The organism is Pedobacter sp. N23S346, assembly GCF_048515415.1.
Lineage (GTDB): Bacteria > Bacteroidota > Bacteroidia > Sphingobacteriales > Sphingobacteriaceae > Pedobacter.
Window position 1 is genome coordinate 57,050 of the sequence record NZ_JBLYEE010000010.1, and the last position, 57,671, is coordinate 114,720.

Sequence of the window (57,671 nt, forward strand, 5' to 3'; positions counted from 1 at the left end):
ATCCACTACAATTACACGAAATACTTTTGCAAGCTCGCTGGCGATAGGATGATAAGAATAAAAGGTTTGCGGCCAACCAGGTAAACAAATCAGCGTTTCGCCGCTGCCCCCATCTATGTAGTGCAAGCTTAGCCCGTTAACTTTTACATAATGATTGGTAAAGCCAGGAAATTTTTTAATTAATTCATGATCAGCATACTGATTTTGAGATAGTTCTGTATTATTATTCATTTGAGTTATGATGTTATTTTTAATAACCCAAAGTTACCAAGCTACTCAATAGGCAAAACTACCAAATGGTAGAAAATCAATTTACTTAATATTTTTCCTGATCCTACTTAATGCATTGGGTGTAATGCCAAGAACCGCAGCGAACTGCTTAATCGGAACTTTTTGCAAAAACTCAGGCGTATTCATAAATTCCAGGTATCGCTCTTCGGCAGTTAACGTTTGAAAATTTAAAATCTGATCGATCATTCTCACTGACACTGCTTCCCAAATTTTTCTGCCAAACTCTTCCCAACTTGCAATATGACCATATAAAAAGTCCATGTCTTTTTTATCAATCACAACCAGTTCTGTGTCCTCAATGGCTTCAATATTAAACCTGGTTGGTTTCTGTGGATTTAGACTGGAAATCTCAGTAAAAAACTCATTTTTAAATGTTACCCAGGTTGTATTTTCCTGATCATTAAGCTCATAAAAAAAGCGTACACCACCAGATACAATGAAAAAATATTGATTGACTATTTGCCCTTTCTTCAGAATTAGTTTTCCCTTAGGTACTTTCTTTGGCTTACATCTGGAAAGTACAAGCTTCAAATCATAATCATCTATTGATATGATTGATTTTATGAATGTTATAAATTGCTCCATTGTTTATTAAAAATCTTTTGCTTCATTATGGGTCAGTAACGATGAACAATTTCAACTATTTATAATCTAAATCTCCGGAATTAAACCTTAACAAATAGCCTACTTTCTGTACTGCTGATCTAAAGTCTGAAAGAGAGGCCAAGAAAATAACTCTTCATGGCATCGTGCTGGAGCCCATAGTTTAGTCCACCATCAAGCTTAACATCCTTTGCAAGTTCTACCTGTAAGGCGGCATTTAAAAAATTACCCCAATGGTGATGCGAGAGATCATATCTATAATAGGTCTCTGCAATTCCGGTAACGTGATCCATAAGGCTATGTCCGATGGTAAAAGACTGAAGGATTTCAGTATGCAATCCGGCACCTTCAGTATCCTGCAACCTGTCCACCTCCATCTGCATGCCCACATTCCATTCGCTGGGAAGTTTCAGAGACATGGGTATGATCAGCCCTCCTTCGTAGCGGTTCTCTTCTTCCACATGCGAGGTCGGAAATTTAATATAAGGTATTACTGCTATAGCAAAATTCCCCTTATCATTTCCTAAGAAATTCTGCTTAATGCGCAGGGTCAGGTCTCCAAACCCATGAGAACGTGCTATCGTTCCATCCTCTACTGACTTTTCCCTTTGGTATACGAAGCTTTGAACCACAAGCTGAACAGCTGTTGAACGGGTAAGCCCTAATTTCAGGTTAGCCTGATTAAAAAGAAAAGTATTGGTTTGGGCATTTTCTCCCGGCGCTCTTTCCAGCCTGAAAAGATCACTTTCATACTGAAAATGGCCGGCATCTAAGGTGATGGGAGATTCGGTAACATCAGGTCTTTCGGTTTCCATTTCCCTGAGTTCAGCTTTTGGAACCGGGCGAAATAGATTGTAGGAAATGCTTTTCTTTTCCTGAGCCCAGAGTTTTACAGTTAAAAAAAGCATTAAGCATGTTAGAAAGTATATTTTTTTCATTCGGTTATATCTAAGAAGCTGTTTAAAAATTATAATTTATCAACTTACGAAATTTCCAAAGCCTGTGCGCTGAAGAATTTCGTAAGTTTTGATGATAATACCATAAACTTTCGAAGTATCCCCCCCCAACAAAGGCCACCAAAACTTCGCAAGTTGATCTTCGTTTATGAAATTTAGACAGTTTCTAAGCCCTAGAACAAAAAAAAATGGTCAATGTTTCCAGGTATAGAAAAATATTGAGCAATAGTGAACATTAACCTCTAGCTGGTGTTATCAACAGCCAGATAACTCTATAAATAAAAAGGTTCAAATCTTTCGAAATGAAACTTAAAATTCGGTCGGTAAGCATAATTATTAGAATAAATTTATCGCTGATTGAAGCGAATCGCTGAATTAAACATCAAAATAACAAAACATAATGAGCTTAGAAGCTGTCTAAAAATTTATAATTTATCAACTTACGAAATTTCCAAAGCCTGTGCGCTGAAGAATTTCGTCAGTTTTGATGATAATACCACAAACTTTCGAAGTATTTCCCTCAACAAAGGATACCTAAACTTCGCAAGTTGATCTTTATTCATGAAATTTAACAGTTTCTTGGAGGTTGATCAAAATTAAGAAAGGACAGAGAAAAATTAATTCCAGAAGGCGAAGACAAAAAAGTTAGAGCCAAAAGAAAATCAATAAAAATGATACTCAAAAGTGAATGATTAATATTTCGGATGATTAAATTATCTAGTGAACAAACCAATTCCCCCCTTCCGCCAAAGCACTAACACATGACAAAGAAAAATTTACAGTAAATTTATTTCTAGTAAGATAGGTTAATCTATTCTGTTTTTTGCAGCAAGACAACTATTAGATAAAACACACATCATTTTGAGCCATAAAATATTATACAGGTAACGGAAAATCTACCTCTTCGCGGGGAATGAAAAATCCCTTTATACAGTTAAGATTGCGGACGCATACCTGAATATGGCTCTTTTTTTGAATGCCCGCGCCGGGAAAGGCAGGACCACCTTCCGAAAATGCACCTCTTACCGAATCGAACACCTTAGATGAACTGTGACCTTTAGCGTTTATGTCCCTAAAATAATTTTCGGTAACGACTTTATGCATATATTCTATTGTTGCACAATCCAATAACCTAATAAGTTTATCTTTGTGTACATCATCTCTCGCCTCCACGTTTTTTGGCAAGGGTTTATTGGCAGCGAGATATTCTGCCTCCATTGCCGGATAGTAAAGCTCAATGAGGCCGGTAAATTTTGAATCCAGAAAGTCGCAACAGTTCCCGAGCTGCAACACTGCCCCAACAACTGCGGGACTTCCAATTTCACCTTTAACGGCCTTATTCTCTGCCCATTGTTTTGCCCTTGTATAGTTATTTTCCCAAAAATAAAAACCATTACCCAACCAGTCATAAGGTTTGTTACTTACTTCAACAGTATTGGGATCTGTTATGAGTTTATTTCTTACACTAAGATCACAGCCATGAAAGCCGATAATGGTATTGGGGCGTACGTCGTACATCAGCAGGAATTATTTTGCAACGATCTCCTGTAGGGGTTGGTAATTTTTTTTGAATTCACCTTTTGTGGTAAGGATACCAGCGTCATTTAAAGAGCGAATGGCCTGAGTTTTGGTCATCCGCTTAGCCTCTTCCAGTCTCGCAATAGCAAGCTCTTTTAGATATTGTATGTCCTTTTCACTCATTGTATTATTATTTTAATCAAAAATACTCATTAGATTTTTATGGAGCAAATCATATGCCGGATTATTCTTAGCAAGCAGACTTAGTAAAAGAGAAACCATCATTAACAAACGTCTTTAAATTCGGTCAATAAGGGTGCGCAATTCGAACCATTTTGTGGGATGAATTGATTGAAATGGCGACTAACCTCTAGTTGGTGTTATCACCAGCTAGATAACTCTATAAATAAAAAAAGGTTCAAATCTTTCGAAATGAACCTTTAAATTCGGTCAATAAGGGTACATAATTCGAACCGTTTTATGGACGATTTGATTGAAAAGGCGGTTTCTCGAAAATTTCAAAGTCATGATCTATAACTATGTGAGAAGAATCCAGCAACGACAATTAGTTACCTAACAAGGCACAAATTTAATTTTACTGGCGAGTTATTAGAGAGAGTAGAAAGCTTCTACATAGTTTTGGAATGCAAAATTCTTCCTTTTTCCAAATAACTCCTCAAGGCAATCATCATAAAAGCCAGAACACCAAATACAAGGCCAATCCAGGGATTGTAAACGACCCCTTTAGATACAATCATCCACCCTCCAAGAGTTGTTCCTATGGTCACTCCAAAATTACCAAACGAAGTGGCCAAACTATTCGCAAATTCCAGCGAATTAGGGGCCGCGGAAATCATGTATGTAGATGCATTCAGAAAACTTGGAGAATACAGGAAGCCCCAGATTGCGACCACAATCAAAGTCGCAGTAGTATTTCCTCCAGAAAAATGCAATAATATAGGAACCAGTATAGTTCCTGAAAGAAAAAAGGCAGTAGTTCCGGTAATGTTTCTATTCAGCATTTTACCTGAAATCCAGGTGGACAAAACCCCCATAATTCCAAATATCAGCAGCATCAGGCTCACCCGCTTATCATCCATCCCCTTCGACTTGTTCAGGTATTCGGCAAAATAGCTGTACGTTGAAAACCACGCTATGATCATGAACAAATTCATTGCGATACTAACGATAAATGTCGGTTTACTAAGTATCCTCACCTGGCTACCAAAAGACTTCTTTTCTTTTACAGGCATGTCTGGCAGTATGAAATAAATTCCTGCAAAGGCGATAACACTTACCACAGTCTGTACAAAAAAAGAATATTCCCATGACCACAAGCTTGCCAGGTAGGTAGCAAAGGGAACCGTAGTAACCATCGCAATAGCAACACCACTAAAAACAATACTCATGAGGCCGTTTTCATTTTTTTTATCTGCGCCTGAAATGGCTACCGACAATGCCGTTGCGATATAAACAGGCTGGAGAAATGCAGGCAAGATTCTCACTAGCATCAATAGCCAAAAAGGTGGAGAAAATGAGGACACCAATCCAGTGAGTACAAAAATAGAAATAGCTGTCAGCATAATTTTTTTACGATCGAAACCAGATGCCAGTAAGGTCATAAAAGGTCCTGTCAAGGCAATAATTAATGCAAACGCACTTAAAAGATACCCAGCTATATCAATACTTATTTTGTAGTGATCAGCAATTTGTGGTAAAATACCAATCACACCGAATTCAGTGGTGATTACCCCAATAAAACCAAGACAACCGATGTAAGCATACTTTTTCATCTCTATGCGCTGTGTTGAGTGTAAAACCTAACCATATCATCCATTAAGGCAGCGCTCTGATCGATCACTCCACCCATTTGAAAAAACCCGTGTATCATGCCATCATAAGTTAATTCAGTAATACTTACACCATTTTGCTTTAGCTTCTCCCCGTACATAATACCTTCATCCCTTAGCGGATCATATTCGGCAGTAGCAATAAAAGTCGGAGGCAATCCGCAAAAACTAGTCTGCAACAAAGGGACGGCATCAGGATTGAAACAATCATCCGCTTTTGACAAATACCACCGCCATGCCTGAGCCCCGCTTTTTGCATCAAGCAGTGGTCCATCTTTGAACATTTCCCAGGAACCTGTTTCAAGTGAGCAGTCCGTTACCGGATAGATCAATAACTGGCAATTGATCTTTGTTGCAAATTTACCAGTCAATGTAGCAACCAAAGCCCCGCCTGCACTATCTCCGGCGAGTGAGACTTTGTTAGGGTTAACGTTGATCGCTGCCGCATTTTCAAACAACCACTCCAGGGCAATGATTCCATCGTTTAAACCAGCAGGAAAGGGATGCTCGGGAGCCAGCCTGTAATCAACAGCAATGACAACGGCCAAGGATAGATTTGACAGCCTGCGCAATGGGGTATCATGTGTCTCCAGATCTCCGGAATTAAACCACCCCCCATGAAAATAAACAATTACAGGTAGATTATCCCGCCCGGAAGGACGGTAAATCCTAAGCCTGATCTGGTCAGCTGCTCCCTGAATTCTGATATCCTCAACCTTAAAAACAGCTTCTTTTTCTCCTGCCAGGGGAATAAATTTTTCATAAAACGCTCTTCCTTTTTCCCAGGGATTTATGTTGTCGTTTACTTCTATTGAACCGATGTAGGTCAGTGCTTGCTGCACCTGCGATGATAACTGCATATATATGTATTTCGTAAAAATTTAAAATTGAAGTGCAAATGTATAGGCCACTTGTTACTTTTGCTCGCTACACAGTCAATTGTTCGGTGCTAACAAATTTGTAAGTAATGGGAAAAAGGAAAGAAAGTTCAACCAACATGGTCAATGAAAAATGCATTACCGAAGGCTGTGACCTCACTTATGCGGTTTGTAAAATGGGCGGCCGATGGAAACTGCTTATTCTATGTAAGCTTGAGCACGGCAAGCTAAGGTTTGGAGAAATCAAAAAAATGATCCCCAATATCAGTGAACGGATGCTGACCCTCCAACTTCGGGAACTTGAAAAAGATGGATTGGTGAAACGGACCGTTTATGCTGAAGTTCCTCCAAGAGTTGATTATGAGCTTAGTACCATATCTAAGGAGCTAATCCCTATCTGGTTACAATTAAGCAATTGGGGAGCTAAACATCGGCAAAACCAAGAATACCAGATTTCGGTCTGAACAGGTTCCTGAATGCTCCGGCGCAGCAATGCGCCAGTGGAGATAACCATTTCAGATTAGCCTCTGATTAGATAAAAAAAGGTTCAAATCTTTAGAAATGAACCTTTAAATTAGGATCGGTAACGGTGCGAAATTCGAACCATTTTATGGAAGAATTGATTGAAATAGGCAGTTTTTCGAGAATTTTGGATAAATAACAATACATTTATACTGTCCATATCTTTAATGAATAACATCAAATTGCACCTCTTTTCACCAGTCTTAAAAGTCCCTTCTCAACCAAGCTACAATGATTCATCTAACAATAAGAACTAAACTTGGATAATGAGCACTTATTATTGTGACTAAACCCGAAGTGAATACCAATGTTCACCTTCTTTGGTTTGTATGGATACTGATTTTTCTAAATCTGCTTTTTCAAGCCATACCTCAACTTGTGACAACGTCAGGCCAAATTGATTGCCAAGTGTATTTTTTGTAACGGGAGTGGATTTAAATAGCTGTTGCCATTGGGTTAGAAATAGTTTGTAGAATTTGCTTCCTCTCATCTCATTTTCTTTTGCATCATCATTTCTTGAACTATGGGAATCCACCTTGTTATTATCTACGAAACTCTCTTGTAGAGCCGGAAGAGATTCTGGCTCTTTTCCAAATAAAATCCCTTGATTATTATCCTTAATAGGATTTCTCAAAAATTCGACTGATAGATTGGAAAAATCAGTGATTAAACCTGCTCCAATCTTTACGATCTCGCGGTTTCCTTTTTCTGTATTTTCACAAACCCATAATGGTACCCAGCCATTTTTCAGGTTTTCTTTCGCCCCCTCCCAAGTTCCTCCTTTTATATCTGATTTGACGACTATGGAAAAATCCGACATTGTATAAATTAGCCTATTCCTTGACATTGCATTGCCAGCGTTAAATCCTGCTTCAGGATTATAAGGAGAGATTAGCACGAGCTGTCCGGAAATGATATGTTTACGGTATTGTGAGCTGGAAGATTTTTTAATTAGGGAATCTGCTAATATACCTACACTACTCCCGCCTGCTTCCAAAGCACCCAGCATTGCAGTCTCATCCACTCCTTTCGCTCCTCCCGATACGATGCCATATTCTTGCTGTACCATCTTTTTTCCGATGAAGGTAGAGCGCTCCAGGTCAAGTTCATCAGCCGCCCTTGAACCTACTATTCCGGCATAATGCTGCTGTAACAACTCCTTGTTTCCGACGCCAAAAAATATGCTGGGCGCTTGCCCCTTTAATATTTCTTTGATCTTGGAAGGATAGTCTTTTTCGCCTCTATTGATGATCCAGACACCCGCACGGCTCCATTTATCCAATGCAATTCCCAAGGCTGCTTTTCTTTCCAAAAGGCCCAATAATCTGTTTTTACTGATCCCCTGATCGTTCCAGTCTGCCAGAATGGTCTCCGCTTGGTTACTCAGGAATATTTCTGGGCTCAGATTTTTAGTCTGCTGCCATCTTACGAATTTATTCCATTCAGTCAACGAGAGTGGCTTGTGCAACTTGTCGGTGGATTTAGAAAAATAGGCGGTGAAGAGTAATGTTGCTTTGGTTCTCTCGGTCATGTTTAATCAATTAACGGCTGTTGAAGTGAGTGCAACCGCATGGACAGGGCCACTACCCTCTAGCCGCAATAAAGCCGCGATTATGGTAAAGGTCCATCCTGAATCGATTGCATCATCCAGCAAAAGCACAGGACCATCAGGGATTTCGCCTTCAATGGTAAATGCTCCGTCCAAATTTACGCATTGGAAATAACTATTTTGTTGTTCTTTCTGCGGATTTGTATCTTTTATTTTTTTCACACAGGGATAAAAAGGCAGTCGCAGGCTATCGGCAAGCCGCTGCGCAAAATCAGGCACGAGCTCAGGATGTCTTTTTGAGGGTACGCAAGTTACCCAGGCTGGGAAATCGCTTGGATCAATTTTATGGATGATCATATTCTCCATCGCCTTAACCAGTTCGTTCCTGAATACGCCATTATGCTTATCTTCGGCAACCAAGTGGCCCCAGCCCGCATCTCCCCATTTGGAAAGTACCCAGGTCCCTTCGGACTGCAGATTTGCTGGAATTTTAGATGGAATCGAATATTCTTTCAAAGCCCCTTTATTGATCTGCTTTCTAGGTTGTACGTAAAATTCCGAATACTTTAAAAAAGCCGATGCATTCAGAATGTTCCGATGATTTACCTCTACTGGAAAAATAGCTTCTCCGAGGCAGTTTGTACACTTTCCACAAGGTTCAATGATCTCATCGTTTAAAACTTCCTGCAAATAGTTCATCAGACAGCCACCGTACCAGATATAGTCTTTTACCTCTTTCCATTCTACTGTTTTCTGCTGCATTAGCCAGTTTATCTTTTCGGTATCCAACTGATAGTCCACCGCTGTGCGCAGGTATTTGGTACGCTCTTTATAGATTGGTGAAGGATCTTCGACACTTAGGTATTTCAGCACCTTCTCGATCTGCCCTTTCGAGAGATTAATATTTTCAACCAGGCTGGGAACTGAAAGCCCGTCGCTATTTTCCAATTCCCCAAGAATCAGTTCGACCTCATGTACACTGGGGAAAGCTGATTTCCTGAAGTAGTCGTGTATGTCTCCATCCTCTTTGCCGGAAAGCAATACGCAGTAGGCATCGTCAATATTACGTCCTGCCCTGCCCACCTGTTGGTAATAGGCTATAATGGAACCAGGTGCCTGATAGTGTATGACAAATCCCAGATCGGGTTTATCATAACCCATACCAAGTGCTGAGGTCGACACCAAGGCTTTGATCCCATTCCCAAGCAGCATTGATTCCAATTTTTCCCGATGTTCATCGCTGGTTGATTCATCATCCTCCGCACCAGCAAAATATGGTGCAACGTGTATCCCATTTTCATTTAGATACTTACTTACCAGTCTCGCATCACGTTTGGTTAAGGTATAAATAATGCCGCTTCCGGGAATATTAGGAATGTTTTCAACCAACCAAGCTAGACGCTGGGATTGATCCGACATTACAATATTCTGCAGTGAAATACTTTCTCTGGTCAATGGGCCACGTATGACCTCAACCTCCCCTAACTGACCGACTATATCATCCACAACCCGGTCGTTCGCCGTGGCAGTGGTTCCCAGTATTGGCATCCCGTTTGGCATCATTTTCAGGATATTGATTATCCTACGATAATCCGTACGGAAATCATGTCCCCAATCAGAAATACAGTGCGCTTCATCTACCACAAACAAACCTATGCGGTCGGCAATCTGCTCAAGGAAGGTTGAGACAAATTTCTCGTTCGCCAAACGTTCGGGTGAGATCAGCAGGGCATCCACTTGATCATCGATTACCGCCTGCTTGATCTGGTCCCAGTCATCCATATTGCTCGTGTTTATTGTCTCCGCCCGTACGCCCAACCGCTCAGCCGATTCAATTTGATTTCGCATCAGTGCCAATAATGGCGATATAATAACGGTTGGACCGCTTCCCTGGCTTCGCAATATCTTCGTGCTGATAAAATAGACTGAACTTTTTCCCCAGCCTGTCCGCTCGACAACCAGTAATTTCTTTTTTTTATTCACTATCAGATCAATGGCTTCCCATTGATTTTCCCTAAAATCTGCAGATTCGTTTTGGAGTGAACTGCGCAATAACTTCAGTGCGGATGTTCTAGTTGCCATTAGTTTGAGTTAATATATTACTTTTTTAATTAATCGTCATTACAATAATTCTGAGAAAAATAAGGAAAAGAACAAAACACAAATTACGGTTTTCCGGAAATTGAAAATAAACATTTATCTCTCGTCAAATAAACCAAAACTTGTTCTCTGATCGCAATACCTAAAACTAAGTATTTCAATATAATTTCCTAATGAACCAATTCTAAGTCGCACTAAAATTTATTCTTCAATTATTATTATAAATACGCTGTATTCTCAACAATCTGGGTCACTTGAAGATATTTTTATCTTAATTAAGATAAAATCAAACTAACTTGAAATAAAAAAAAGAAATGTAACCATTAAAAAAGCAAAGAATACTAAGAAGCACAAAGAGAACCCTTAGCCTAAACAGCGAAAATCATCTGCAAAATCTTAACTGTCTGACAAAAGAAAGAAGATTCAGATATTGCTAAAAGCATCAATCAACTGCTTAGGGGAAAATATAATGAAAGAAGGTGCGCGTCTATGCTTTTGAAAAAAGCACGGTTCGCAAGTTTCAAACAATTAATCTCAATTTAATAGAAGTAACCGATCCAGTTGGCTAGCAGTTCCACCTTTGTAAAACATCAGGTAGCGCCTTCCACATTAAGAATTGCTAATAATCAATGTATTCACGCCAACCTGCTTAAGCTCCCTGCACAGATCAAAGATTGCTTGTGCCTTTCCTAATGCATTGCCTTTCATAATGGATTTAAACTTTGTTTCAGTATCTTATAGTCCGTGCCATGCTTTTTCCTTCACCAAAAAAACTATACTTTTCAGTTGTCTTTTTATAGGTTATAAACCATACTCAATATTTTTAAAGCTGCTGCAATTAACACATCCCCTATCCAACCCATTTCCCAACTGATTCCACCCACCTTTTCAACTACTTCTATTTTTTCCTCCACTAACGTTATAAACTTAACCTCCACCCCATCCTGCAAATGCCAGGCATGAGAAATCTGGCAGCCATAATAGCGTTTGTCGCCATTTGGTATTCCCTCGCTCAGGTAAGAAATACCCAAAGCAATGATCAGAGCCCTGGCACCAGTTTACCGGAAAAACTGATCATTCCATTTAATGTTGCCATAATAATTAAGTATATTAGCGTAATCAAGGGAATGATTAATTAAAGCGTCTAGCTAGGAAATTAATTCTGAAAAAATGGATTATTGAAACAGTCGATTCTTGAGAAATGTCTTGGGTTAATATTGGATAAAATTGTCCAGCTGTTAAGGAAACATAAAGCAAAATAATACCAAATCCTGCAAGTCTTAAAACAATAGAACAGAAACGTTAAGTTTAAGAGCTTTATAATATGCCATATAGTACTCCTTCTGAACAAGATGAAGGGGTACTATATGGCTTAATTAATCTGTCTACTACAAGTCATCCAGAAATATATTGTATTTAGTGAGAAGCTCTACAAACTTTTTCTCTCCTGAGTATTTAAGATAAATATCTTTCGCTGTAGCGATTGCAGAAGCAGTCAGACCTTTCGATAACGCGATAGAAAAGTTTAAATAAAATTCATCATGCTTACCTTGCGCAGCATATATTTCCGCCAAAGTAGCAAAGAAAATAGCCTGCTTCGGGTCGGCCTCAATCGCTTTTGATATATCAACAAATGCTTGCTGGTAATTACCGAGAACCCTTAAAGCGTGCGCTCTACGATTTAGTGCAACTGCATTCAGAGGATTGATTTCCAGAACGATATTCAATGACTCTATTGATTCCTCTAACCTACCTAATCTACTCATGATTCGACTTTTCGCTAGAAAAGACTTTTCGCCAAAATCATAGGACTGATCCAAGTATGCAAGGGAAGTCTCAAGCTCCCCTATTGACTCATAAAAATGTGCAAGGTTGAATTTTAGTACTGGATCCTTCGCATTTAGCTTTATTGCCCGCTGATAATCGGCAATTGCCTTTTGTACATCCCTATTTTGATAGTGCAGTATACCTCTATGAGAATAGAAGATGTAATTACTAGGATTTAGTGTAATCGCACGGTCAATATGCTTAAACTGCAGATCTCTATTGTCAGCTGCCATATATTTTGCAAATTCATTTTCTGCTTCCCGAATCCTAATACTAGTATCGGTCATACTAAGGCTATTTTCAGTAATCAAATCAAAAAGCTTGAAATAGTCCTTTGAAGAAGCATTCTGGGTGACAATGGCAAGTTTATGCGGAACATAACTATCATTCATCTTAAGCTCTAGATCGGAATGAATGACAGAAATCTGGAAGTCCTCAACGCCAAGCTCACGTTCAAAATCCTCTTTGAGGATTTCTATTGCCCTGTTCTCCAATTCAATTTCGGTGCTGCTAAAAGGTACTCTGGTTAATACAAAGTTTATCTTCAAGGGTTCGCCTGGATAACCATCGGAAAGCAGATTACGAATAATCTTCTTCGAGCCAAAAATATTCTCTTGATTATTTACTGCCAATACCACTACCTGATCGGCCAATAGACGCAAGGTTATACCTGATATATCGGTAATTCCGGTACGCGAATCAATAAGAAAATAATCTGGTTGCAATTCCCTTTCTATCTTTGCCTTAAGATCCAAGAAGAAGGATACTCCCCTTGGATGGTCTCCATAAAACATATCCGCCCATCGAATCATGGACAGCTTTTTCCAGTAGTCGCTACCATCTATATCCCCCGCAGATATAAAATCAATTTCTGAGAATGACTCATTTATCGGAACGAGCTTTACCGCATATTCACTGATGGGATGATCGTGCCTACCCGTGTCGGAAAATTCGTAAATGTAGTCTACAATCCCTTTTTCAACTTCAGAAGATAGGTTATAGTCCCTGAATTTGAAACGAAGTCCCGGCGCATCAAGGTCAAAATCAAGGACGCATACTTTTTTGTTCATCTCAGAGAGACGCATTGCGATCTTACTTAATGCAAGCGACCGACCAACCCCGCCTTTGTAGGAATAAAATGTTACTGTCTTCATTATTGTATGAAAATTGAACCGTTTTGCTTAACCTTTTCTGTCAAATCTGCTGCATCTTTTTGACTGATACCACCAGGAAGATCAAAGCTTAACGAAATAGATTCGTTCATCAACCATGTCTCCTGAAAAGAACAATTTATACCAAGAGCAATGGCTATTTCAACCATTCGGTTGTGAGATGCCCCTTCATAATCCGTGGATTCATAACGCTGGATCTGTTGTTCCTTCATGCCTGTCATCTCTGCAAGTTGCTTATGAGAGATATTTTGGGCAATTCTTGCTGCTATGAGCGTCTCGTGGAAACAATGCAGTTGTGGCTGAATCTTATTGAACTGCCCCTTGGTTAGCTGGCCATACTGAGATAACTGCGCCTGAAGATCTCCTATTAATCCCTCAAAACCATTGAGCCCAAGAAGATATCTCGCATCTTTCTCTTTGGTACCATTTGCACTCAAATAGGCGTTTCTTTCCTCAATAAGTGCTAATAATTTGTTTTGGGTTGATTTGGCTTGTTTTTGATTCTTAATCATTTATATTGATTTTTATGATTCCCTTTTGTTTGTGTTCCTCCCCCTTTATCTGCTGAAAAAAGTCGAGGAACATTTTTTTGCTTCCATTCTCTGTTACAAATGCCGGAAACACGTCGGCACGATACTGGCGTTGTTGACGATCGCGTGGGTGTTGAAGATCCCATAAAATAGGAAGTGCTGCAATCACCAAATTAAGGTCAAGACCCCGATCATCCCAACACACATCAATATCTTTAGGATATTCTTTTCTGGTCACATAGCTACCATCCACGAAAACCGTACCGCACCCAACCTTTTTGAGGTCTGCAATCAAGCGTAAAAACCCTTGAAAAATGTTTTTTCTGACCAAATTGGTCGAAAAATGAGCTTCGAACTTTGTCAAGCTAGCCTCATAAATTCCAGAAGGCAAATATCCTTCTTCATCAAATAATGGGATCAAAATGTATCATGTTTTTACAAATATACAAAAACACAACAAATTCGTTGGGTTTTTGTTTAAATTTGTTTTGATTCAAATAACGCAACAAAGAATGAAAATACAGTTCCTTTCAGATCTACACATGGAATGCTATGCCAATAAAAAAATGCTCAAGGCTAGCCCAATTGTGCCTAAAGCAGAAATACTCCTGATGGCAGGCGACATTATGCCCTTAAAAGATATTAATCGACATCTCGATCTTTTCAGTTTTCTTTCTGATAACTACAAACAAGTCTACTGGGTTCCTGGAAATCATGAGTTTTATGGTACTGACCTGTCGGAATATCAGCAAGGGATAAATATTAATATAAAAGAAAATATAAATCTCTTAAAAGAAACCAAAATTATCATAGAAAGGTGTGAAATCATTTTCACCACACTATGGTCTAGAATTTCAAATCAAAATTCAAGTTACGTAGCCGGCCGGATGCCCGATTTCAGTTATATCAATTTCAACGGAAAACCTTTAACTGTCGGAGATTATAACTTACAGCACACGAGATCAGTAGCGTATCTGGATGCAATTTTATCCACCAGCCCGGGAATGTCAAGAATTGTAGTCAGCCACCATGCCCCTACTTTTGTAAATTACCCTGATTGCTACAAAGAGAGCAAATTAAATGAGGCTTTTGCTACAGAGTTATTATTGAGTGAAAAGAAATGGAAAACAGATTATTGGATCTTTGGCCATCACCATCAGAATGTTGATCCTTTTAATGTAAAAGAAATCAAAATGCGCTGTAATCAAATGGGTTATGTACATCTGAATGAAGAAATAAAGTTTATGTCTAAGCTAGCGGAATTAGATGACTGGGATATCATTGAAATTTAAGAAATGAAATTGAACCATTTCACTTATTACTTGTGAGCGTGTACTAAACTAAAAATAAATTCCATATTACTAAAGATGATCCTAACCAATTGCTTAACCGAAAAAAATGCCAATATTTGGGATTTCATCAATCTCCAGATAAATTCTGGCTTCGAGTAGTTTTACAGAAACAGCAGCCATTAGTATCTTGAAAACTGCTTGATGTGATATCTTTGAGCGACCATCGCACACACTTTATTACTGATACGTTCTTTTGTAACTTTAAGCTCTTCAACAATTTCAGCACGATCGTACAAGCGCTCTAAACGACTGATATCTTCTGGAAAAGTACTTTCTGTAGTTGCATAAAGCGCCCTTGGGATAATTAAATCCTTATCTTCCTGTCTATCTAACTTAGAAGGATTAACATCCCAGAAAAGATCTCTTGGAAAAATGTTTGCTATGTTATCTACCGATTTCATTTGTACAAATATATGCATTAATTCAATAAACCTTTGGAATTTAAATTTAAAAACCAAAGCTATACTAATGATTATCAAGCAATTTACATGCCGACTATTATGAAAACAACTTCAATAGCATACCAAAAAGACAAAACGCTTTCTTAGAGCTGTTCATAAAGACATTTTGGCAACTTCGAATCAAAGGTAGCTTGCGCCCTCCCCATGCATTGCCCGTCATCATGGATTTGAATTTTGTTTCGGTGTTTATTATAGCTTTTTACATTCTGAAAATAGCCGGTAACTGCATTATAAGCACCTACAAACTACCCTTAGTAGTTTCCATCTGTTGAGTTGGACTTGTTGCGGTATAATCAAAATGGTCAGAAATAAGAACCACTCAATTAAATTGTCGCTGCTAGCCTTAATATAATCGGAAAGTTATGCTGTTATAATTTAGGTTATAGACCATAGTCTATATTTTCAGAACCGCTAAAATTAACGCACCCTGTTCAACCCATCTCCCAACTGATTCCACCCACCTTTTCAACTACTTCTATTTTTTCCTCCACTAACGTTATAAACTTAACCTCCACCCCATCCTGCAAATGCCAGGCATGAGAAATCTGGCAGCCATAATAGCGTTTGTCTTCATTTAGTATTCCCTTGCTCAGGTAAGAAATACCCAAAGCAATGATCAGAGCCCTAGCACCTTTTTGCGTTGTTTTCAGCGTTAATTTTGCACCGGGAAAATCTGTAAGATTTAGCGGAATTTCCATATCATTAACTTTGATCAATTCACAATGTTCTCCATCCAGTTCGAAATTAAAAACCATCACCTGTAATACCGCACAACTGGCCTTAGGTATAACCCGGACAAACTGTTCAAGCTTAGTTTTAGAAAATTCCAGTTCGAGTATCCCATGCGACTGAATCTTAACGCCCAGTGGTTGGAACAATAGCTTACTTAAAGGCGTAGCAATATTAAACTCAAAGCCCCGAAGCTGGCCAAGGTTCCCATCAATGAGCTTTTTATTTCCAGCATGTTCTTTGGGGATACTTTTAAAAATCTCCATCACCCTTTTATTGAGGCGATTGACCAGATCCCCATCGGCATATCGTTTAACGAGGGATGAAAAGGCCGCTCTGATATAAGCTGCCGTGCGACTGGCCGCTCCAAAATCTCGACCGCTTTTCTTGCTGTTCTCAGAAAGCTGATAAGACTTCACTTGCTGTCGTACAGCTTTTGTTTTTCCCCGATTGTAAAAAACAAGGTCGCCCAGTTTACCGGAAAAACTGATCATTCCATTTAATGTTGCCATAATAATTAAGTATATTAGCGTAATCAAGGGAATGATCAATTAAATATAGCATTTTTCTGCTTATTCTTAAATAATTGATTTCTTTACCCGCCTCCAGCCCACGTTATATCCGCCTCCAGTCCGCCTTTAATCTACCTATACTTAGCCTTTGCTTCGTGTATGAGAGCATGTTGTTTGATGTGCTACTCTATATTTGGCAACAAATGAAGATGCTGTTGGGATCCTGTGCGATACCGTGCTTTAGCCAAAAAATAAACAAATATGAACAAGATTTAAATCTTTCTCAATCAGATCTTAAAGAATGATGCAGCAATTTGAAAGGAGATGGATTTTGAAATCATAATCATCAGTTTGATTACTTAATACCCACCATCATATTTTTAAGTCAGACTTAAGTTTTCGGCCCATGAGTAAATGGATCCTTAATAGTCGTTTACTTTTTAGAAGATTGAAATAAATTGGAGACAGATGCCGAACACTATCAATTGATGAAATAACTAAATAATGTATTTTAAGAGCATGCTCTTAAAACAAAAAAAGGTCTCAACGTAATGTCAAGACCTTTCAAAATTCTGGGTGGCTGATGGGGCTCGAACCCACGACCCTCGGCACCACAAACCAATACTCTAACCAACTGAGCTACAACCACCGTATTTTTTAGTGTCACAAAAGTACGATTTTTACCAATCCCTGCAAATATTTTTATTAAAGAATTAACAACTAACTTTTAATTGCTTAAAATTCAATTATTTGAAATGAAAATAATTTTTCACATCCACATAAAACAACCAGTTTTAAACCTAAAAACATAACTTTACCCTGTTTATGATTGAGATTTATACAGACGGAGCAGCCAGTGGAAACCCCGGACCAGGAGGATGGGGAACCATTTTAAGAGCAGGACAACACTATAAAGAATTAAGTGGCGGGTTCAGAATGACCACCAATAACCGCATGGAATTACTCGCCGTAATTAAAGGCCTGGAAGCACTGAAAAGTTTAAATCAGGAAGTAACGGTTTACTCCGATTCAAAATATGTAGTAGATGCAGTAGAAAAGAAATGGCTTTTCGGTTGGGTAACTAAAAACTTTAAGGATAAAAAAAACAAGGACCTATGGATCCGCTTCCTCGAATTATACAAACTGCATAAGGTAAAATTCATTTGGATTAAAGGTCACAATGATCATCCGGAAAATGAGCGTTGCGACAGACTAGCGGTATTTGCCTCGCAAGACAAACAAAACTTGGCAATAGACACGTTTTTTGAAGCAGAGCGAAATAAAATGCTTTAAGAAAACAGAAAGCTCTTTTAAGTGAAATTTACCCAGGTAATGAATTTGTGGCTGCCGATGGATTTATTCAATCAGACAGCCACAACTTTAGTTCGTTTATTTTTGAAGATAATGGGAAATGATTAAAACCTCGATGTTAGTCTATACCGCCTATTACACCCATCCCTTCCAATTTAGCTTCTACCTCATCAGATCTGGAAATACCATTTAACATCATTTCTTCTGCCTTTTCTACCATCCGGATAGAACCGATAAAAATAGGAACGCGTTGATGAACCTCTGTTGGCTGAATTTCCAAAATCCTTTCAAAACCGGTACTGGCTTTGCCACCGGCCTGCTCAATAATAAAAGCCATAGGGTTACATTCATAAAGCAATCTCAGCTTGCCTTCAGGTGAGCGGGCTGTAGTAGGGTAAATATATATTCCACCATTGATCAAACTTCTATGAATATCTCCAACCATAGAGCCGATGTAGCGTGAAGTGTAAGGTCTGTTAGAAGCCTCATCTTCCACCTGGCAATACTTAATATATTGCTTAACACCCTCAGGAAAATGAACGTAGTTTCCTTCATTGATGGAATAAGTAGCACCCGTTTCCGGGATTTTCATTTCCGGGTGAGAAAGACAGAATTCGCCAATCGAAGGATCGAGCGTAAAACCATTCACACCCTTTCCAGTGGTATAAACCAACATAGTAGAAGAGCCATAAATAATATAACCAGCCGCCACCTGTTCCGTACCTTTCTGCAAAACATCCGCAATACTGGCTTTCCCCTCTAAAGATTTACGTCGATATATTGAAAAAACCGTACCCACTGCAACATTAACATCGGTATTGGAAGAACCATCCATTGGATCAATACAAACAATATATTTGGCATTCTGCGAAACAGGCGAATCAATATGAATAATCTCTTCTTCCTCTTCAGTGGCAATGATACAACATTCTCCACCACTGGTTAGGGCCGCTATAAATTGTTGATCGGCGTATACATCAAGTTTTTTTTGTTTCTCACCTTGTATGTTGATCGTACCTACGTGGCCAATCATATCAACCAAACCAGCTTTGTTTATTTCCCTGTTTACAATTTTTGCTGCAATAGCAATATCCCGCAACAGCCTGGAAAGTTCTCCTTTAGCGTAAGGAAAATCCGCTTGTTTTTCTATAATAAATTGCCCTAATGTGACTACGCCAAAACCCATACTTAGTGTATATTTTACATTATCTACCTGATAATTCTATAACTTCTAAGGTATGAATATTTTCTTCAGAAATACAAAATCTGATCAGTGTTCTCACTTTGTGCCAGCCATGTTTTCCAGCCGCGCCGGGGTTTATGTGCAGACATTTTATTTTTTCATCGAACATTACTTTTAAAATATGTGAATGCCCGGTGATGAATAATTTCGGAGGGTTAGTGTAAATTTCTGGCTTAACGTAGGAGGAGTACTTTCCAGGATAACCGCCAATATGAGTCATCCAAACATCTACTGATTCACAGCTAAATCGATTTTTCTCAGGAAATTCAGAACGAATTGCCGCATCATCAATATTCCCGAATACCCCGCGTAAGGGTTTAAAGGCAGCAAGCGGCGCTGCCACATCAGGACCAAAATCACCGGCATGCCAAATTTCATCTACCTGATCGAAGTGTTTAAAAACAGCATCATCAAGGTATCCGTGTGTATCAGAAATCAAGCCTATTTTTCTCATTTTGTGAATTTAATTGTGCTGATGTTTACAAACATCAGCAGCTATTTATAAGTTTATCATTTACCCCGGAAAGAGACTAATCGATTTTTTCAGCCTCAAACAGCAGCATTACCAGTAGTTATTTTATGTACGATCTTATCATAATTCATCAAATTAGAAGGCCAGAAAAAAATCCTTTAACAATAACTTATACGCGGAGCTATGTACCTTAAGTGATTCATAAATATAAAAATCAGTTTCCCTGAACCCTAAATCTTCTTTAGCTAAACAGATAATCTGCCTGAAAGTCGGCTTGTGTTCATCAGAGTGAAGGTTGATTCGTTCAATAAGCCTTAAATGATGAATTAATGCATATTCAATTACTTCGTTGGCTTGCTTAACCGGAAGAATTAACCACAGCTTACCCTTTTGTGCCAATAACTCATTTGACTTATCAATCAGCATTTCGAAGAACCGTTCGTCTGTATGCCTGGCAATCCCCTTTCGCTCCTCTATGTTCTTCAGATCGTTCACAAAAAATGGAGGATTAGAAACAATAAGGTCAAATGGCTCGGAATGGTTATATTGTTCAATTGCGATATGCTTAATAGTTAACCGATCACTAAAAACTGACTTCTGAAAATTTCTTCCAGCAGTTTCTGCAGCCTGTGCATCAACGTCAACCGCCTCAACCTCAGTTTGAGGGAAACGCTGTGCAAGCATGAGTGCCATCACCCCTGTCCCTGTTCCAATATCTAAGATATGTTGAGGCCTTTCATGATTAGCCATTGCAGCAATCAACACTCCATCGGTATTAATTTTCATGGCGCAACCCGTTTGGTCGACTTCAAACTGCTTAAATTTAAAAACACTCATAATACCTAACAACCAACTCAACACTTTAAACACCTAACCAACTTACCGCCTGCCCAACTAACCTCCTAAACCTCTAACCACATAACCCAACTAACCAACTTACCATCTCCCCCCTCTACCCCTCATACAATTCCAGCGGCAATCCATCCGGATCAGCAAAAAAAGTGAATCTCTTTCCAGTAAATTCATCGATTCGAATGGGTTCGGTAATTATTCCGACTGCACTCAATCTGGCAACTTCAGCCTCAATGTCATCAACTTCGAAAGCCAGATGCCGTAAACCTTGTGCCTCAGGTCTAGATGAACGAGCTGGTGGATTTTCAAATGAAAAAAGTTCAATCTGATAGAGACCATTAACAGCAAGGTCTAATTTGTAAGAATTTCGTTCTTCCCTGAAAACCTCAGCCAACACCGTAAAATTTAATTTATTCACATAAAAATCTTTCGATTTTTCATAATCAGAACAGATAATGGCTATATGATGGACCCGCTTGAACATAAAATTGAGTTTTGAATGAGTAAATGTTTGAATAAATGAATTGGAAGGGCAAAGTTGCAGAAAAATAATGAAGACAAAAGAATCCTTCTACTAAGCTCGTAAAGTAGATAAAAGTTCCAAAAGCCCCTATCCTCCTGGCGGCACCTTTCCCCGGGAGGGAAAGAGCGCAAAAAAAAGCATTCTTCGCACCTCGCGATCGACACCTAACTATTCCCACCCTGCAATCTGCATCCTGCTATCCGGCCTAGGAAATGATGGAAGGAGAAGCCGTTGAAATTTTCGCACCCACGTTCAAATACCCCAAACCCAAGGTAGCGCGAACGGCTCCTAAAGATCCATTCCTATTACAAACCAAATCGAGCCCTTGCGCTACCGCCTTTTAAATTTCGACGCGCTAATCCAACATCAGATCCAAGCCTTGATTTTTGCTTCTTTTCATCAAGGAAAAGAAGAAAGCCCTTCGGAGGCTAGCCGAGGAGAGCCAGCGCAGCGGAAAAACGGCCCCTATCCGCCTAACGGCACCTTTCCCCGGAAGGGAAAGGGCGCAAGAAAAAAGCATTTATCGCACCTCGCGATCGACACCTAACTATTTCCACCCTACTTTCGGCACCTACTATTTCCACCCTGCTATCCGGCATAGGAAATGATGGAGGGAGAAGCCGTTGAAATTTTTTCACTTCCGTTTCAAATACTTCAAACCCAAGGTAGCGCGAACGGCTCCTAAAATAAATACTTTATTTCAGACCAAATCGAGCCCTTGCGCTACCGCCATTTAAATTTCGACGCACTAATCCGACATCAGATCCAAGCCTTGATTTTTTTGTTACTTTTTTGATCAAGCAAAAAAGTAAGAGCCCTTCGGCGGCTAGCCGAGGAAAGCCAGCGCAGCGGAAAAACGGCCCCAATTCGCCTAGCGGCACCTTTCCCCGGGAGGGAAAGAACGCAAAAAAAAGCATTCTTCGCACTCGCGATCGACACCTTTCTATTTCCACCCTGCAATCTGCATCCTGCTATCCGGCCTAGGAGATGATGGAAGGAGAAGCCGTTGAAATTTTTGCACCCACGTTCAAATACCCCAAACCCAAGGTAGCGCGAACGGCTCCTTAAAACAAATCTTTATTAAAAGTCAAATTGAGCCCTTGCGCTACCGCCATTTAAATTTCGACGAGCTAATCCGACATCAGATCCAAGCCTTGATTTTTTTGTTACTTTTTTGATCAAGCAAAAAAGTAAGAGCCCTTCGGCGGCTAGCCGAGGAAAGCCAGCGCAGCGGAAAAACGGCCCCTATCCGCCTATCGGCACCTTTCCCCGGAAGGGAAAGAGCGCAAAAAAAAGCATTCTTCGCACCTCGCGATCGACACCTAACTATTCACACCCTGCAATCTGCATCCTGCTATCCGGCCTAGGAGATGATGGAAGGAGAAGCCGTTGAAATTTTTGCACCCACGTTCAAATACCCCAAACCCAAGGTAGTGCGAACGGCTCCTAAAACAAATCTTTATTACAGACCAAATCGAGCCCTTGCGCTACCGCCATTTAAATTTCGATGCGCTAATCCGACATCAGATCCAAGCCTTGATTTTTGTTAAACTTTTTATCAAGAAGAAGTTTAGAGCCTTTCGGCGGCCAGCCGAGGAAAGCCAAAGTGATGGCAAATGGTTGGTGAGCCACCAAACCATGGGTTCGTTGATGGCAAATCGCAATGCAAAACAGATTTTTTTATGGCTAACAAGTGAAAAAATCAATAATATAAAACATAGGTCCTGAATCAAGTTCAGGATGACGACCGCTTTAACCCACCGTTCATACGAATCTAAAAATCTGAATGGATAAAAAATTGTAAATCTAACTTATACCCCCTAAATCACATACCATTTCACAAGTTTGACATAGAATCATTCAACAATTGCCAATTCTATCCGCCATTCATTCTATCCTTAAATTTAAAAAAGCTAAATTTGCACTTTCAAAAAAAAAGCATGATTCATTTCTTCCTTAGTCAATCGCAGGCGGTTTTTGTATTACAAACAGACAAAACGCTCACTACCAATGATATTACTAAACTTGAATGGTTGTTTGGCGGTGCCAAAATCACTACAGAAACGGCTTTAAGTGGCTTCTTTGTAGGACCAAGAGCAGCGATGATTACTCCCTGGAGTACCAACGCCGTAGAGATTACCCAGAACATGGACATGCAGGGGATTATCAGAATTGAAGAATTTGCTAAAGTTGTTCAGGATTTTGCTGATTACGACCCGATGCTTTCTCAGAAATATGAAAAGCTTGATCAGGATGTTTATACCATCGACATTAAACCTGAACCGATTTTAGAAATCACTGATATTGCTGCTTACAATAAACAAGAAGGCTTATCTTTAAGTGATGAAGAGGTTGATTATTTAAATACTTTAGCTAAAAATCTGGGAAGACCTTTAACCGATTCAGAGGTTTTCGGTTTCTCTCAAGTAAATTCAGAGCATTGCCGCCATAAAATTTTCAATGGTACCTTTGTAATTGATGGTGTGGAGCAACCAACCTCTCTTTTTAAATTAATCCGTAAAACATCAGAAGCACATCCAAACGATATCGTTTCTGCATATAAAGATAATGTGGCTTTTATTAAGGGGCCAACCGTTCAGCAATTTGCACCTAAACGTGCAGATATTCCTGATTTTTATACTACAAGCGATTTCGAATCCGTAATCTCATTAAAAGCGGAAACACATAATTTTCCAACCACTGTAGAGCCTTTTAATGGTGCAGCAACTGGTTCGGGTGGCGAGATCAGAGACAGATTAGCTGGCGGTCAAGGTTCTTTGCCTTTAGCCGGAACGGCTGTTTACATGACAGCTCTTTCCCGTTTGGAAGAAAATCGCCCATGGGAAAAAGGTGTCGAAGAAAGAGCATGGTTATACCAAACACCAATGGATATCCTGATCAAGGCATCAAATGGTGCAACAGATTTTGGAAATAAATTCGGTCAGCCATTAATTACAGGATCAGTTTTAACCTTCGAGCATGATGAGCATTTAGACAAATTGAATGTAAAACCAAGAAAGTTAGGTTTCGATAAAGTAATCATGCTTGCTGGTGGTATTGGTTATGGAAAGGCAAGTCAGGCACAAAAACTTAAACCACAGGAAGGCGATAACATCGTTATTTTAGGTGGCGAAAATTATAGAATTGGAATGGGTGGTGCCGCAGTTTCGTCTGCAGACACAGGTCAGCATGGATCTGGTATTGAGTTAAATGCCATCCAAAGATCTAACCCGGAAATGCAGAAGCGCGCTGCAAATGCCGTTCGTGGAATGGTAGAGAGCGAACACAATTCAATTATCTCGATCCACGATCATGGTGCTGGTGGTCACCTAAACTGCTTATCAGAATTGGTGGAAGAAACCGGTGGTCTAATCAACTTAGATAAATTACCAGTTGGCGATCCTACCCTATCTGCAAAAGAAATTATTGGTAACGAATCTCAGGAAAGAATGGGATTAGTGATTGGCAACGAACATATAGAAACCTTACAAAAAATTGCCGACCGCGAACGCTCACCAATGTATACCGTTGGTAAAGTAACCGGCGATCATCGTTTTACTTTCAAATCTGAAACATCTGGCATCAAGCCGATGGATCTGGAGTTGAAAGACATGTTCGGCAGCTCTCCAAAAATTGTGATGGATGATCAAACCATCGATCGTAAATATGATGCCATCAATTATGATCAATCAGCATTAAATACATACCTGGAGCAGGTTTTACAATTAGAAGCAGTGGCGTCTAAAGATTGGTTAACCAATAAGGTTGACCGTTGTGTAGGCGGCCGTGTTGCTAAACAACAAACTGCCGGACCATTACAATTGCCTTTAAATAACTGTGGTGTAATGGCCTTAGATTTTCAGGGAAAAGAAGGTGTGGCCACCTCTGTTGGTCATGCACCGCTTTCCGCACTGATTGATCCGGCTGCTGGAAGTAGAAATGCCATTGCAGAATCTTTATCGAACATTGTTTGGGCACCTTTAAAAGATGGTTTAAAAAGCGTTTCGCTTTCTGCTAACTGGATGTGGGCTTGTAAAAACGAAGGTGAAGATGCACGCTTATATGCGGCGGTTAAAGCTTGTTCTGAGTTTGCAATCGACTTAGGAATCAACATCCCCACAGGGAAAGATTCGCTATCAATGAAACAGAAATACAAAGATGGCGATGTAATTGCCCCCGGAACAGTGATCATTTCTGCCGGCGGTAATTGCGATGATATTACGAAAGTTGTAGAACCAGTGCTTCAAAAAGATGGAGGAGCTATTTATTACATCAACCTTTCTAACGATAATTACAAGTTAGGCGGATCGTCTTTCGCTCAGATATTAAATAAAATCGGCACGGAAACACCTGATGTTAAAAATGCAGATCAATTTGCGAAGGCGTTTAACACCATTCAACAGCTAATTAAAGAAGATAAAATTCAGGCCGGACACGATATTGGTAGCGGTGGTTTAATTACAACGTTATTGGAAATGTGTTTCGCTGATCGCGACTTAGGTGCATCTCTTGATTTATCCGCTTTAGCTGAACAAGATATTATTAAGTTATTGTTTGCGGAGAACATCGCTTTGGTTTTCCAGGCAGATGCTTCAGTTGAAGAAACCTTGACTTCAAATAACGTAACTTTCCATAAAATTGGTATAGTCAATTCATCAGCTACGCTGGAAATAAAAAATGCTGGAACTGATTTCAGTTTCGATATTGATCATCTACGTGATGTTTGGTTTAAAACTTCTTACTTGTTAGACAGTAAACAAACTGGTAATGGTTTAGCCAAAGAACGCTATAATAACTATAAAAATCACGTTTTAAAGTACAGTTTTCCATTGCAATTTGATGGAAAGAAACCAGAGATTGATTCTTCTAAACCACGTCCGAAAGCGGCGATTATTCGTGAAAAAGGCAGTAACTCTGAACGCGAATTGGCAAATGCGATGTATTTAGCTGGTTTCGATGTGAAAGATGTACACATGACGGATTTAATTACCGGAAGGGAGACATTAGAAGACATTCAATTTATTGGTGCCGTTGGTGGATTCTCTAACTCTGATGTTTTAGGATCTGCAAAAGGTTGGGCTGGTGCATTTTTATACAATGAAAAAGCAAGAGTAGCTTTAGAGAAATTCTTTGCCCGTCCGGATACTTTATCGGTAGGGATCTGTAATGGTTGCCAGTTATTTGTGGAGTTGGGATTAATTAACAAAAACCACGATGACAAACCAAAAATGCTGCACAACAGGAGCGGTAAACACGAAAGTATTTTCACTTCATTAACCTTGCAGGAGAATAATTCGGTTATGTTATCAACCCTGGCAGGCAGCACATTAGGTGTTTGGGTATCGCATGGCGAAGGAAGATTCTCCTTACCATACGCAGAAGATCAATACAAAATTGTTGCGAAATACGCTTACGAAACTTATCCGGCTAGTCCGAATGGATCAGATTACAATACCGCAATGATGTGCGATGAGACTGGCCGCCATTTGGTGATGATGCCACACATTGAACGTTCATTGTTTCAATGGCATTGGGCAAATTATCCCGCAGGTAGAAAAGATGAAGTTTCCCCATGGATTGAAGCGTTTGTAAATGCAAGGAAATGGGTAGAAAGCCATAAATAGTCTGACTTAAATATTAAAATTTGAAGCTGTCTCCTTCCGGGACAGCTTTTTTTTTAAAAAAATAATTCCTCAGATTTCAGCAAACTAAAATATTAGTTACTATATTTAACTAAATAATTAGTTATTATGGTTAAATTAATAATTTCAGTGCTTGCTATGTTTTTCTTCATGAGCAATGCTAAAGCACAGCTTCTTGGCAACATCCCTACTCTTGCGGATACGACATGGACAATCGAAGGTAATGAAATATCCCCCATACCAATCAAAGCCGATAAATCTGGTCATTTCGAAATGGATATTAAAGTTTTGAAACAGGGTTTTTACAACTTCGGAAAAGTTGGTTTAATTTATATTGAGCCCGATTATACACTCACTGTTACGCAACAAGCCAACAAGTACCACTTCGAAGGAAGTGGAAAAATTGAGAATGATGTACTACAGAAAATGAATGGCCATTTGAATCAATTTTTAGGTAATCCAGGTTATGCCCTTTGGCATCAATACCTTTTAACTGAGCCAAATTTATTTATTCCAATGTTAGATGACTATATCAAAAAAACAAATGCATCAGCAGATCAATCCAAGAATACATTTTTTAAAGCTTTTATCAAACGGGAAGCAGAATTAGATAAACGCTATTGCTTAGCAGTGTATAGCCGATTCTACGGATTAGATTCCACAAAGATGACAGCGCTGAGGCAGATATTAGCCGTTCCTATTGCAGATCGAAAAGAAAACCACACGCAGAAGCTCATGGATGCTTATCAGTCTCAATTTTCAAAAAAATTAAGTGTCGCTGGAAAAGATTCACTCAATAACATTATTTATGATGATTTAGATCTGAATAATGAAATGTTGTATTGCAATAGTAAATATTATAAAGAGCTGATTGCTTTGAAAATCGATTACCTCACATATGGAAAAAACTACGAGAAAATGAGAGATTCGATCAAAAATGAAGATAAAATTAAACTCATTATTTTGGAATCACTAATTAATAATGCGTATATTAAAGAGCAGTTTACATATCGCTATAGCATTAGTGCAATAAAAAAAGCTAAACAGCCTGATGATGTAAATGATGTCTACCAGTCATTTTTAAGTAAATCCAAGGATGAGGTACACAAAGCTGAAATACGAAAAACCTACCAAAACTTATCAGCAACATTATCAAGTGCATTATCGCCAAATTTTAAGTATAAAAATCCCGCTGGCCAGCTTGTTAGTCTTACAAATTTAAAAGGAAAATATGTTTATATTGATATTTGGGCCACTTGGTGTGGCCCGTGTATTGCTGAAATTCCATCCTTAAAAAAATTAGAAGAGCGCTATAGAAGCAAGAAAATAAAGTTTGTAAGTATTTCAGTCGACATTATAGAGAATAAACAAAAATGGCTTGATTTCGTAAAAAACAACAGTCTGGGAGGAATTCAATTAATGGCCGACAAAGATTTCAAATCTGATTTCATAAAAACATTTGGAATTACTACAATTCCGAGGTTTATTCTAATTGGTCCAGATGGTAAAATCATAGACAATAATGCCAAACGTCCATCTGATGTGAAGTTAGCAACACAGTTCGATACATTAAAAATGTAACGAAATGCGACATCATATTGAATTATACCTACCTCTTAAGAACAAAGAGGCTGCATCATAAGTCGATTTATTTCCAGATTTGCCTCGTTGAGCTTGTCGAAATACCATAAAGGCAGTTTTAACAAGTTCTTCGACAGGCTCAGAATAACATTTCAAATTTATGATACAGCCTTCAGTTTACATCCAACCTCACATTTTTCTAAAAATAAGAGCATTAATAGAAAATTTCATTTAGTTGCTTTTCCCAACATACGCCTTGTATCTCACCTCATTCATTTCCTTTTTCCGTCACCCATTTTCCATATTACTTCTTCCATCCCATTTACATCAAATTGAAGTTAATTGGCATATTGTACCTTACCCGAACGGCCTTGCCTTTATTTCGTCCTGGTTTCCAGAGTGGAGATTTTTTGATAACTTTCATCGCTTCCTCATCACAACCGAAGCCAATGCCCCTAAGTACTTTCACATCGGTAATAGAACCATCTATTTCAACCACAAAACTCACAAAAACCTTACCTTTTACCCCTTCTTCTTGTGCTTGAGATGGATAGCGTAAATTACGTTCCATATATTTAGTAAAGGCTTTCATTCCACCAGCAAATTCCGGGTATTCATCTACACCCATATTTTCTACGATCGCATTCGGATCTCCGCCTTCCTCACCTTTGGATAGACCATCTCCTGCACCAGTTGCTAGTGTGCCATTAATCACCAGATTTGGCCTAATTTCTCCATCCTGGGTTTTGTTACTGATTACTGCATCCTGCATTTCTTTGATGCTTGGAGGTTCCGGAAGTTCTTTTTTATCCACCACCACGATGTTAGAGGAGACTGCTATTGTTTTCACTTTTACAGGATCTGATTTTGCAGGCTCAATCTTTTTCTCAGGTTCTGGCTTTTTCATCTCATGGATAACGTTATCTAACACAACTACTTTAGGAGGGACAACTACCTCTACAACACTTGGAAACATTTTACTGTACACCATTGGAGCGAAGCTTATTAATAGAAATAAACCCGCAGAGATCAGTAGCGCTTTGGTCATGATCTTTGATGATTTAGATCTCAGCTCGTAAGCACCATAAGTTTTGTTGCGGTCTGCAAATACAAGATCGAGCCACTCGGTTTTGTACACATTGATTGATGAATTGAACATAGTTTTAGAGTTTTAAGCATGATGTATCAAAATCATCAATTCCATAAAACATTCAAAAAATCTTCTTTCTTTATCAAAAATGAAATTTTCCATCTCAAAAACATTTTTTTATTTCATTTTCAATAAAATTGATATATTTCTTACGATTGTTTTATAAAAATTAATAAAATATCCTATTTTTGACAAAAAACATAACAAATTAATGAAAAGCTTAAGAACCATCGCATTAAAAGAGGCTCAAAACAGAATTTCACCAGAAGTTAAATCACCATCTTCAAAAATTTCTGATTTTTTTGGCGCTAATGTATTTGATAAGAAAAAAATGAGAGATTTCTTATCTAAGGACGTGTATGAAAAATTAATCTCCTCTATCAACCAAGGTGAATTAATTAATTCTGATGACGCTAACCAAATTGCAACAGCGATGAAAGCCTGGGCAATGAGTGCTGGTGCAACGCACTACACGCATTGGTTTCAGCCGCTAACCGGTACAACAGCAGAAAAGCATGATTCATTTTTTGAGCCAAGTGGCGACGGTGCAATCGAAAAATTTGCAGGTAGCGCGTTAGTTCAACAAGAGCCAGATGCATCAAGTTTCCCAAATGGAGGTATTCGTAATACTTTCGAAGCACGTGGTTATACCGCTTGGGATCCTTCTTCTCCGGCATTCATTATGGAAAGCAAAGCTGGAAAAACACTTTGTATTCCAACTGTTTTTGTATCCTATACTGGTGAAGCATTAGATTATAAAGCTCCATTGTTAAAAGCATTATCTGCACTTGATAAAGCTGCTGTTGATGTTTGTCAATACTTCGATAAGAGCATCACGAAAGTAAATGCATCTTTAGGTATCGAACAAGAATATTTCTTAGTTGATGAGTCGTTATTTAACGCACGTCCTGATTTGTTATTAACTGGCCGTACTTTATTCGGACACATGTCTGCTAAAGGTCAGCAGTTAGAAGATCATTACTTCGGATCAATTCCTGAGCGTGTTTTCACTTACATGGTTGATTTTGAAAATGAAGCTTTAAAATTAGGTATTCCATTAAAAACCCGTCATAACGAGGTTGCACCTTCTCAGTTTGAGTGTGCCCCTATTTACGAAGAAATCAACTTAGCAATCGATCATAATCAATTATTGATGGATTTGATGGAAAAAGTTGCACGTCGTCACCATTTCCGTGTTTTATTACATGAGAAACCTTATGCTGGCATCAATGGATCTGGTAAACACAATAACTGGTCGTTAATTACCGATACTGGTAAAAACTTATTGGCACCAGGTAAAACGCCTAAAAACAACTTAATGTTCCTTGCTTTCTTTGTAAATACAATTAAAGCGGTTAGCGAGCACGCAGATTTATTACGTGCAAGTATTGCATCGGTAAGTAATGATCACCGTTTAGGTGCTAACGAAGCGCCACCTGCAATCATTTCTATTTTTCTTGGTTCTCAATTGAACGATGTATTAGATGAAATCGAGCACTCACGCATCAGCAAAAAAATTAAAGAAGATAATGCACTCTGGTTAGGTATTCCTAAAATTCCTCAAATTTTATTGGATAATACAGACCGTAACCGTACCTCTCCTTTCGCATTTACAGGGAACAAATTTGAGTTAAGAGCAGTTGGTTCTTCAGCTAACTCTTCAGCACCAATGACGATCTTAAACGCAATTATGGCTGAGCAATTGGTTAAATTCAAAACTGAAGTTGATAAATTGATCAAGAAAGGTGATAAAAAAGATATCGCACTCTTAACCGTAATTAAAAAATACATCAAAGAATCTAAATCGATTCGTTTTGAAGGTAACGGTTATAGCCAGGAGTGGGAAGATGAAGCTGCAGCACGTGGTTTATCAAACATCAAAACTACACCTAAGGCTTTAGATGCTTATTTAACAGAGAAATCAGCAGATTTATTTGCTTCTACAAACATCTACAGCAAACGTGAAATTCATGCCCGTCATGAAATCATGTTAGAGAATTTCTACAAAAAATTACAGATTGAGGCACGTGTAATGGGCGAAGTTGCAAATACTGCAATTATTCCAGCTGCAATTGCTTACCAAAACTCATTAATCGAGAACGTAAAAGGATTAAAAGAGTTAGGTATCGAAAGCAAATCTTCTCTCGAAATTGTTAAGAAATTATCTGAACATTTAGACATCGTTAAATCTAATATCGATGCCATGTTAGAAGAACGTAAAGTGACCAACAAAATCGAGGATACACGTGAGAAAGCAATTGCTTACGATGAGAAAGTTAAATCTTACTTCGATTTAATCCGTTATCATGCAGATAAATTGGAGCAAATTGTTGATGACAGCGTTTGGCCTTTACCAAAATTCAGAGAGTTGTTGTTCATGAAATAAGAATGGCGTAAGCTAAAAGTATAGGGCGTAAAGTGAAAACTTTACGCTTTTTTTTTTGGATCATTATTTTTGGGATTTAAGGGTTTTAGGATCATTATTTTAAACCTCAACCATTAAGTTTAAGATCCCGACTTCCAAACTAAACTTCTAACTATCCATTCCCTACTCTTAACTTCCAATTACCAACAAACTACAAATTACCTAAACCGCCCAAAACTTCTGACTCCCGACTTCTGACTCCCGACTTTTTCCACTATCTTTGCCGCAACATGAGTGATAACAGGTACAATCAACGCGGCGTTTCCGCTTCCAAAGAAGATGTGCATAATGCCATCAAAAATATCGACAAAGGAATTTTCCCTAAAGCATTCTGTAAAATCATTCCTGATATTTTGAGCGGTGATGAAGATTACTGTAATATTATGCATGCAGATGGTGCAGGTACCAAATCCTCACTGGCTTATGTTTACTGGAAAGAAACCGGCGACATATCTATATGGAAAGGAATTGCCCAGGATGCCATAATCATGAATCTTGATGATTTAATCTGCGTTGGTGCAACCGACAATATTCTATTATCTTCAACAATCGGGCGTAATAAAAACCTGATTCCGGGTGAAGTAATTGCTGCCGTAATTAATGGAACAGAAGAAATTTTAGCCGACTTACGTGAACAAGGAATTTCCATCTACTCTACAGGTGGAGAAACTGCAGATGTTGGCGATTTAGTGCGTACCATCATTGTAGATTCTACAGTTACCTGCCGGATGAAACGTAAAGATGTTATCAGCAATGACAACATTAAACCCGGCGACGTAATTGTGGCTTTAGCCTCCTACGGACAAGCAACATATGAAACCGAATACAATGGCGGAATGGGTTCCAACGGCTTAACCTCCGCCCGTCATGATGTTTTTGAAAAATCGGTAGCGAATCAATATCCTGAAAGTTTTGACCCTGCAGTTCCATTTGATCTGATTTTTTCTGGTCAGAAGAAACTGACAGACGAAATTGAGGTGGAAGGTTTTGGAAAAATAACGGCAGGAAAATTAGTCTTATCACCTACCCGGACTTATGCACCAGTAATCAAGAAAATATTAGCAAGCTATCGCGATCAAATCAACGGGATTGTTCATTGTAGTGGTGGCGCACAAACGAAGGTGTTGCATTTCATTAACGACGATATCCATGTGATAAAAGATAATCTATTTCCTGTACCTCCTCTTTTTAAATTGATTCAGGAAGAATCAGGTACGGAATGGAAAGAAATGTATAAGGTCTTTAATATGGGGCACAGAATGGAACTCTATGTTCCGCAGGAGATTGCTGAAAGCATTATTGAAATTTCAAAAAGCTTTAATATTGATGCACAGATTATTGGTCGCGTAGAAAAAGGGAATCAGAAACAGGTAACCATTAAGAGCGAAAAGGGAACTTTTGTTTATAATTAGAAAGAAAATAATGTATCAGATCAATAATGTCCTTTTAGAGATTCGATATAAATTATTTCCTCAGTAACTATATAAATAACTCTGTGCTCTTCATTTATTCTTCTTGACCATTTACCTGTTAGTTCATATTTTAAAGCCTCTGGCTTCCCAATCCCAGTATATGGACTTTCTAATATGGCATTTAATAATCGAATGATTTTATTTTGTATAGACTTATTACCAGATTTTTTCCAAAATATTAAATCATTCTGTGCTTGTTGGGTATATTCTATTTCCATAGATCAGCAACAGGTATTTTTTTAGTAAGTCCATTCTTAATTTCTTCATCAGCCTTTTTTATTTTAGCTATAAATTGTGGATCATAAGGACTTTCTTCAGATTTTTCATCTGTGATTTTAACTCCCAGCTCATGAAGTAATTGCTTAACTAAAGTTGCCTTATTGTCGGGTATTTGTATTGTTGCAATTGTCATATAGATAAATTTTATATACAAATATATCTATATATTCGTATATCTGTATATATCAAAATTATGCCATAATACATATTAAAGGAGTTTAGTTATATACCTAGGATCTTTTTAAGGCATGTTATATAGATCACAGAATGTAACTCTATGTTCCGCTGGAGATTTCAGAAAGCATTATTGAAATTTCAAAAAGCTTTAACATCGATGCACAGATTATTGGTTGCATAGAAAAAGGAGATCAGAAACAGGCAACCATTAGGAGCGAAATGGGAACTTTTGTTTATAATTAAATATTTTTAAAATCTTTACAGAGGGGCTTTGAACTTAATTTCAAAGCCCTTTTTGTTTTATTAGATCCCTCTTCCCAATTGTAATATTTACAAGGCATCAAATACAATTGCGCGTAGATTAATATCTTCGCAGCATGAAAAGAATAACTATCGCGTTTGCACTCATCTGCATTGCTGTCCTCTTCGGCTCCTGGGGATTTTTCGGACATAAAACCGTGGCCACTATTGCCGAAAATCATTTAACTGAAGAAGCGAGGAAAGCAGTTAAAACACTGCTGGGAAGCGAAAGTCTCATCGATGTTGCTTCATGGGCAGATGAAGTTCGGAATCAACCAGAATATAAAAATACTGCTGGCTGGCACTTTGTTAACCTTCCGCTAGGTTTAAGCCGGAGCAAGTTTAAAGATTCTATAATAGCCATTAAAAACGAAAATCTCTTAACTGCATTGGCATTAAATGAATCAATCATCAGAGATTCAAGTGCAACAAAAAATCAGAAAATCATCGCACTTAAATTTATTGTTCATTTGGTTGGAGATGCTCACCAACCGATGCATGTAAGCAGAGCGGCAGACAAAGGCGGGAATACTATCCAGGTTCAGTTTGATGGAAAGGGAACCAATCTTCATTCACTTTGGGATAGTCGTTTACTGGATCACCAAGGATTGAGTATCACTCAGCTAGTAGAAAAAGATAAGGTGAGCAAATCCAGAATAAGAAAATGGCAAAGGGCCACACCAGTTGACTGGTTATTCGAAAGCTACAAAATCAGTTCAAAGCTTTATGAAGAAGTGGAAAAGAACAATAAATTAGATGAGGCTTATTACCAATCGCATATCGATATTGTGAATAAACGAATAGAAATGGGTGGTATTCGGTTGGCAGGTGTATTGAATGAGTTGTTTAAGAACGGCTTAATTTATCAATAGCACTGATCATTTTAACCATAAAAAGCTTCCATGTGGAAGCTTTTTATGTTAATAAGATGTTCTAAAGTTAGATATAATTGCGTTCAACGAATTCTAATGAGCAATTGGATTAAGTCATAACAATACCAAATTGTATAGTTTATATTAGCTTTATTTACAAAACTATAATTAGCCCATCACCAGGTAACGTGTCCATAATAGGAATTAGACCAGTAAGCTAATTGAAAACCAGAAGTATTATCTACTGTTTGATTTCCAAATTCCCATTCCCTGTCGATTGTCCATTCTCCAAGATGATATGAAGATATTCCATCATTTAAAAGAATATTTGTAACTGAATCTACACCTCCATTATAATAAAATATATTTAATATAAAAAAATTAGATGTAACAAGCGGTATTGTACCCGCAGCATCTTGATAAAATTCCAAAGTTATATCGTATGATCTCTTATCATAATCATTATATGTTGTATAATACGAGTTGTCATATATCAGAGTCCATATTTCTTTGATATAATAATTTTTTCTGTAAGGATATAGAGCTTTTAATGCTATAATATCATCTGTAGTGAAGGTTCTATCAACAAATTGATTGGAACAGGCAAGCATGAAAGAGTTACTTGAAGGCCCTACAGATGTCCCTCCTATATGATTAGCTCCATTAGATCCAGTGCCTTCATTATTCCCTGGGTTTACAACATTGCAACTAAAAGCCCTATTCATATAATCTGTATGTCTTAGACCAATTGTGTGTCCAATTTCGTGTGCTAAAGTACTTGTGGCATCCAGCCTATTATTGCTATTATTAAAATAATGTGTGTTTATAAATATTTGATTATATGGATTTCCTGATGTAGGAAAACCTGCTGACATTAGATAAGCATTATTTCCATATATAGCAGGATCTAAATAAATGCTTGAAACTACAATATCCGCACCCGTAGCACTTGTTATGCGATTGAAAATAATTGCTAAATCTAATGTATTATACCTCAAGATAGCAGCATCTAAACAATCTTGAATATATGGTCCGAATGAAGGTTCTATATAGATATTTATAGTTCTTTTTGATGAGCTAAAACTTAATAAATTATTAGTATGATAATGGCTGATAGGATCAGTACTCTGAAGTTTAAGAGCTTTTGGTGTCAAACTAAAGGGTATTTTTATTTTTGACTCCTGACTTAATTTATTAATGTCTTCAACAGTCATAAAAATATCTCCTTCTACGAGATAGCCATTTTTGAATTTGCTTAATCCTTCTGAAGTATCAAATCCCGCAGATTTAAGTTTAGCTAAGATGTCTGTTGAAACAGGAGTACTATTAATCTCAGGTAATGTTTGTTCTTTTTTACAAGCACTTATTAGCATAATGACCAGTGCAATTGTGTAGTAGATTTTTTTCATGTTAAAATAATTTTAATTGTTAAATTTTATCAATCACATAAACAATTATAAATCTCACAATAGCGCTTAAGTTTAGGATAGCAATAATAGAACGTAGGAGGGATGAATCAATGATAGTAATAATCCATTAAGGTTCTAAGAGGAATTAGTTTTTTTCCAAGAGAGTGCGCAATTTTCATGATATTTTTTTTGTTTTCCATAATAAAAATAATCATCAACAATGAAAAAAGTTTATTTTTTACACGAAGTAGTAGTTTTATTACACGAACCGTAAGCTATAAAGCATTCAAATATAAAAAAACATGTACCCCTATAACAATAAAGCCCCGACTGAAAAGTCGAGGCTAAAAAAAATTGTTTGAATTAAAGATTAGTTAAAGTTATAACGAACACCAAATTGCATGTAATAAGTTGAAGAGATCGTTTGAGATGTACCAAAAGTAGTTCTTGTCAAATCATTGCTAGTAGCCCCCATTCTAAAAGTTGGTTTAGTGGTATTGTTTATAGCTGAAACATTCTGAGGAACTAAAATTGCACTCTGGTTAACAAAGTTTACATTACCCCATTTGCGATTTAATAAATTACCAACATTGAAAATATCTACAGTAAACTGGAATGAGTTTTTAGTTTTACCGAAATCTTTGAAAATTTCCTGAGTTAATCTAAAATCAAATTGATTTCTCCAAGGTGAAGTGCCTCCATTACGTTTAGCATATTCACCTCTGTGTTCACTTAAATACTCATCTTGTGCAATATATGACTCGAATGCATCACTTTGCTCTTGAGCTGTATAAGCTCGTCCGTAACCAGTAGTTCCTGCTGGAATAGCAACAAAAGTAATTTCAGATGCATCTCTTGGAATGTAAATCAAGTCATTACCTGATTGACCATCTCTGTTAAAATCAGAGCTATAAGTATAAGAGAAACGACCTTGTTGACTTCCCTCATAAAACAATGAAAATGAAGTAGCAAGATTACCAAAATAGGCCTTTCTATAAGAAATATTAGCAATAATTCTATCTGGGTTTAAGTTATTTGAATAACTCAAAGATGGTGTATTTGGATTTCCAGAAGTTTGTGGAATAGACCATAAGTTTAATAACTGATCACCACCTCCGTCTCCATAATTACGTTGGTCAGATCTCGTATAGGCAATCATAGCTGATAACCCACCTTGAAACTGCTTCGTTAACTGAGCAGTTGCTTGCCAGTTATAACCGCCCTTAGCATTAGTCATTTGAATTACGTTGAAGCCCGATGAACTTGTAGCTGCAGCTGTAGTAGCCACTTGACCGCCAGAAGTTAAAGAAACATTTTGTCTCGTAAATGTACTACTAGGAAACATTGGTCTGGTATCACCATAACCACTAATAGCTAAATTCGTAGGATTAACCAAATTGATATTCTGTGCAACTGCTACATTTAAATCTCTGCCATAAATACCTTCTAAAGTACCTACTATACCCCATGGTAATTTTACATCAAATGCTAAACTAGATTTCCAGGTTTGAGGAAATTTCAAGTTAGGAGACATTACACTAATGCTACTAGGAATTGAGGATCCTGCAGCGGGAGCAGCAGATAATAAATTTGGTGCAATGCTTGGATTAAACAATGGAGTATTAGCCTGACCAGAATAAGTTTGAGTATACTGTAGTAAGCCAGCATCACCCGATTGAGAAACAATCCATACGAATGGAATACGACCAGTAAAGATACCTGTACCACCACGTACCTGTAACGAGCGGTTACCTAATACATCCCAATTAAAGCCAAAACGTGGAGAATAAGAAATTCTATTTTCAGGTAAAACACCAGTATCAACTTTCTGACCTGCGAAACTTAAGCCTGCTACTAAAGGGTGCGTTCTGACTTCGGTCACATCTGGATAAGATGCTTGTTCAATACGTAAACCAGCCGTTAATTTTAAACGATCTGACACTGTAAATTCATCTTGTAAGTAGGCAGAGTATTGATTAAACTTAAAACTTGGATAAGCTTGAGAACCATCAGCAGTTAATGGATAAGTAACGGCGTAGTTTGAAGGTTTTGCATTGTTTACGAAATCAGCCCATGAGTTGAATACATAATAACCTGTACCAAAACGCTGAAAACCATTTTTAGTAGTACTAAACTCTGCCTGTAATCCTAAAGTAATATTATGTTTACCTAAAGCTAAACTTAAATCATCACTGTACGTATAACCTTTAACATCTCTTAAATTACCATAAGTAAATGGCTCGTAACCAAAAGTTGTAGCTACATTGGGTCCATCTAATATATCAACCAGAGGAAAAGGCGAGCTATCAGAAGTTCTAGGGTCATTCTGGTGTGAATAAGTAGCACGGGCAACGTTTGTTATCTTACTACCAAAAGATGAAGTTAACTCAGCTACGCCAGAATACAGATTAGCTGCCTGATAGTAGTTAGAGTTAAAAAAAGATAAAGCATTAACCGACGCTCTGTTTGCTGTCGCACCAAATGTTACACCAGAACCTGTAGTTGAAGTACTTAAGTTTGATGGAGACTGACTTTCAACTTGATTATATCTTACACTGAAACGATGATTCTTAGAAATGTTCCAATCTAAACGTGCAAACATTTTCTCATTATCACTAATATTAGAATAACCTTGATAAGGACCTGTTTGATAACCATACCTAGAATTTAAATAAGAAGAAACATTATTTAAGAAATCTGCTGTTGGTTTAGCGACTGTACTGACACTCCCGAAAGGCTGACCTGGAGTGGCAGCAATTTTGGTAGTACCTGGTGAAATTGTATGTTTTTTCTCATAATTAACGAAGAAGAATAACTTATCCTTAACAATTGGACCACCTAAACTAAAACCATAGTTTTTCTCATCAAGTTTTTGCAAAGTTGGAATTCTGTAAGTTTCGCCAATCCGATTCCCTTGCTGATCATCACCACGCATGGTATAGAATGCATTACCAGAAAATGTATTCGTTCCTGAACGTGTAACAGCAGTAACTGATCCACCTGTAAATCCAGTTTGACGAACATCGAACGGAGTTACATTAATCGAGATTTGCTCTAATGCATCTATTGAAATTGGAGATCCATTTGCTGGGATATTCTGACCAATACCAAACTGATTATTGAAGTTGGCACCATCAACTGTGAAATTATTTGAACGGTAATTACCGCCACCAATTGATTGTCCATTAGCTTGTGGTGTTAAACGAGTCAAATCATTTACACTACGCGAAATAGTTGGCAAACTTTGGATTTGAGTTTTACTTATAACTGTGGAAGTACCAGTTCTGTTTGAGTTAAGGACACTGTTTGAGCTTTGTCCTATTACTTTTACTTCACTTAAAGTTGAACTGTTATCAGACAATACTGGGTTTAGCACATAAGGTTCACCTAATTTTAAATAAATATCAGTAGCTTTTTCCGGTCTGTAACCTACGAAACTGATTTCAATAGTGTAAGGTCCACCTACACGCATACCACCAATGGTAAACCTACCATCGTTATTGGTTGATACAGAATATACTGTTCCTGTAGGAGTATGTGTAGCTTTTACACTTGCGCCAGGTAGAGCACCCTTGGCATCTTTGATAGTACCTGTCATTGATGATGTAGTTACCTGCGCATTTGCTACAGATATAAAACCTACAAAAGCAAGAACAATTACTACAATCTTAAATAGTAAAGTTTTTTTCATCCTTTGTTTTTTAAATGTTTTTTGTTGTTGAATAATAAATAGGGGAATTTTATTGCTGCAAATGTAGGTATTAAAATTTAACACATTTTAACATCTAATGTTAATTTTACGTTAACAATCTTAAAACTTTTCAACAATCCATATCTATTTTTAACACGTTAACTTTCAGTTTATCAAAGGATTGATCATACAACTAAATAATTACCAAGAAACTCAATTAAATTTTAAAAATAATGCAGTAAATATCAAATAAAACTGATAGTTCACTAATTATCTTTATTAACCATAACCGTTTCTGAGAATTTTACTAAACAAATAATACTTTAATGGCCATTTAGTAGATTTTATTTAAAAAAACGGCAAGGGTGGGGTGTTCTGACATAATTGATATTAATTTACGAGCGGAAGCAAATTTTCTATAATGATTTTGAACGAGTAACCAAATAATATAATTCTGGGCCTATGATCTTTAAACAAACCTCAAAGTAAATTTTTTAGTTTTTACATCAGTATCTAAATAATCACCGTATCAATTAACATTTTTTTTTTAGTTTTGGGCTGTTACTGGGTAAATGAAAAAGCTCAGCCATGTAATTCTGAAACATCAAAGATGTTGAATGAGGCCAATCTGTTCAGTCAGAGACTTCTTCATCAGAAGATTACATCAATAAAAAAAGAAACAATTAAAAAGCAAATCTCTATATAATAGATATGAATTACGATGTTATTGTTTTAGGCAGCGGCCCGGGTGGCTATGTAGCTGCGATCAGAGCTTCTCAATTAGGACTTAAAGTTGCTATTGTGGAGCGCGAATCACTTGGCGGTATTTGTTTAAACTGGGGTTGTATCCCTACAAAAGCCCTTTTAAAAAGTGCTCAGGTATTTGAATACATTAACCATGCAGCAGAATATGGCATTACCACTGCAGAAGCTACAGCAGATTTTGCGGCAGTAATAAAACGCAGTCGTGGTGTTGCAGATGGAATGAGTAAAGGTGTTCAGTTTCTGATGAAGAAGAACAAGATCGATGTGATAATGGGCACTGGAAAAGTAAAACCAGGAAATAAATTAGAAGTTAAAGGTGCTGATGGTTCTCAAAAAGAATTAACAGCTAAAAATATCATTATCGCTACAGGTGCCCGCTCAAGAGAACTTCCAAACTTAAAGCAAGACGGTAAAAAAATTATCGGTTACCGCCAGGCAATGGTTCTTCCTGAATTACCAAAAAGTATGGTTGTAGTGGGTTCTGGTGCTATAGGTGTAGAATTTGCCTATTTCTATGCTACCATGGGAACTAAAGTAACCATCGTTGAGTTTATGGAAAACGTTGTGCCGGTAGAGGATGAAGATGTTTCTAAACAATTACTCCGCAGCTTAAAAAAGGCAGGTATCGATGTCATGACTTCAGCAAGTGTTGAAGCCGTTGATACTGCTGGCACTGGTTGTAAAGTTTCAGTGAAAACTGCTTCAGGTATGCAAACCATCGAGGCAGATATCGTGCTTTCTGCAGCAGGTATTGTTGCCAATATCGAAAACATAGGTTTAGAAGAAACAGGCATCAAAACAGAAAAAGGTAAAATCGTAACTGATGAGTTCTACAACACTTCGGTTAAAGGTTATTATGCAATTGGCGATGTAGTTAGCGGACAAGCGCTTGCTCACGTAGCCTCCGCAGAAGGTATTCTATGTGTGGAGAAAATTGCTGGTCAGCATGCTGAACCTTTAGATTACAATAATATTCCAGGATGTACGTATTGCACACCTGAAATTGCCTCTGTAGGTTATACAGAAAAAGCGGCAAAAGCAGCGGGTTACGAATTGAAAATTGGTAAATTCCCTTTTTCAGCTTCAGGTAAAGCAAGTGCTGCTGGCGCGAAAGATGGTTTTGTTAAATTAATCTTCGATGCTAAGTACGGTGAATTATTAGGCGCACACATGATCGGTGCTAACGTAACTGAAATGATCGCTGAAATTGTGGTTGCCCGTAAATTGGAAACAACTGGTCATGAAATGATTAAATCTGTTCATCCTCACCCTACCATGAGCGAAGCGATTATGGAAGCAGCGGCAGATGCCTACGGAGAAGTAATCCATTTATAAGTCTTTAGTCTTTAGTCTTTAGTCTTTAGTCTTTAGTGAAAACACGAAACCCTTTAGTTAGTTCTAAAGGGTTTTTGTATTTTTAAAAATTGATAGCCAACTCGCGTCTTGATACTTAATACTAAAGACTTGATACCTGATATTCAATACTTGATACCTGATACTAAAGACTTGATACCTGATACTCAATACTTGATACTAAATACTAGCAAATGAAACTCCACACCATAAATACCGGACTTTTCAAATTAGACGGCGGCGCGATGTTCGGCGTTGTTCCGAAGGCGATCTGGCAAAAAACCAATCCTGCTGATGCAAACAATTTATGTACCTGGGCCATGCGGTGTCTGTTGATTGAAGATGGAAACAAACTTATTTTAGTGGATACGGGAATTGGAAACAAGCAGGATGAAAAGTTCTTCAGTCATTATTACCTACACGGTGATGATTCTATGGAGAAATCTTTAAAAAGCTTAGGCTTTAGTTTAGCAGACATTACTGATGTTTTCCTTACCCATTTACATTTTGATCACGTTGGCGGTGCTGTAATAAGAGATCAGGATAAGTTGGTACCTGCTTTTAAAAATGCAACCTATTGGAGCAATGAAAAGCACTGGCAATGGGCCGCAGAACCGAATGCCAGGGAAAAGGCATCATTCTTAAAAGAGAATATATTACCTATTCAGGAAAGCGGGCAACTGAAGTTTATAGATGAAGTAGAAAACATAGAATGGCAAAAGGACATTACTATTAGTTTTGCTTATGGGCATACAGACGCGATGATGCTCCCAAAAATCAATTACAAAGGCAAAACGCTTGTGTACATGGCAGATCTTTTGCCCTCTGTTGGTCATTTGCCTCTCCCCTATGTAATGGCCTATGATATGTTCCCCTTAAAAACCTTAACGGAAAAGCAGGCGTTTTTAGAAGAAGCCGTAGATAATGGTTATGTCTTATACCTGGAACATGATCCGGTTAATGAATGCTGCACATTGCAAAGAACTGAAAAAGGCATCCGTGTTGCGGAAACTTTTAATTTAAGCGATTTATAAATGATCCGTAAAGCAAAGCCATCTGATTCGAAATTTGTTGTTCCGTTGATTATCCAGGCGATGGGCGAACTGGCAGGAAAGTTTGCAAATTCAAACGATTCTGATATTATATTTAATTTATTTGAATACTTTTTTCAGCAAAAAGAGAATCAATACAGTTATCAGAATACACTGGTATTTACTTCTGATGATGAAATTTTAGGTGCTATAAATGCATATGATGGCGCTCAACTCTATTTACTTCGTAAACCATTATTAGATTATCTGGAAACGCAGGGCAATGCTCAAAAATTAAGCGTAGCGCAAGAAACTGAAGAAGGAGAATTCTACATCGATACGGTTAGCGTAAAGCCCGAAGCACAAGGTAAAGGCATCGGGAAGCTATTAATCTATGCTGCAATAGATTGGGCAAAGGAATTAAATCATCGCCAGGTTGGTCTTCTGGTTGAAAAAAACAATCCAGGGGCTTTAAAACTGTATCAGAAGATTGGATTCTATATCAAAAATGACAAAACCTTTTTAGGTGGCGAATACCATCATATGGTTTATTCCATTTAATAACCTGGTTTTATTTTTAAGTTGTATAAAGGCACTAATCTTAACCATCAATAGTCTCCCGGTTGAGTAAAGCTTAACTAAACCAGGAGACCAATAAAAATTTTTAAAGCAAATGTTAAACCACCTTTACTTCCGTAAATACATCCGAAAAGTGAGTAAAAGTAGCATTAGCCGTTTTAATGGCTAAATCTTCATCAGCGGTTGTTTCTGCTTCTGCATTTAATACGGCTATAAATTTCCCCCACATCTGACCGGTTTCGGCACCGTACCCCGAAAAGAAAGATATCCCTTTGGTTATACCACCCTTGGCAAGCATTTGTACAATAATGCTTCCACCCATAATTGATCCTTCCATTACATACAGGGCAGCCAGCGCCTCCAGAGTATTCGAAATTTGAGGAACAGTAGTTAAGGGTAAATCGTCAACAGTAAATCCCAATTCCTCAATATCACTTTTAAGATAAGCAGCGTGTCGGCGTTCTGCATAATCTGGCAATACCTGGGTATTGATATAAGGTTTTATTTCTCGCTCCAAATGACTAAAATAGGCATAAAAGTGATTTAACAAATCTGCATAATCAGCATCACTCCGAACCGCCTTTAGTTTTTTAACCACCTTAACCTCTAATTGTTGATGGGCAACTTTTGTTGCTTCTTTAATATTTGTACTGAGCATAATTTTATGTTTATATAGTTTTAATTTGAGTTTGTATTAATCTTTGTACAATCTGTACGTAATTCCGGCAAGAATTACCCTACCTGGTTGCCCAGGCATTAATCTATCGGTATAATCCAGAATATTGTCGGCTGTGAACCTTATACTCAGGTGCTGTTTTAAAATTTTCTTCTCGAAGGCAGCATTAAACATAAAAAAACCATTTACGAAGGTGTCATAACGATCGATAAACTGATTGCCATTTCTATCTCCAAATGGATATTTCCCCCTGTAATTTACCCTGAAATTGATACTAGCATCCCAGGGGCGATAGTTATAAAATGCCTTTATGTTCAGCATGTGCCTGGAGCGGTTTTCTATTCCCCAATAATCGGCTGTGCCTGGCAGAAAAGATTGCCCGGTTGCCGGATCGTGGATATTCTGGTTGTATGGCCATTTTCCATTCCTGATACTATCAATCACGCTGAGGTCTTTTGCAATCAGATATTGATAACCTGCTCCAATTTCAAGATCCTTAAACAAATTAATGGATAAGGATACATCAACTCCTTTATTTACCGCTTTAGGTAGATTTTGATACGTAAAAATATTTCTGTTTCCACTGCCTGTGGCCACTTGTATGCTGTTAATCTGGTTCCGCAGCTGATGATGAAAAACCCCGGCCTCCACTTTTATATTTGGTTTGGGTTTCCATTCCAAACTTAAATTAACGGAAGTACTCCGCTCAGCCTGTAAATTGCGATCCAGCTGATTGAGCAGATATTGCCTGATCTCGCTGATTTCGCCCGCTTGCTGAAGCTGATTTAAGGTTTGCCTTAACACCTCATTACCAATAACCAGGTAATTTGCGGCTGGATTATAAAAAACCAGGTATCTCGATTTAAAATCTGGCGCTTTAAAGCCTGTACCTGCACCTGCTTTAAAAGTAAGCGTAGGGATCACACGGTATTGCAACCCTAAACTTGGGTTAATTTTATTCCCATAAGCATTGGTATAATCATAACGAAGTCCGCCCACTAAACCAATTTTAGGGTTGATTTGCCAATCCCCCTGCAAAAAAGCAAAGGCGGTATAAACGGTTCCCGGGTTGGTTAATGCAGCATCATGCATTCGCTCCAAACTTCCACCAAGTCCGCTGGTAAATTTGAGATCATCATTTAAACTGTAGGCAAACTGCTGTTCGAAACGATGCAGATTTTGCATAAAAATATCTTCGGTTACCGTTGCATTGCTTTGTTGCCAGTTTACGCTTTGATCTGAACGGAAATTGGTAAAGTAATAACGGCTCATGCTCCTTAAACCCAAATTAAAACGATAATCGAAGGTGCTGGCCAGATTCAGGTCTTGTTCGTCCTGGCTATCGCCCGAAACAATTCCCAATCCAAAATCCTTACTCATGAAAGATTTCCGTAAACCATAACGACCACTAATCCCGATGGTCCCCTTAGGCGTTAAACGATAGCGTACCCGTCCCTGCAGGGCATAATTATCATAAGGTGGCGCCGTTGTGCCCAGTTGGATATATTTTGGATTGGTGTTAAAACCATCAGTACGGTAATAGTTAGCTGATATATTCGCTGATCCCCTTTGCGAAGCAAACGGTGTTTCGCCTTCCAGCGTTAAATCAGCAATATTTAAACTTCCATACTGCAGTGATGCCGATGCCTGAGGTTGTAATGCGCCATAACGGGTAATGATATTGATGGCTCCACCTAATGCCTCACTACCATATAAACAAGAGGAAGCGCCTTTTATAATTTCAATTCTTTCGATATTGGAAACACTGATTCTGGAGAGATCAAAATTCCCACTATTGCGTCCAACCATAGGTTGTCCGTCTATCAGAATCATAATGTATTCGCTGCTAAATCCCTGCATTTGTACCCCTACCGATCTGGCCCCGCCACCAATATTATTTACAATGGCAATACCAGTTTGTTCTTTCAGTACCTCATCCAAACGGCGGCTACCCATCAGCTCGATGGTTTTTCGGGTAATCACTGTTACGGGCATGGCACTCCGTTCTACCTGCAGCAAATTATCGGGAGGCAGATTGCTTCCCATAACGGCTACCTCGCTCAGGTTTTCGGTTTTAGCAGTTAGTTTAACCTGAAGGTTCGTAGTTTCTTTATTTTTTATTTCTATGGTTTGCGTGTAATTCACATAGCCGATCATCGTAACTACGATTTGGTATTCGCCAGCGTAAATCTGATGATAATTAAATTTACCCTTGCCATCTGTCTCTGTGGTATGCCCATCTGGTTCCAGGCGAACAGTTGCTCCTGGTAATGCTTTACCATTTATATCTTTTATTTCTCCAGTAACGCTGCCACGATCTTGTGCGAAGGAGAAAGTATTCAACATCATTAATAAAAAAAATATAATCGACTGTTTTAACATGTTTTGTTTATTATAAAGTCTAAAGCATATAGTAGAAAGACCAAAGGCTAACCTGCTGAAAGCTTACTTATTCTTTAACTTTAGCCTGGTTTCCTGCATACCGAAGCCTGTTGCAGTTTCTATAATGGTTGCCGCAGATGACGGATTAACCTGCATCAGTTTTGTATTACCTAGCCCCACTTTCGCCGTTGTTTTTAAGCCATTTATATCATTAATTGCAGCTTTCAGACATAACTCTTCAGGGTTTCCCAATTCTGGATTGGCTACGCTACTCGCTGCAATATCGGCTGGCATACCTGCAAAATAATCAGACCAACCTGCTGCGTTACGGATCAAAAAGCTACTCAGGTAAACACTATACTGATCAATGTTAATTGCAAAAAAGCCCACAGGTTTGCCGTAAGTTTTTTCGCCAATCAGTTTTACATTAAAATAAGGCTTCAAACAACTAATCAGCAATTCGCTAGCTGATGCTGTTTTTCCCGATACAATAAAATAAACCTCCTGTATAGTGGTTAAATTTCCTTTTTTATTAAAATGATAGGTATTGCCATTCTCGGTATAATCTACATCGGCCATGGTGGCATTTCGACCATTGTAAACCACTGTTTTTCCACTGGCATCGAGATAAGGCTGATGCCTTAAAATACTTGCCTGCCCTGCCTGCATTTTAGCATTGAACAGTTCCATATACATCACCTTTCCATTTAGCGAACTGGGCACCATTAAATTAGCTATGTATTCAGCCGTTTCTACATATCCCCCGGTATTACTGCGAAGATCTACCACTATATATTTAGGGTTTGTAACGGCCAGTTCTGTAAATGTCTGATCTAAAATGGCCTGGCAACTGCTCAATTTAGGAAAAGCACCTAAAGCGAGGTAAGCAATATTTTTATCACTAGAAGTTAGCCCTTTACTGGCCAATACTGCCGGGGAAGAACTGATTACTCCCGCTGTAGCACCGCCATTACTGCGACCAGTTTCCAGGTAAGAATATTTTGCACTCCCGGCATAAATGGGAAACTCATAGGCACTGCCAGTTGCCTTATTAATTTTAAACTGTGAAATATCAAAAAGTTCTTTCTTAAACGCGGTTATATCAGGGCTAATGTCTGCATATTTCTGCCTTGGATTGAAATCAGCGTACGTGGGTAGCGCATCACTCCACAGATAAACCTGTTGAGCATATAAAAAGATAGAATCTAGCGTAAACTGGGTACGGGTACCTGTGGTAGGCGAAATAATTTCGCCAGTTTCTGCTGATGAAGACTTTTCCTTCTTACAAGCAGAGGCGCCCATAAGAATTAATAAGAACAGACAGCTTACACCAAATTTTCTCTTTTTCATTGCATTTATTTTTAAAATCAATTTAGGGAATAATGGTTGTGGTTGTAGCTGATGTTCTACTCCAAGTATACATTGGAATGCCGGCAACATTTATTTTATCGCCTTTACTTTGTATGGAAATACTGCCAATAGAACCTGTTTTAATATTGGCTGGTAAGGTAAACTTTAATGAGGTATTGGTTTGTTCAGTTATAGGTGCATAGTAGACGTTATTCCCGTCATTAACCATAGTAATAACCAAGCGTGAATAATTTCCATAATAATATTTAGAAAAGGGTGCCTGGAGCGAATAAGTGAATGATATTTGGGCACCTACCTTAATTTGTTGCCCTACCTGATCAAACTGGTAAATACCTTTGGCATTTGCAGGTGCCGGTTTACCAACATAATAAGGTCCCTTTATTACTGTATTAAATCCGCTAACTAATTTAACATCGTATGTTCCTGTATCAATCATTCCCTCTAATGGCAGCAGCACCCGGATACTATTAGACCATAATCTCGACGCTGTTACAAGATTAATACGATGGTCTTTTTTATTTTCATCGATTAAAAATAATTGGGTCTGGTTGCTATCTGGAATGAAATAATTGCCAGAAATCGCGAGATCAGTACCTAATCGTCCAATACTTACTCTATCGATTAACGGAACAGGCTGGTTAACAGCTAGTTTGAGTACGTAATTTCTAATACTGCCGTCTTGAGCAGTAACCTGGTATTTTTCTCCAGTTTTTAAATTAATTTCCTGACCAGAAGCCGGGTTAATTGAAGCCCCTGCAGATACCGCGATTTCTGGTTTAACTGTCTTTAAAATATCCTGGAATGGCGGATAATACACCAAAATGCTATCACCTACAAATGAAGCACTGATATTATTGCCAAGCGCATCTTTTATGATGAAGCTTTCAATATCGTTATAGGGTGTACTGAGGTATTCTTTTTTACAGGATACAAAAAAAAGTAGGGTGCAAATGCCGCATAACAATAGGGATTTTATAGGGTAACGATGGTACATATTTTTTTATTTTAATGTTTAAAAATAGAGGTTGTATCGTTTATCATCCTGAGCAGCAATCCCATTATTTTGGATAAACGCTGCATGATAAATCAATGAATATTGATTGCCGATACAACCTCTAGAAGGACAGTTATGCTATCTTAGAAACTACAATACCGGCCCGCGGTCGAAGTAATAAATACCCCTATTATTAGTTGATGTGCCTTGACCAACGGCACTGCTGAATTTAAGCGCGTACACATCTCCTGAACTGGTTTCAGTAACAAAAATCACCAGGTTTTGAACCGAAGCAATAGTTCCTCCTGTAGAATAAGTTAACCATCCATTAGCATTTAGGGTGGTATTTGCGGCATTTGATGTTGTAGCAATACCCAAAGTAGGAACAGACGTAGCACCTACGGTATCGGTTAAACTAATCGAGGATAATGCAGTAGTCAGATTTCTGTACTTTAGCGTATATCCCGTTGCCGGCGTTACGGTTGAATTATTATGGCTAGAAAACAACAACTGGTGTGCAATACTCCCTACAGTATCCTGAGCTCCTGTAATAATATTGGCATATACCGTCCCGAAAGCCGCACCACCAAAGCGTGGGTTACCCCAGCGACCAACAATGGTATCGGCAACAGATGATACGGAAGCTTTAGCACCATTAAGGCTTAAAGGAGCAGCAGTATCATTCTCTTTTTTACAAGAGGTAAATGCTAAGGTAAATAAGGCAAGGGCAAAAACTGCTTTTGAGATATTTTTTATTGAATTTTTCATGTTATAATATTTATAAATTGATAATTATTTTTTTTTAGTGAGAGATGCTTAACCCGTTATTTCTTATCCTGTTAAGTTGAAAATACATTTTTAGCCCCGGGAACCAGATTTGTTTTTTGAAACTACTTAAATAGAATAAAGGGTTATTTTTTTTCTTAGTCAGGAAATTTTTGATGCTTGTTTTTTCATAGATTATATTTAGAGGTTAAACATGATGTTGATTTATTGGCTGCTCCTGTACACAAAGCAGTCAATTTCTTTTTATTTAGGGCCTATTGTGATTTGAGGATAAGCGATAAATGCGTTCCAGGTGCCAAACTTAAGCTCTGCACGACAGTCTAATTCTTTGATAATCGGGAAATCATCAGGTATTTTAATCGTAGCACTTGTTCTGTTATAGCTTTGAACAATCAAAGGAATCACACGCCCGTCAGGCAGTTCGAGGGTTATCGATTTAAAGTCAATAAATATGGTTTGTTGTAGCGGGATGATGATAAAAGTATCACCCTGCTTCAACGTTTTGCTCGTAAATTGGGTTATTGGTCTTTTATATACCACATGTAACGGCTTGTCCATTGTTACCTTGTTTCCTAAGAAACTTATATCAATCTTGTAATATCCACTATCTAAATCTGGTGGTAATGTACCTATACTTAGAATATCGCCATCAAAACCATAATGTGTTGAATTGATAAGCGCGTTGCTTAAATCTGGTTTGAAAGTTTTATTCGTGCCCTGTTGTGTAAGGGTTACATCGAGCGAAGCCACACTCGTACTTCGCAGGTTTCCATAAAAAACTTGCGTGGCATTGGGCGATCCTTCGTTATTTCCCATGGGCCAGGATAAGCTTAGGCTGGGTGGATTTTGCTGTATAATTTTAAGGCTATACGTGCGCACTTCACCTATTGATGATTTTACAGAAAAAGTCTGTTTATCGTCGGCTATGTTTACCGGCTGAATCTGAGTAGTAAGCGTAGCACCCTGATCTACAGTAATTTTAGGTTCTATAACGGATAGTGAATAATAATAGGGCACGTAAACAATAATGCTGTTTTTAATATTGTCAATTGCGCCATGAATCACAGTATCCTTCACGTTTACCACAGTGAATGCAGTAATTCTATTCTGCGCAAGATGTTCGTAGTCAACTGTTTTTTTACAGGCAAAAAAAGCGATGGCTGTGAATGCCAATAATATGTATGGGTATAGTCGTTTCATAAAAATTTATTATTTAATCTCAAATTTGGTGCTGCCTGCCGGAACAATTACATATTCGAAGGTGAAGAACATGTGGGGTGTATTCCGCATCATTTTATCCGTTGTAAATACATCCTTATAGCAACTGATCATTTTGATTTTAGCAAAATCTCCTTTAGCTGTACGTACAATAATTGTTCTTGTCGGTGTTTTTTGGCCATTAGCCATTGCGAAAGTATTGCCCATGGCATAAGCAACATGCTGCTTATCATAACTCCCATCACCCACCACAATGCCCCCGAAATCATATAAATACCAACCAAGTCCTTCACCAAATGCACCCAGATCATCGGTACCGATTAATCCCCTGGCTGTTTTAAATTCAGTAGATGCCGGTATGGCGCTCACCTCTTCAAATGATTTTGCCACAATGGTTACCCCCCCAATACCTGGCCCACCCAAACCAGCATTATTTGTATTCACGCCATTATTTCCACCTATAAAACTGTTATATAATCCACTAAAAGATATATCCCAAAAAGAGGTTTTACCAAATGTCGTGGGTTGAACTTTTTTAAAATCGAGGCTAAAAAGCACCTCAGGCTTAGGTGCCGTAGGGTTGGTATCATCCGTTTCAACCTGAAGGTTTTCTACACGCTGTACCTTGTAATAGGGCACCATATCTATGGATCTGGTGGTTGTAACGGGCTTTTCTTCCACAGTTACCGACTCATCCTTTTTGCATGCGGTAAAAAAAACAATGGTTATCAGACAAAACGAAAGCCGTTTTAATAGCCTGTTGCTTGTAATCATTTTATTCATCTTTGATTTATTTTGTTTGTAAATTCTTAGTTCCATCTTGCTGTACATAATACTTAAAGGTGTAGTATGGCGCCGGCCAGTTCAGATCGGTAACACTCGGCGGGTTACCCTTGTAGGCATTAATTAATTGTAATTTGGCATACTTCCCATCTGGCAGCCGAATAGCATAAGTGCGGCCAGGTATTGCTTGCATGATATGTGTGTTCAGGCTATAGAAAAACCATCCGTTAGCACTGGCTGATGATGCCCAGCCAATTTTAGTTATCGTACTGGCATTAAATAGCTGATCTGTGGGTGCCTGATTAACCGCATCGTAATTTCGATCCAGCATCACAACGGCACTTTCCGCAACTCCTCCATAACCAGGATTAAACTGGTAATCTTTATCATTCACATAAACCTCACTATTATAAGGCCCTGTAAAAGCTAAATCCCAATCTTTGGTTTTTAGCCACTGGGCAGAATCAGCCCGGGTTCTGATCCAGATTTGCTTCTGATCTTTAAACCGGAAGAGAAAAGTATAAAATGCCCTTACCTCTTTTCCAGGTGTTGCATTCCCCATGGCTGCTTGTGTATCGCCGGCAAGATCTGAAATGACAGTACTGTTCCCATCCTGTAAAACCTCATTGGGTTCTAATTCATCTTTCGTACAAGAAGATATCAATAAGATAAAAACGCAAAACAAAATGTGCAGCGCTTTAAAGTTTAAGATTCGGTTATTTTTATTCATTGGTTTAAGTTTCGTTGAATTATTGATCAGCTTTGTACATTAATAATGTGATCAGCAACAAGATTATTATTTTTAATCATTCTAAATAAGAACAATGCAAACATCTGCATTAGTGGCCATATACCCTTTGTTCAATCCGTATTTTCTTTTGTTCCATCCGTATTTTCTTTTGTTCTATCCGTATTTTCTTTTGTTCTATCCGTATTATTTTATTGTATTTAATCATCAAACATTTACTTTAAATCTTATTTTAAAAACGCAATCAACTAATAAACATATAGTTAAACAAACAAGGCGCTTACATCCAGACTAGAATTTAACTTCAACGGTAGCATCATACACTTGTATTTAGAAGAATTAAAGCTTTGTTTTGTGCCACACAGAAAATGAACATGAATGCATTTTAAGAATAGAAGAAAAATTATAATATTGACGATGACCTTATGGTTAACCGTTATCACTGCGGCAATTGCACAGCCTAAAAGAATTGTTACCCTGAGTGGAGCAATCAGTGAGACGGTTTCTGCCCTTGGCCTCGGCAAAAACATCGTAGCGGTTGATGTAACCAGTGTTTACCCTGAAGCAATAAACAGGCTACCAAAGGTGAGCAGGAACAGGGCACTATCTGTAGAATCAATTCTATCTTTTCATCCCGATCTTATTCTTGTTCCTGATGGCGACCTTTCTAAAGCGCATTTATCGCAGTTTAAATCTATGGGGGTGCGGGTGGTGCAGATCAGGCAGGAATATTCTGTTGCGGGTGCCTTGAAATTTATCAGGCAGATTGCCGCCGCCCTTGCAATGAATGAAAAGGGAGAAATTGTGGCCAGAAATGCCGAACAAGAAATTAAAAAAGCATTAAATGAATTAAAAAAAAATCAAAAATTGCAGAAAGTACTCTTTATATATGCCCGCGGAACAGGTACTATGAATGTAGCGGGAAAAGGCAGTAGCATAGATGCAATAATCCAGCTTGCGGGAGGCAAAAATGCAATACAAGAATTTAATGAATTTAAGCCTTATACTACCGAAGCCTTAATTAAAAGCAATCCGGATGTGATTTTGATGTTTGATTTTGGAGTAAGCAGCCTGGGCGGAAAAGATGCTATTTTAAAGATGCCGGGAGTGAAATTTACCAATGCTGGCAAGAACAAAAAAATCATCGAGATGGATGGTCCTTTGCTCATCAACTTCAGTACCCGGTTAGCAGAAGCCATCAGGGCATTAAATGCCAAAATTTATTAATATGAAAAGATTTCTGATTTATATCACCCTAAGTTTTGCCCTTCTGCTTTCTATTGGCTTTTCTCTTTCTTTAGGTTCGATGAATATTCCCCTTAAAGAAACCTATCTGGTGCTGCTTAAATTTATTGGTGTTTCCGGCAACCCAGCCGTAAATCCATTAAATGAAGGAATTATCATGATGATCAGAATGCCCAGAGTATTAATGGGCATTATGGTTGGAGGAGCCTTGGGCATTTCCGGAGCAGCCATACAAGGTATTTTCAGAAATCCCCTTGCCGAACCTGGTTTAATAGGCATTTCATCTGGTGCCTCATTCGTGGCAGTACTGATTATCGCTTTCGAAACACTTCTGTTTTCCGGACTTAGTGAAGTTTTGGGCCATTACCTGCTCGCTTTTGGCGCATTTGCAGGTGCAGGTATTGCCGCCCTGTTGGTGTATCATTTATCCAAAACAGATGGACAAGCCAATGTAATAACCATGCTATTGGTGGGGATTGCTATAAATGCTATGGCGGGTGCACTTACTGGTTTAATCAGTTACCTAGCGAACGAACAACAACTCCGAAGCATTACTTTCTGGATGCTGGGCAGTCTTGGTGGAGCAACCTGGCAAAATGTGAGCTGCCTGATCCCATTTGTAATGATTCCCATGATTTTACTACCTTTTTTTTCAAAGGGATTAAATGCTTTTGCCATCGGAGAAAAACAGGCAGAAATGATTGGCTTAAACCCGGGGTTAACCAAATCGATGGTTGTTTTATTATGTACCATGGCCGTAGGTGCCTCGGTATCTTTTTCTGGAATTATTGGTTTTGTTGGCTTGCTCGTACCACACCTGGTGAGGCTCATTGGTGGCGTAGACCATAAATTCGTACTTCCGGCTTCTGCCCTGCTTGGCGCATTGGTGCTTACTTTTTCTGATCTGGTTGCCAGATTAGTCATCCAGCCTATAGAACTTCCAATAGGCGTGGTAACTGCATTAATTGGTACGCCGGTATTCCTTTATATTCTCATCCGCGATAAAAAGAAATTAACCCATTAAGATATGATGTTAAGAATAGAGTCTGTTAGTTATCAGAAAAATCAGCGGTACCTGATTAAAGATGTTTCCTTTAGTGCAAAATCTGGTGAAATCATTACCATTCTTGGCGCAAACGGTGCTGGTAAATCTACCTTGATGAGTATGCTCTCTGGAGAACGTAAGCCGTCATCTGGCAGGGTTATAATTGATGGTAAAGAAATTTCGGATTACAATAGAAAAGAATTGGCTGCTAAAAGAGCCATGCTGCTGCAGCAAAACCCGATCAGTATAGGCTTTTCTGCCTATGAAGTAACGATGATGGGCAGATATGGAAAATACCGAAACCAGCCCGGATTGGCAGATAAAATAGCAGTTGCAGAAAGCATGGAAATTTGTGGGTTAAATGACTTTGCAGAAAGGTCTATGCTTACTTTATCGGGCGGCGAACAGCAAAGGGTACACCTGGCCCGTACATTAGCACAGATTTGGGATAGCCACCAGGCCTTAATCATTCTTGATGAACCCATTAACAATATGGATATGCAATATCAGCACCAGTCACTGGCAATTGCCAAAGCCCTCGCAAAAAAGGGGTTTATTGTTATTATGGTATTGCATGATGTTAATCTTGCGGCACAATACTCCAGCAGAATTATCATGATGAAGGATGGTAGAAAATGGTGGGATGGCTCGCCGGCAGAAGTACTTACTCCACAGCACATGTTTACTGCTTTTTCTGTACATGCATTAACCCATACCGATTTAAGAAGTTTAAAAACAATTGTAGTGCCCAAAGAAATTATTCTGGATGCCGACACCTTCAATACAAATTTCACAAAAACAGAAGAAAATGGATCAGACTCGGAAAAACTAACGGAAATGAGTGTAAGAGAAAGCGTTCTCTTCAATGAGCAACTAAAAAAATTAACTTATCAAGTTTCAAATGGGTAAGTATAGCAGAATTTCGCGAATCAACGCTTCAACTTACGAAATTTCAAAGGGCTGAGCGCAGCAGAATTTCGCCAGTTTTAATGAGCTATCCATGCAGACTGGCGAAGTTTTTCCATCACACTGCCTGCTAAACTTCGCAAGTCGACACTTCAACTTATCAAATTTCAAAAGGCTGAGCGCAGCAGAATTTCGTCAGTTTAATCAGCAATCTATTCAGACTGGCGAAGCTTTTCCATCACGCTATCTCGCTAAACTTCGTAAGTCAATATTTCAACTTACGAAATTTCAAAGGGCTGAGCGCAGCAGAATTTTGTCAGTTTTAATGAGCTATCCATGCAGACTGGCGAAGTTTTTCCATCACACTGCCCGCTAAACTTCGCAAGTCAATGTTTCAACTTACGAAATTTCAAAGGACTGAGCGCAGCAGAATTTCGTCAGTTTTAAAGAGCTATCCATGCAGACTGGCGAAGTTTTTCCATCACACGGTCCTGCTAAACTTCGCAAGTCAACGCTTAAAATCAAACCCTAATATCACTAGGGAGAATTCCGTAATATTTTTTGAACGCATTGGTAAAACTTGCCTGATGCTTAAAGCCAACCTGTATACCCACCTCGTACATGTTTTTTCTTTCTTCTATAATCATTCGCTTGGCACTTTCCATTCTAAGCCTTGTGATATAATCATATATTGTACTCCCGAAATACTTTTTAAATCCATTTCTCAGCTTAAACTCATTAAGCAATACCATTTTAGAAAGTTGTTTATGTGTTGGTGGAGCAATGTATTGCTGTTCGAGAATTTCCCTGGCTTCTTCTAGTTTTGGAATATCACGTTCAATCAGATCTTCTTTTCCGGTTTCTGCAAACTGGCTAAACTGCTCCAGCTGATACAGAATCAACTCGGTAATCCTGGCATCGGTAAAAAGCCTTTTAAGTTCCCCCTCTTGTCTTGAAGAACGGATGGCTTCGATCGTATGACGCATTTCATGCGTGGCAAACAGATCCTCTTCTCCAAAAGAAGTGGTTTTACCTTTCTGCATTTCCTGAACAAAATGCTCATGCAGAGGAGAATACAAATCAACCAGATTAAGGTAATAATCTTTGGAGAGTACGATCAGGAAATAAATAAAATCAATATCTGGTTTTACCTCATAAGCCTGCTTTGATGAAGGTATATAGCGGATATTATGCCTGCTAGAGCCATATCTCTTTTGTTTTTTATCTGGAATATTAACTTCCTTAGTTAGTATAAACTGACTGGTAATGGCTTCTCCATTAATTTCTGTAAGTATGCGGGTGGGTTTTTCAAATCGCATTTCAGAGTAAATAAGAAAAAGCCCGTTTGTAGATAACTGATAATTTTGAATATCGGCAGGGGTTTCTTTAATGGATAATACTTTTTCAGACAGTCGATGCGCGGCTATATATTTGTCAGGTATCTCTTCCTTAAAAAGAAAATCCTGATGGTGTTCTATTCTGGCACTAACAATCATGGCGATAGAGCTTAGTTGTAACTGAATTTAATCTCTTCAAATGT

At 38.3% G+C, this 57,671-nt stretch carries 47 protein-coding genes and 1 tRNA gene (1 of these 48 cut by a window edge); 14 read left to right on the top strand and 34 right to left on the bottom strand.

Features of this window, described 5'->3' with window-relative positions; all coding sequences use genetic code 11:
• The 7 genes from ACN1CD_RS17110 to ACN1CD_RS17140 form a co-directional block, all read right to left on the bottom strand.
• Positions 1–231, bottom strand: the beginning of a protein-coding gene (locus ACN1CD_RS17110) for an alpha/beta fold hydrolase (protein ID WP_419131613.1). Its footprint begins 699 nt before the window's first position; the window shows 231 of its 930 coding nt (coding positions 1–231); it begins with the start codon at positions 229–231; its stop codon lies off the left edge, out of view.
• Between the two features lie 81 nt (positions 232–312).
• Positions 313–876, bottom strand: a complete 564-nt coding sequence (locus ACN1CD_RS17115; RefSeq protein WP_419131614.1) for a Crp/Fnr family transcriptional regulator — start codon at positions 874–876, stop codon at positions 313–315.
• Positions 877–995: 119 nt separating this feature from the next.
• Positions 996–1,832: a transporter gene (locus ACN1CD_RS17120; protein WP_419131615.1), complete on the bottom strand. Its 837-nt coding sequence runs from the start codon at positions 1,830–1,832 to the stop codon at positions 996–998.
• 894 nt (positions 1,833–2,726) lie between these two features.
• Positions 2,727–3,368, bottom strand: a complete 642-nt coding sequence (locus ACN1CD_RS17125) for a hypothetical protein (protein WP_419131616.1) — start codon at positions 3,366–3,368, stop codon at positions 2,727–2,729.
• 9 nt (positions 3,369–3,377) lie between these two features.
• On the bottom strand, positions 3,378–3,551 hold the full coding sequence (locus ACN1CD_RS17130; protein WP_419131617.1) for a hypothetical protein: 174 nt from the start codon (positions 3,549–3,551) through the stop codon (positions 3,378–3,380).
• A gap of 446 nt (positions 3,552–3,997) precedes the next feature.
• Positions 3,998–5,161 (bottom strand): MFS transporter, encoded by a 1,164-nt coding sequence (locus ACN1CD_RS17135; RefSeq protein WP_419131618.1) that lies wholly within the window; start codon positions 5,159–5,161, stop codon positions 3,998–4,000.
• Between the two features lie 2 nt (positions 5,162–5,163).
• Complete coding sequence (locus tag ACN1CD_RS17140; protein WP_419131619.1) at positions 5,164–6,078, bottom strand: alpha/beta hydrolase; 915 nt, start codon at positions 6,076–6,078, stop codon at positions 5,164–5,166.
• 107 nt (positions 6,079–6,185) lie between these two features.
• Here ACN1CD_RS17140 and ACN1CD_RS17145 point away from each other — a divergent pair, with 107 nt between their 5' ends.
• Entirely contained in the window at positions 6,186–6,560 is a 375-nt protein-coding gene (locus tag ACN1CD_RS17145; protein ID WP_419131620.1) for a winged helix-turn-helix transcriptional regulator, read from the top strand.
• Positions 6,561–6,904: 344 nt separating this feature from the next.
• Here the strand turns inward: ACN1CD_RS17145 and ACN1CD_RS17150 are convergent, their stop codons facing one another.
• From ACN1CD_RS17150 to ACN1CD_RS17175, 6 genes are all read right to left on the bottom strand, one after another.
• A complete protein-coding gene (locus tag ACN1CD_RS17150; RefSeq protein ID WP_419131621.1) occupies positions 6,905–8,149 on the bottom strand; it encodes a DNA-processing protein DprA in 1,245 nt (414 codons plus the stop codon).
• A 6-nt stretch (positions 8,150–8,155) separates the two neighbouring features.
• Complete coding sequence (locus ACN1CD_RS17155; protein WP_419131622.1) at positions 8,156–10,249, bottom strand: RecQ family ATP-dependent DNA helicase; 2,094 nt, start codon at positions 10,247–10,249, stop codon at positions 8,156–8,158.
• A gap of 812 nt (positions 10,250–11,061) precedes the next feature.
• Positions 11,062–11,298 (bottom strand): hypothetical protein, encoded by a 237-nt coding sequence (locus tag ACN1CD_RS17160; RefSeq protein ID WP_419131623.1) that lies wholly within the window; start codon positions 11,296–11,298, stop codon positions 11,062–11,064.
• Positions 11,299–11,655: 357 nt separating this feature from the next.
• The gene (locus tag ACN1CD_RS17165) at positions 11,656–13,248 is read right to left on the bottom strand and encodes a KGGVGR-motif variant AAA ATPase (RefSeq protein WP_419131624.1); all 1,593 of its coding nucleotides are present in this window, start codon (positions 13,246–13,248) and stop codon (positions 11,656–11,658) included.
• Positions 13,248–13,778, bottom strand: a complete 531-nt coding sequence (locus tag ACN1CD_RS17170; protein ID WP_419131625.1) for a helix-turn-helix domain-containing protein — start codon at positions 13,776–13,778, stop codon at positions 13,248–13,250. The genes ACN1CD_RS17165 and ACN1CD_RS17170 overlap by 1 nt, the downstream gene beginning before the upstream one ends.
• Complete coding sequence (locus ACN1CD_RS17175) at positions 13,771–14,217, bottom strand: DUF6932 family protein (RefSeq protein WP_419131626.1); 447 nt, start codon at positions 14,215–14,217, stop codon at positions 13,771–13,773. Before ACN1CD_RS17175 ends, ACN1CD_RS17170 begins: the two co-directional genes overlap by 8 nt.
• 91 nt (positions 14,218–14,308) lie before the next feature.
• On the opposite strand from ACN1CD_RS17175, the gene ACN1CD_RS17180 reads away from it, so the two are divergent.
• On the top strand, positions 14,309–15,088 hold the full coding sequence (locus ACN1CD_RS17180; protein WP_419131628.1) for a metallophosphoesterase: 780 nt from the start codon (positions 14,309–14,311) through the stop codon (positions 15,086–15,088).
• Between the two features lie 179 nt (positions 15,089–15,267).
• Here the strand turns inward: ACN1CD_RS17180 and ACN1CD_RS17185 are convergent, their stop codons facing one another.
• From ACN1CD_RS17185 to ACN1CD_RS17195, 3 genes are all read right to left on the bottom strand, one after another.
• Positions 15,268–15,549, bottom strand: coding sequence for a DUF6922 domain-containing protein (locus ACN1CD_RS17185; RefSeq protein ID WP_419131629.1), 282 nt, complete (start codon positions 15,547–15,549; stop codon positions 15,268–15,270).
• A gap of 491 nt (positions 15,550–16,040) precedes the next feature.
• Complete coding sequence (locus ACN1CD_RS17190; RefSeq protein ID WP_419131630.1) at positions 16,041–16,850, bottom strand: hypothetical protein; 810 nt, start codon at positions 16,848–16,850, stop codon at positions 16,041–16,043.
• 575 nt (positions 16,851–17,425) lie between these two features.
• Positions 17,426–17,499, bottom strand: a tRNA-His gene (locus tag ACN1CD_RS17195).
• Positions 17,500–17,675: 176 nt separating this feature from the next.
• Here ACN1CD_RS17195 and rnhA point away from each other — a divergent pair.
• Positions 17,676–18,143 (top strand): ribonuclease HI, encoded by a 468-nt coding sequence (gene rnhA / locus ACN1CD_RS17200; RefSeq protein ID WP_419131631.1) that lies wholly within the window; start codon positions 17,676–17,678, stop codon positions 18,141–18,143.
• Positions 18,144–18,279: 136 nt separating this feature from the next.
• Here rnhA and fbp read toward each other — a convergent pair whose 3' ends face one another.
• The 4 genes from fbp to ACN1CD_RS17220 all read right to left on the bottom strand — a co-directional run bounded on the left by fbp (position 18,280) and on the right by ACN1CD_RS17220 (position 21,212).
• Complete coding sequence (fbp, locus tag ACN1CD_RS17205; RefSeq protein ID WP_419131632.1) at positions 18,280–19,347, bottom strand: class 1 fructose-bisphosphatase; 1,068 nt, start codon at positions 19,345–19,347, stop codon at positions 18,280–18,282.
• Between the two features lie 19 nt (positions 19,348–19,366).
• On the bottom strand, positions 19,367–19,858 hold the full coding sequence (locus ACN1CD_RS17210) for a metallophosphoesterase family protein (protein WP_419131633.1): 492 nt from the start codon (positions 19,856–19,858) through the stop codon (positions 19,367–19,369).
• 153 nt (positions 19,859–20,011) lie between these two features.
• Positions 20,012–20,662, bottom strand: coding sequence for a tRNA1(Val) (adenine(37)-N6)-methyltransferase (locus tag ACN1CD_RS17215; protein ID WP_419131634.1), 651 nt, complete (start codon positions 20,660–20,662; stop codon positions 20,012–20,014).
• Between the two features lie 166 nt (positions 20,663–20,828).
• Positions 20,829–21,212: a VOC family protein gene (locus tag ACN1CD_RS17220; RefSeq protein WP_419131635.1), complete on the bottom strand. Its 384-nt coding sequence runs from the start codon at positions 21,210–21,212 to the stop codon at positions 20,829–20,831.
• Positions 21,213–23,191: 1,979 nt separating this feature from the next.
• Here ACN1CD_RS17220 and purL point away from each other — a divergent pair.
• Positions 23,192–26,875, top strand: a complete 3,684-nt coding sequence (gene purL / locus ACN1CD_RS17225; RefSeq protein ID WP_419131636.1) for a phosphoribosylformylglycinamidine synthase — start codon at positions 23,192–23,194, stop codon at positions 26,873–26,875.
• A gap of 126 nt (positions 26,876–27,001) precedes the next feature.
• Positions 27,002–28,474: a TlpA family protein disulfide reductase gene (locus tag ACN1CD_RS17230; protein WP_419131637.1), complete on the top strand. Its 1,473-nt coding sequence runs from the start codon at positions 27,002–27,004 to the stop codon at positions 28,472–28,474.
• Between the two features lie 322 nt (positions 28,475–28,796).
• Here ACN1CD_RS17230 and ACN1CD_RS17235 read toward each other — a convergent pair whose 3' ends face one another.
• The gene (locus ACN1CD_RS17235) at positions 28,797–29,633 is read right to left on the bottom strand and encodes an energy transducer TonB (RefSeq protein WP_419131638.1); all 837 of its coding nucleotides are present in this window, start codon (positions 29,631–29,633) and stop codon (positions 28,797–28,799) included.
• 202 nt (positions 29,634–29,835) lie between these two features.
• Between ACN1CD_RS17235 and ACN1CD_RS17240 the strand changes: the two genes are divergently transcribed.
• Together ACN1CD_RS17240 and ACN1CD_RS17245 are read left to right on the top strand one after the other, a co-directional pair.
• Positions 29,836–32,010, top strand: a complete 2,175-nt coding sequence (locus ACN1CD_RS17240) for a glutamine synthetase III (RefSeq protein WP_419131639.1) — start codon at positions 29,836–29,838, stop codon at positions 32,008–32,010.
• 269 nt (positions 32,011–32,279) lie between these two features.
• The gene (locus tag ACN1CD_RS17245) at positions 32,280–33,461 is read left to right on the top strand and encodes an AIR synthase related protein (protein ID WP_419131640.1); all 1,182 of its coding nucleotides are present in this window, start codon (positions 32,280–32,282) and stop codon (positions 33,459–33,461) included.
• Between the two features lie 20 nt (positions 33,462–33,481).
• Here the strand turns inward: ACN1CD_RS17245 and ACN1CD_RS17250 are convergent, their stop codons facing one another.
• Entirely contained in the window at positions 33,482–33,739 is a 258-nt protein-coding gene (locus ACN1CD_RS17250) for a Txe/YoeB family addiction module toxin (RefSeq protein WP_419131641.1), read from the bottom strand.
• On the bottom strand, positions 33,730–33,933 hold the full coding sequence (locus tag ACN1CD_RS17255) for a DUF2683 family protein (RefSeq protein ID WP_419131642.1): 204 nt from the start codon (positions 33,931–33,933) through the stop codon (positions 33,730–33,732). The genes ACN1CD_RS17250 and ACN1CD_RS17255 overlap by 10 nt, the downstream gene beginning before the upstream one ends.
• 421 nt (positions 33,934–34,354) lie before the next feature.
• Here ACN1CD_RS17255 and ACN1CD_RS17260 point away from each other — a divergent pair, with 421 nt between their 5' ends.
• Positions 34,355–35,149: a S1/P1 nuclease gene (locus tag ACN1CD_RS17260; RefSeq protein WP_419131643.1), complete on the top strand. Its 795-nt coding sequence runs from the start codon at positions 34,355–34,357 to the stop codon at positions 35,147–35,149.
• A gap of 176 nt (positions 35,150–35,325) precedes the next feature.
• Here ACN1CD_RS17260 and ACN1CD_RS17265 read toward each other — a convergent pair whose 3' ends face one another.
• Both ACN1CD_RS17265 and ACN1CD_RS17270 read right to left on the bottom strand, forming a co-directional pair.
• The gene (locus ACN1CD_RS17265) at positions 35,326–36,558 is read right to left on the bottom strand and encodes a M57 family metalloprotease (RefSeq protein ID WP_419131644.1); all 1,233 of its coding nucleotides are present in this window, start codon (positions 36,556–36,558) and stop codon (positions 35,326–35,328) included.
• A 370-nt stretch (positions 36,559–36,928) separates the two neighbouring features.
• Entirely contained in the window at positions 36,929–40,249 is a 3,321-nt protein-coding gene (locus ACN1CD_RS17270) for a TonB-dependent receptor (RefSeq protein ID WP_419131645.1), read from the bottom strand.
• 711 nt (positions 40,250–40,960) lie between these two features.
• Between ACN1CD_RS17270 and lpdA the strand changes: the two genes are divergently transcribed.
• The 3 genes from lpdA to ACN1CD_RS17285 all read left to right on the top strand — a co-directional run bounded on the left by lpdA (position 40,961) and on the right by ACN1CD_RS17285 (position 43,959).
• Positions 40,961–42,349, top strand: coding sequence for a dihydrolipoyl dehydrogenase (lpdA, locus tag ACN1CD_RS17275; protein WP_419131646.1), 1,389 nt, complete (start codon positions 40,961–40,963; stop codon positions 42,347–42,349).
• 212 nt (positions 42,350–42,561) lie between these two features.
• The gene (locus tag ACN1CD_RS17280) at positions 42,562–43,401 is read left to right on the top strand and encodes an MBL fold metallo-hydrolase (RefSeq protein ID WP_419131647.1); all 840 of its coding nucleotides are present in this window, start codon (positions 42,562–42,564) and stop codon (positions 43,399–43,401) included.
• Positions 43,402–43,959, top strand: coding sequence for a GNAT family N-acetyltransferase (locus tag ACN1CD_RS17285; protein WP_419131648.1), 558 nt, complete (start codon positions 43,402–43,404; stop codon positions 43,957–43,959).
• 115 nt (positions 43,960–44,074) lie between these two features.
• Here ACN1CD_RS17285 and ACN1CD_RS17290 read toward each other — a convergent pair whose 3' ends face one another.
• The 8 genes from ACN1CD_RS17290 to ACN1CD_RS17325 all read right to left on the bottom strand — a co-directional run bounded on the left by ACN1CD_RS17290 (position 44,075) and on the right by ACN1CD_RS17325 (position 52,917).
• Positions 44,075–44,635 carry a biliverdin-producing heme oxygenase gene (locus tag ACN1CD_RS17290; RefSeq protein WP_419131649.1) on the bottom strand — a complete coding sequence of 187 codons (561 nt, stop codon included), beginning with the start codon at positions 44,633–44,635 and terminating at the stop codon, positions 44,075–44,077.
• 36 nt (positions 44,636–44,671) lie between these two features.
• On the bottom strand, positions 44,672–47,002 hold the full coding sequence (locus ACN1CD_RS17295) for a TonB-dependent receptor (protein ID WP_419131650.1): 2,331 nt from the start codon (positions 47,000–47,002) through the stop codon (positions 44,672–44,674).
• A 96-nt stretch (positions 47,003–47,098) separates the two neighbouring features.
• The gene (locus tag ACN1CD_RS17300) at positions 47,099–48,385 is read right to left on the bottom strand and encodes a S41 family peptidase (protein ID WP_419131651.1); all 1,287 of its coding nucleotides are present in this window, start codon (positions 48,383–48,385) and stop codon (positions 47,099–47,101) included.
• A gap of 22 nt (positions 48,386–48,407) precedes the next feature.
• On the bottom strand, positions 48,408–49,400 hold the full coding sequence (locus tag ACN1CD_RS17305) for a hypothetical protein (protein WP_419131652.1): 993 nt from the start codon (positions 49,398–49,400) through the stop codon (positions 48,408–48,410).
• A 150-nt stretch (positions 49,401–49,550) separates the two neighbouring features.
• Positions 49,551–50,168: a hypothetical protein gene (locus ACN1CD_RS17310; RefSeq protein WP_419131653.1), complete on the bottom strand. Its 618-nt coding sequence runs from the start codon at positions 50,166–50,168 to the stop codon at positions 49,551–49,553.
• 261 nt (positions 50,169–50,429) lie between these two features.
• A complete protein-coding gene (locus tag ACN1CD_RS17315) occupies positions 50,430–51,386 on the bottom strand; it encodes a hypothetical protein (RefSeq protein WP_419131654.1) in 957 nt (318 codons plus the stop codon).
• A 9-nt stretch (positions 51,387–51,395) separates the two neighbouring features.
• Positions 51,396–52,187 (bottom strand): hypothetical protein, encoded by a 792-nt coding sequence (locus tag ACN1CD_RS17320; RefSeq protein ID WP_419131655.1) that lies wholly within the window; start codon positions 52,185–52,187, stop codon positions 51,396–51,398.
• A gap of 7 nt (positions 52,188–52,194) precedes the next feature.
• Positions 52,195–52,917 (bottom strand): HmuY family protein, encoded by a 723-nt coding sequence (locus ACN1CD_RS17325; protein ID WP_419131656.1) that lies wholly within the window; start codon positions 52,915–52,917, stop codon positions 52,195–52,197.
• Between the two features lie 435 nt (positions 52,918–53,352).
• Here ACN1CD_RS17325 and ACN1CD_RS17330 point away from each other — a divergent pair, with 435 nt between their 5' ends.
• From ACN1CD_RS17330 to ACN1CD_RS17340, 3 genes are read left to right on the top strand one after another with little or no spacing between them, the layout of a single operon-like run.
• Complete coding sequence (locus ACN1CD_RS17330) at positions 53,353–54,162, top strand: heme/hemin ABC transporter substrate-binding protein (RefSeq protein ID WP_419131657.1); 810 nt, start codon at positions 53,353–53,355, stop codon at positions 54,160–54,162.
• 1 nt (position 54,163) lies between these two features.
• Entirely contained in the window at positions 54,164–55,204 is a 1,041-nt protein-coding gene (locus ACN1CD_RS17335; RefSeq protein ID WP_419131658.1) for a FecCD family ABC transporter permease, read from the top strand.
• A 3-nt stretch (positions 55,205–55,207) separates the two neighbouring features.
• Entirely contained in the window at positions 55,208–56,134 is a 927-nt protein-coding gene (locus ACN1CD_RS17340) for a heme ABC transporter ATP-binding protein (RefSeq protein ID WP_419131659.1), read from the top strand.
• 518 nt (positions 56,135–56,652) lie between these two features.
• On the opposite strand, the gene ACN1CD_RS17345 is transcribed toward ACN1CD_RS17340, so the two are convergent.
• Complete coding sequence (locus ACN1CD_RS17345) at positions 56,653–57,627, bottom strand: helix-turn-helix transcriptional regulator (RefSeq protein WP_419131660.1); 975 nt, start codon at positions 57,625–57,627, stop codon at positions 56,653–56,655.
• Positions 57,628–57,671: the final 44 nt, after the last annotated feature.

What these genes read in the sequence shown, in the direction of transcription:
- ACN1CD_RS17115 (WP_419131614.1), bottom strand. Translation starts at nt 876, where the DNA reads ATGGAGCAATTTATAACATTCATAAAATCAATCATATCAATAGATGAT.
- ACN1CD_RS17120 (WP_419131615.1), bottom strand. Translation starts at nt 1,832, where the DNA reads ATGAAAAAAATATACTTTCTAACATGCTTAATGCTTTTTTTAACTGTA.
- ACN1CD_RS17125 (WP_419131616.1), bottom strand. Translation starts at nt 3,368, where the DNA reads ATGTACGACGTACGCCCCAATACCATTATCGGCTTTCATGGCTGTGAT.
- ACN1CD_RS17130 (WP_419131617.1), bottom strand. Translation starts at nt 3,551, where the DNA reads ATGAGTGAAAAGGACATACAATATCTAAAAGAGCTTGCTATTGCGAGA.
- ACN1CD_RS17135 (WP_419131618.1), bottom strand. Translation starts at nt 5,161, where the DNA reads ATGAAAAAGTATGCTTACATCGGTTGTCTTGGTTTTATTGGGGTAATC.
- ACN1CD_RS17140 (WP_419131619.1), bottom strand. Translation starts at nt 6,078, where the DNA reads ATGCAGTTATCATCGCAGGTGCAGCAAGCACTGACCTACATCGGTTCA.
- ACN1CD_RS17145 (WP_419131620.1), top strand. Translation starts at nt 6,186, where the DNA reads ATGGGAAAAAGGAAAGAAAGTTCAACCAACATGGTCAATGAAAAATGC.
- ACN1CD_RS17150 (WP_419131621.1), bottom strand. Translation starts at nt 8,149, where the DNA reads ATGACCGAGAGAACCAAAGCAACATTACTCTTCACCGCCTATTTTTCT.
- ACN1CD_RS17155 (WP_419131622.1), bottom strand. Translation starts at nt 10,249, where the DNA reads ATGGCAACTAGAACATCCGCACTGAAGTTATTGCGCAGTTCACTCCAA.
- ACN1CD_RS17165 (WP_419131624.1), bottom strand. Translation starts at nt 13,248, where the DNA reads ATGAAGACAGTAACATTTTATTCCTACAAAGGCGGGGTTGGTCGGTCG.
- ACN1CD_RS17170 (WP_419131625.1), bottom strand. Translation starts at nt 13,778, where the DNA reads ATGATTAAGAATCAAAAACAAGCCAAATCAACCCAAAACAAATTATTA.
- ACN1CD_RS17180 (WP_419131628.1), top strand. Translation starts at nt 14,309, where the DNA reads ATGAAAATACAGTTCCTTTCAGATCTACACATGGAATGCTATGCCAAT.
- ACN1CD_RS17185 (WP_419131629.1), bottom strand. Translation starts at nt 15,549, where the DNA reads ATGAAATCGGTAGATAACATAGCAAACATTTTTCCAAGAGATCTTTTC.
- ACN1CD_RS17190 (WP_419131630.1), bottom strand. Translation starts at nt 16,850, where the DNA reads ATGGCAACATTAAATGGAATGATCAGTTTTTCCGGTAAACTGGGCGAC.
- rnhA (WP_419131631.1), top strand. Translation starts at nt 17,676, where the DNA reads ATGATTGAGATTTATACAGACGGAGCAGCCAGTGGAAACCCCGGACCA.
- fbp (WP_419131632.1), bottom strand. Translation starts at nt 19,347, where the DNA reads ATGGGTTTTGGCGTAGTCACATTAGGGCAATTTATTATAGAAAAACAA.
- ACN1CD_RS17210 (WP_419131633.1), bottom strand. Translation starts at nt 19,858, where the DNA reads ATGAGAAAAATAGGCTTGATTTCTGATACACACGGATACCTTGATGAT.
- ACN1CD_RS17215 (WP_419131634.1), bottom strand. Translation starts at nt 20,662, where the DNA reads ATGAAAATTAATACCGATGGAGTGTTGATTGCTGCAATGGCTAATCAT.
- ACN1CD_RS17220 (WP_419131635.1), bottom strand. Translation starts at nt 21,212, where the DNA reads ATGTTCAAGCGGGTCCATCATATAGCCATTATCTGTTCTGATTATGAA.
- purL (WP_419131636.1), top strand. Translation starts at nt 23,192, where the DNA reads ATGATTCATTTCTTCCTTAGTCAATCGCAGGCGGTTTTTGTATTACAA.
- ACN1CD_RS17230 (WP_419131637.1), top strand. Translation starts at nt 27,002, where the DNA reads ATGGTTAAATTAATAATTTCAGTGCTTGCTATGTTTTTCTTCATGAGC.
- ACN1CD_RS17235 (WP_419131638.1), bottom strand. Translation starts at nt 29,633, where the DNA reads ATGTTCAATTCATCAATCAATGTGTACAAAACCGAGTGGCTCGATCTT.
- ACN1CD_RS17240 (WP_419131639.1), top strand. Translation starts at nt 29,836, where the DNA reads ATGAAAAGCTTAAGAACCATCGCATTAAAAGAGGCTCAAAACAGAATT.
- ACN1CD_RS17245 (WP_419131640.1), top strand. Translation starts at nt 32,280, where the DNA reads ATGAGTGATAACAGGTACAATCAACGCGGCGTTTCCGCTTCCAAAGAA.
- ACN1CD_RS17250 (WP_419131641.1), bottom strand. Translation starts at nt 33,739, where the DNA reads ATGGAAATAGAATATACCCAACAAGCACAGAATGATTTAATATTTTGG.
- ACN1CD_RS17255 (WP_419131642.1), bottom strand. Translation starts at nt 33,933, where the DNA reads ATGACAATTGCAACAATACAAATACCCGACAATAAGGCAACTTTAGTT.
- ACN1CD_RS17260 (WP_419131643.1), top strand. Translation starts at nt 34,355, where the DNA reads ATGAAAAGAATAACTATCGCGTTTGCACTCATCTGCATTGCTGTCCTC.
- ACN1CD_RS17265 (WP_419131644.1), bottom strand. Translation starts at nt 36,558, where the DNA reads ATGAAAAAAATCTACTACACAATTGCACTGGTCATTATGCTAATAAGT.
- ACN1CD_RS17270 (WP_419131645.1), bottom strand. Translation starts at nt 40,249, where the DNA reads ATGAAAAAAACTTTACTATTTAAGATTGTAGTAATTGTTCTTGCTTTT.
- lpdA (WP_419131646.1), top strand. Translation starts at nt 40,961, where the DNA reads ATGAATTACGATGTTATTGTTTTAGGCAGCGGCCCGGGTGGCTATGTA.
- ACN1CD_RS17280 (WP_419131647.1), top strand. Translation starts at nt 42,562, where the DNA reads ATGAAACTCCACACCATAAATACCGGACTTTTCAAATTAGACGGCGGC.
- ACN1CD_RS17285 (WP_419131648.1), top strand. Translation starts at nt 43,402, where the DNA reads ATGATCCGTAAAGCAAAGCCATCTGATTCGAAATTTGTTGTTCCGTTG.
- ACN1CD_RS17290 (WP_419131649.1), bottom strand. Translation starts at nt 44,635, where the DNA reads ATGCTCAGTACAAATATTAAAGAAGCAACAAAAGTTGCCCATCAACAA.
- ACN1CD_RS17295 (WP_419131650.1), bottom strand. Translation starts at nt 47,002, where the DNA reads ATGATGTTGAATACTTTCTCCTTCGCACAAGATCGTGGCAGCGTTACT.
- ACN1CD_RS17300 (WP_419131651.1), bottom strand. Translation starts at nt 48,385, where the DNA reads ATGAAAAAGAGAAAATTTGGTGTAAGCTGTCTGTTCTTATTAATTCTT.
- ACN1CD_RS17305 (WP_419131652.1), bottom strand. Translation starts at nt 49,400, where the DNA reads ATGTACCATCGTTACCCTATAAAATCCCTATTGTTATGCGGCATTTGC.
- ACN1CD_RS17310 (WP_419131653.1), bottom strand. Translation starts at nt 50,168, where the DNA reads ATGAAAAATTCAATAAAAAATATCTCAAAAGCAGTTTTTGCCCTTGCC.
- ACN1CD_RS17315 (WP_419131654.1), bottom strand. Translation starts at nt 51,386, where the DNA reads ATGAAACGACTATACCCATACATATTATTGGCATTCACAGCCATCGCT.
- ACN1CD_RS17320 (WP_419131655.1), bottom strand. Translation starts at nt 52,187, where the DNA reads ATGAATAAAATGATTACAAGCAACAGGCTATTAAAACGGCTTTCGTTT.
- ACN1CD_RS17325 (WP_419131656.1), bottom strand. Translation starts at nt 52,917, where the DNA reads ATGAATAAAAATAACCGAATCTTAAACTTTAAAGCGCTGCACATTTTG.
- ACN1CD_RS17330 (WP_419131657.1), top strand. Translation starts at nt 53,353, where the DNA reads ATGACCTTATGGTTAACCGTTATCACTGCGGCAATTGCACAGCCTAAA.
- ACN1CD_RS17335 (WP_419131658.1), top strand. Translation starts at nt 54,164, where the DNA reads ATGAAAAGATTTCTGATTTATATCACCCTAAGTTTTGCCCTTCTGCTT.
- ACN1CD_RS17340 (WP_419131659.1), top strand. Translation starts at nt 55,208, where the DNA reads ATGATGTTAAGAATAGAGTCTGTTAGTTATCAGAAAAATCAGCGGTAC.
- ACN1CD_RS17345 (WP_419131660.1), bottom strand. Translation starts at nt 57,627, where the DNA reads ATGATTGTTAGTGCCAGAATAGAACACCATCAGGATTTTCTTTTTAAG.